50 protein-coding genes (2 of these 50 running past the window's edge) are annotated in these 57,671 nt (G+C 27.0%); 25 read left to right on the forward strand and 25 right to left on the reverse strand.

Annotated features, from left to right (window positions below):
- The 3 genes in view from IC218_RS01650 to IC218_RS01660 are tightly spaced (at most 19 nt apart) and all read left to right on the forward strand, a layout consistent with a single transcriptional unit that may run on beyond the window.
- Positions 1-648 carry the 3' portion of a mandelate racemase/muconate lactonizing enzyme family protein gene (locus tag IC218_RS01650; RefSeq protein ID WP_227482272.1) on the forward strand. Its footprint begins 420 nt before the window's first position, so the window shows 648 of its 1,068 coding nt (coding positions 421-1,068); its start codon lies beyond the left edge, outside the window; it ends in the stop codon at positions 646-648.
- A gap of 19 nt (positions 649-667) precedes the next feature.
- Positions 668-1,828: a DUF819 domain-containing protein gene (locus tag IC218_RS01655; protein WP_227434294.1), complete on the forward strand. Its 1,161-nt coding sequence runs from the start codon at positions 668-670 to the stop codon at positions 1,826-1,828.
- Between the two features lie 13 nt (positions 1,829-1,841).
- The gene (locus IC218_RS01660) at positions 1,842-3,938 is read left to right on the forward strand and encodes a CocE/NonD family hydrolase (RefSeq protein ID WP_227823691.1); all 2,097 of its coding nucleotides are present in this window, start codon (positions 1,842-1,844) and stop codon (positions 3,936-3,938) included.
- Positions 3,939-4,034: 96 nt separating this feature from the next.
- Here the strand turns inward: IC218_RS01660 and IC218_RS01665 are convergent, their stop codons facing one another.
- A complete protein-coding gene (locus IC218_RS01665) occupies positions 4,035-4,379 on the reverse strand; it encodes a RidA family protein (RefSeq protein WP_227434296.1) in 345 nt (114 codons plus the stop codon).
- Positions 4,380-4,680: 301 nt separating this feature from the next.
- Between IC218_RS01665 and IC218_RS01670 the strand changes: the two genes are divergently transcribed.
- Entirely contained in the window at positions 4,681-5,580 is a 900-nt protein-coding gene (locus tag IC218_RS01670) for a DMT family transporter (RefSeq protein WP_227823692.1), read from the forward strand.
- A gap of 186 nt (positions 5,581-5,766) precedes the next feature.
- Positions 5,767-7,053, forward strand: a complete 1,287-nt coding sequence (locus tag IC218_RS01675; protein ID WP_227823693.1) for a Gfo/Idh/MocA family protein — start codon at positions 5,767-5,769, stop codon at positions 7,051-7,053.
- Positions 7,054-7,131: 78 nt separating this feature from the next.
- Here IC218_RS01675 and IC218_RS01680 read toward each other — a convergent pair whose 3' ends face one another.
- The 4 genes from IC218_RS01680 to IC218_RS01695 all read right to left on the reverse strand — a co-directional run bounded on the left by IC218_RS01680 (position 7,132) and on the right by IC218_RS01695 (position 10,753).
- On the reverse strand, positions 7,132-7,575 hold the full coding sequence (locus IC218_RS01680; RefSeq protein WP_227434299.1) for a regulatory YrvL family protein: 444 nt from the start codon (positions 7,573-7,575) through the stop codon (positions 7,132-7,134).
- Between the two features lie 22 nt (positions 7,576-7,597).
- Complete coding sequence (locus IC218_RS01685) at positions 7,598-8,392, reverse strand: M55 family metallopeptidase (protein WP_227434300.1); 795 nt, start codon at positions 8,390-8,392, stop codon at positions 7,598-7,600.
- 617 nt (positions 8,393-9,009) lie between these two features.
- Positions 9,010-9,486: an SAM-dependent methyltransferase gene (locus IC218_RS01690; RefSeq protein ID WP_227482276.1), complete on the reverse strand. Its 477-nt coding sequence runs from the start codon at positions 9,484-9,486 to the stop codon at positions 9,010-9,012.
- A 97-nt stretch (positions 9,487-9,583) separates the two neighbouring features.
- Positions 9,584-10,753, reverse strand: a complete 1,170-nt coding sequence (locus IC218_RS01695; RefSeq protein ID WP_227823694.1) for a M20 metallopeptidase family protein — start codon at positions 10,751-10,753, stop codon at positions 9,584-9,586.
- A gap of 173 nt (positions 10,754-10,926) precedes the next feature.
- Here IC218_RS01695 and IC218_RS01700 point away from each other — a divergent pair, with 173 nt between their 5' ends.
- Positions 10,927-11,790 carry a S66 peptidase family protein gene (locus IC218_RS01700; protein ID WP_227434303.1) on the forward strand — a complete coding sequence of 288 codons (864 nt, stop codon included), beginning with the start codon at positions 10,927-10,929 and terminating at the stop codon, positions 11,788-11,790.
- Between the two features lie 70 nt (positions 11,791-11,860).
- Positions 11,861-12,454 (forward strand): DUF3867 domain-containing protein, encoded by a 594-nt coding sequence (locus IC218_RS01705; RefSeq protein ID WP_227434304.1) that lies wholly within the window; start codon positions 11,861-11,863, stop codon positions 12,452-12,454.
- Between the two features lie 222 nt (positions 12,455-12,676).
- Here the strand turns inward: IC218_RS01705 and IC218_RS01710 are convergent, their stop codons facing one another.
- Both IC218_RS01710 and IC218_RS01715 read right to left on the reverse strand, forming a co-directional pair.
- Positions 12,677-13,315: an isochorismatase family cysteine hydrolase gene (locus IC218_RS01710; protein WP_227482279.1), complete on the reverse strand. Its 639-nt coding sequence runs from the start codon at positions 13,313-13,315 to the stop codon at positions 12,677-12,679.
- A 79-nt stretch (positions 13,316-13,394) separates the two neighbouring features.
- On the reverse strand, positions 13,395-14,126 hold the full coding sequence (locus IC218_RS01715) for a glycerophosphodiester phosphodiesterase (RefSeq protein ID WP_227823695.1): 732 nt from the start codon (positions 14,124-14,126) through the stop codon (positions 13,395-13,397).
- Positions 14,127-14,462: 336 nt separating this feature from the next.
- Between IC218_RS01715 and IC218_RS01720 the strand changes: the two genes are divergently transcribed.
- The 3 genes from IC218_RS01720 to IC218_RS01730 all read left to right on the forward strand — a co-directional run bounded on the left by IC218_RS01720 (position 14,463) and on the right by IC218_RS01730 (position 19,331).
- Entirely contained in the window at positions 14,463-16,652 is a 2,190-nt protein-coding gene (locus IC218_RS01720) for an amino acid adenylation domain-containing protein (RefSeq protein WP_227823696.1), read from the forward strand.
- 410 nt (positions 16,653-17,062) lie between these two features.
- Positions 17,063-18,991, forward strand: a complete 1,929-nt coding sequence (locus IC218_RS01725) for an OPT family oligopeptide transporter (protein ID WP_227434308.1) — start codon at positions 17,063-17,065, stop codon at positions 18,989-18,991.
- Complete coding sequence (locus tag IC218_RS01730; RefSeq protein ID WP_227823697.1) at positions 18,978-19,331, forward strand: PqqD family protein; 354 nt, start codon at positions 18,978-18,980, stop codon at positions 19,329-19,331. Before IC218_RS01725 ends, IC218_RS01730 begins: the two co-directional genes overlap by 14 nt.
- 146 nt (positions 19,332-19,477) lie before the next feature.
- On the opposite strand, the gene IC218_RS01735 is transcribed toward IC218_RS01730, so the two are convergent.
- The 4 genes from IC218_RS01735 to IC218_RS01750 form a co-directional block, all read right to left on the reverse strand.
- Positions 19,478-21,397, reverse strand: coding sequence for an ABC-F family ATP-binding cassette domain-containing protein (locus IC218_RS01735; RefSeq protein ID WP_227823698.1), 1,920 nt, complete (start codon positions 21,395-21,397; stop codon positions 19,478-19,480).
- Positions 21,398-21,422: 25 nt separating this feature from the next.
- The gene (locus IC218_RS01740; protein WP_227434311.1) at positions 21,423-22,205 is read right to left on the reverse strand and encodes a M15 family metallopeptidase; all 783 of its coding nucleotides are present in this window, start codon (positions 22,203-22,205) and stop codon (positions 21,423-21,425) included.
- An 81-nt stretch (positions 22,206-22,286) separates the two neighbouring features.
- Positions 22,287-23,735: a PLP-dependent aminotransferase family protein gene (locus IC218_RS01745; protein ID WP_227823699.1), complete on the reverse strand. Its 1,449-nt coding sequence runs from the start codon at positions 23,733-23,735 to the stop codon at positions 22,287-22,289.
- A 23-nt stretch (positions 23,736-23,758) separates the two neighbouring features.
- Positions 23,759-24,658, reverse strand: coding sequence for a D-alanine--D-alanine ligase (locus tag IC218_RS01750; RefSeq protein WP_227482284.1), 900 nt, complete (start codon positions 24,656-24,658; stop codon positions 23,759-23,761).
- Positions 24,659-24,917: 259 nt separating this feature from the next.
- Between IC218_RS01750 and IC218_RS01755 the strand changes: the two genes are divergently transcribed.
- Both IC218_RS01755 and IC218_RS01760 read left to right on the forward strand, forming a co-directional pair.
- Positions 24,918-26,174: a competence/damage-inducible protein A gene (locus IC218_RS01755; RefSeq protein ID WP_227823700.1), complete on the forward strand. Its 1,257-nt coding sequence runs from the start codon at positions 24,918-24,920 to the stop codon at positions 26,172-26,174.
- 69 nt (positions 26,175-26,243) lie between these two features.
- Positions 26,244-27,023, forward strand: coding sequence for an HAD family hydrolase (locus IC218_RS01760; RefSeq protein ID WP_227434315.1), 780 nt, complete (start codon positions 26,244-26,246; stop codon positions 27,021-27,023).
- Positions 27,024-27,216: 193 nt separating this feature from the next.
- Here IC218_RS01760 and IC218_RS01765 read toward each other — a convergent pair whose 3' ends face one another.
- Both IC218_RS01765 and IC218_RS01770 read right to left on the reverse strand, forming a co-directional pair.
- The gene (locus tag IC218_RS01765; RefSeq protein ID WP_227482286.1) at positions 27,217-27,801 is read right to left on the reverse strand and encodes a zinc dependent phospholipase C family protein; all 585 of its coding nucleotides are present in this window, start codon (positions 27,799-27,801) and stop codon (positions 27,217-27,219) included.
- A 199-nt stretch (positions 27,802-28,000) separates the two neighbouring features.
- Positions 28,001-29,422, reverse strand: a complete 1,422-nt coding sequence (locus tag IC218_RS01770; protein WP_227482287.1) for a sigma-54 interaction domain-containing protein — start codon at positions 29,420-29,422, stop codon at positions 28,001-28,003.
- A gap of 325 nt (positions 29,423-29,747) precedes the next feature.
- On the opposite strand from IC218_RS01770, the gene IC218_RS01775 reads away from it, so the two are divergent.
- The gene (locus tag IC218_RS01775; protein WP_227434318.1) at positions 29,748-30,692 is read left to right on the forward strand and encodes a DMT family transporter; all 945 of its coding nucleotides are present in this window, start codon (positions 29,748-29,750) and stop codon (positions 30,690-30,692) included.
- A 153-nt stretch (positions 30,693-30,845) separates the two neighbouring features.
- Here the strand turns inward: IC218_RS01775 and IC218_RS01780 are convergent, their stop codons facing one another.
- Both IC218_RS01780 and IC218_RS01785 read right to left on the reverse strand, forming a co-directional pair.
- A complete protein-coding gene (locus IC218_RS01780; RefSeq protein WP_227823701.1) occupies positions 30,846-31,787 on the reverse strand; it encodes a TIGR01212 family radical SAM protein in 942 nt (313 codons plus the stop codon).
- A 118-nt stretch (positions 31,788-31,905) separates the two neighbouring features.
- Complete coding sequence (locus IC218_RS01785) at positions 31,906-32,454, reverse strand: DUF308 domain-containing protein (protein ID WP_227434320.1); 549 nt, start codon at positions 32,452-32,454, stop codon at positions 31,906-31,908.
- Positions 32,455-32,606: 152 nt separating this feature from the next.
- Between IC218_RS01785 and IC218_RS01790 the strand changes: the two genes are divergently transcribed.
- Positions 32,607-33,035: a DMT family transporter gene (locus IC218_RS01790; protein ID WP_227434321.1), complete on the forward strand. Its 429-nt coding sequence runs from the start codon at positions 32,607-32,609 to the stop codon at positions 33,033-33,035.
- Positions 33,036-33,125: 90 nt separating this feature from the next.
- Entirely contained in the window at positions 33,126-33,776 is a 651-nt protein-coding gene (locus IC218_RS01795; protein WP_227434322.1) for a diphthine--ammonia ligase, read from the forward strand.
- A 111-nt stretch (positions 33,777-33,887) separates the two neighbouring features.
- Here the strand turns inward: IC218_RS01795 and IC218_RS01800 are convergent, their stop codons facing one another.
- Complete coding sequence (locus tag IC218_RS01800; RefSeq protein ID WP_227434323.1) at positions 33,888-35,243, reverse strand: MATE family efflux transporter; 1,356 nt, start codon at positions 35,241-35,243, stop codon at positions 33,888-33,890.
- A 948-nt stretch (positions 35,244-36,191) separates the two neighbouring features.
- Between IC218_RS01800 and IC218_RS01805 the strand changes: the two genes are divergently transcribed.
- The gene (locus IC218_RS01805; RefSeq protein WP_227482289.1) at positions 36,192-36,479 is read left to right on the forward strand and encodes a hypothetical protein; all 288 of its coding nucleotides are present in this window, start codon (positions 36,192-36,194) and stop codon (positions 36,477-36,479) included.
- 701 nt (positions 36,480-37,180) lie between these two features.
- Here IC218_RS01805 and IC218_RS01810 read toward each other — a convergent pair.
- The gene (locus IC218_RS01810; protein WP_227482290.1) at positions 37,181-37,498 is read right to left on the reverse strand and encodes a hypothetical protein; all 318 of its coding nucleotides are present in this window, start codon (positions 37,496-37,498) and stop codon (positions 37,181-37,183) included.
- 28 nt (positions 37,499-37,526) lie between these two features.
- Entirely contained in the window at positions 37,527-38,513 is a 987-nt protein-coding gene (locus IC218_RS01815) for a CPBP family intramembrane glutamic endopeptidase (protein WP_227482291.1), read from the reverse strand.
- A 196-nt stretch (positions 38,514-38,709) separates the two neighbouring features.
- Here IC218_RS01815 and IC218_RS01820 point away from each other — a divergent pair, with 196 nt between their 5' ends.
- Complete coding sequence (locus tag IC218_RS01820; protein ID WP_227482292.1) at positions 38,710-38,880, forward strand: hypothetical protein; 171 nt, start codon at positions 38,710-38,712, stop codon at positions 38,878-38,880.
- Positions 38,881-39,550: 670 nt separating this feature from the next.
- Here IC218_RS01820 and IC218_RS01825 read toward each other — a convergent pair.
- Positions 39,551-41,284 carry a sensor domain-containing diguanylate cyclase gene (locus IC218_RS01825; RefSeq protein WP_227823702.1) on the reverse strand — a complete coding sequence of 578 codons (1,734 nt, stop codon included), beginning with the start codon at positions 41,282-41,284 and terminating at the stop codon, positions 39,551-39,553.
- A gap of 413 nt (positions 41,285-41,697) precedes the next feature.
- On the reverse strand, positions 41,698-43,932 hold the full coding sequence (locus IC218_RS01830) for an EAL domain-containing protein (protein ID WP_227823703.1): 2,235 nt from the start codon (positions 43,930-43,932) through the stop codon (positions 41,698-41,700).
- A gap of 410 nt (positions 43,933-44,342) precedes the next feature.
- Here IC218_RS01830 and IC218_RS01835 point away from each other — a divergent pair, with 410 nt between their 5' ends.
- Both IC218_RS01835 and IC218_RS01840 read left to right on the forward strand, forming a co-directional pair.
- Positions 44,343-45,152 carry a MerR family transcriptional regulator gene (locus IC218_RS01835; protein ID WP_227432767.1) on the forward strand — a complete coding sequence of 270 codons (810 nt, stop codon included), beginning with the start codon at positions 44,343-44,345 and terminating at the stop codon, positions 45,150-45,152.
- Positions 45,153-45,592: 440 nt separating this feature from the next.
- On the forward strand, positions 45,593-46,276 hold the full coding sequence (locus tag IC218_RS01840) for a hypothetical protein (protein WP_227482295.1): 684 nt from the start codon (positions 45,593-45,595) through the stop codon (positions 46,274-46,276).
- A gap of 43 nt (positions 46,277-46,319) precedes the next feature.
- Here IC218_RS01840 and IC218_RS01845 read toward each other — a convergent pair whose 3' ends face one another.
- The 3 genes from IC218_RS01845 to IC218_RS01855 all read right to left on the reverse strand — a co-directional run bounded on the left by IC218_RS01845 (position 46,320) and on the right by IC218_RS01855 (position 48,126).
- The gene (locus IC218_RS01845) at positions 46,320-46,994 is read right to left on the reverse strand and encodes an MgtC/SapB family protein (RefSeq protein WP_227432770.1); all 675 of its coding nucleotides are present in this window, start codon (positions 46,992-46,994) and stop codon (positions 46,320-46,322) included.
- Between the two features lie 220 nt (positions 46,995-47,214).
- Complete coding sequence (locus tag IC218_RS01850) at positions 47,215-47,769, reverse strand: cysteine hydrolase family protein (protein ID WP_227823704.1); 555 nt, start codon at positions 47,767-47,769, stop codon at positions 47,215-47,217.
- Between the two features lie 78 nt (positions 47,770-47,847).
- Positions 47,848-48,126, reverse strand: a complete 279-nt coding sequence (locus IC218_RS01855; RefSeq protein WP_413926667.1) for a winged helix-turn-helix transcriptional regulator — start codon at positions 48,124-48,126, stop codon at positions 47,848-47,850.
- A 312-nt stretch (positions 48,127-48,438) separates the two neighbouring features.
- On the opposite strand from IC218_RS01855, the gene IC218_RS21790 reads away from it, so the two are divergent.
- Together IC218_RS21790 and IC218_RS01860 are read left to right on the forward strand one after the other, a co-directional pair.
- A complete protein-coding gene (locus tag IC218_RS21790; RefSeq protein ID WP_255287760.1) occupies positions 48,439-48,573 on the forward strand; it encodes a hypothetical protein in 135 nt (44 codons plus the stop codon).
- A 195-nt stretch (positions 48,574-48,768) separates the two neighbouring features.
- Complete coding sequence (locus IC218_RS01860) at positions 48,769-49,554, forward strand: GNAT family N-acetyltransferase (RefSeq protein ID WP_227823705.1); 786 nt, start codon at positions 48,769-48,771, stop codon at positions 49,552-49,554.
- 94 nt (positions 49,555-49,648) lie between these two features.
- Here IC218_RS01860 and pdaA read toward each other — a convergent pair whose 3' ends face one another.
- Complete coding sequence (pdaA, locus tag IC218_RS01865) at positions 49,649-50,473, reverse strand: delta-lactam-biosynthetic de-N-acetylase (RefSeq protein WP_227432773.1); 825 nt, start codon at positions 50,471-50,473, stop codon at positions 49,649-49,651.
- A 224-nt stretch (positions 50,474-50,697) separates the two neighbouring features.
- Here pdaA and IC218_RS01870 point away from each other — a divergent pair, with 224 nt between their 5' ends.
- The gene (locus tag IC218_RS01870; protein WP_227823706.1) at positions 50,698-53,808 is read left to right on the forward strand and encodes a helicase C-terminal domain-containing protein; all 3,111 of its coding nucleotides are present in this window, start codon (positions 50,698-50,700) and stop codon (positions 53,806-53,808) included.
- Positions 53,809-53,832: 24 nt separating this feature from the next.
- On the forward strand, positions 53,833-54,432 hold the full coding sequence (locus IC218_RS01875) for a viroplasmin family protein (protein WP_227432776.1): 600 nt from the start codon (positions 53,833-53,835) through the stop codon (positions 54,430-54,432).
- Between the two features lie 184 nt (positions 54,433-54,616).
- Here IC218_RS01875 and IC218_RS01880 read toward each other — a convergent pair whose 3' ends face one another.
- Complete coding sequence (locus IC218_RS01880; protein ID WP_227432778.1) at positions 54,617-56,740, reverse strand: peroxiredoxin; 2,124 nt, start codon at positions 56,738-56,740, stop codon at positions 54,617-54,619.
- 264 nt (positions 56,741-57,004) lie between these two features.
- Here IC218_RS01880 and IC218_RS01885 point away from each other — a divergent pair, with 264 nt between their 5' ends.
- Both IC218_RS01885 and IC218_RS01890 read left to right on the forward strand, forming a co-directional pair.
- Complete coding sequence (locus tag IC218_RS01885) at positions 57,005-57,253, forward strand: hypothetical protein (RefSeq protein WP_255612780.1); 249 nt, start codon at positions 57,005-57,007, stop codon at positions 57,251-57,253.
- Between the two features lie 164 nt (positions 57,254-57,417).
- On the forward strand, positions 57,418-57,671 hold the 5' end (the start) of the coding sequence (locus IC218_RS01890) for a UbiD family decarboxylase (protein WP_227482299.1). It continues 1,138 nt past the right edge of the window; only the first 254 of its 1,392 coding nucleotides appear in the window; the start codon lies at positions 57,418-57,420; the stop codon falls past the right edge of the window.

Genomic DNA, 57,671 nt, shown 5'->3' on the forward strand with positions numbered 1-57,671 from the left:
GAGAAAATGGCAGAAGAAGCACTGGGAAGAGTTAGAGAAGGTTTTAGAATATTGAAACTTAAAGCTGGAATAAGACCTGAAGAAGATATTGAAGCTGTAAAATTAATTAGAGAAGCTGTTGGAGATAATATAAGAATTAGAATAGATGCAAATCAAGGCTGGAATGTAAATAGTAGCATAAATACTATCAAAAAACTAGAAGAATTTGGCGTTGATGCGATTGAACAAGCACTTCCACATTGGGATTTAGATGGAACTGCTTACATAAGAAATAAGAGTAATACTAAGATTATGATAGATGAGTCATTACATTCACCAATAGATGCAATTAAAGCTATAAAGAAAAATGCAGTTGATACATTTAATATCAAGTTAATGAAATCTGGTGGAATTTACCCTGCAATAAAAATCAATAATATAGCTGAAGCAAGTGGGGTTAATTGTATGTTAGGATGTATGCTTGAGACAAGGATTGGTATAACAGCAGCCGCAAATTTAATAGCATCTAAGAAGAATATAACAGAAGCTGACCTTGATAGTTTTATGTTTTGTGAAGAGTTAGAAAGTATATCTGGAGGATTTGAAATGGATGGAGATATTATGAATCTTATCGACAAACCAGGTTTAGGAATAGAAGTAAACTTATGATGAAATTAGGGGGTTAAATATGAATACACTTTTTTCAAGTACAGGTAGTATACTTGCAATAATGACAGCTATGGTTGCATTTGGATTTTACTTACAAAAATATAAAGTAACTAAGAGTCTAGGACCAGCACTTACAATAATCATAATGGGAATAATACTTTCAAATTTAAAGGTAGTTCCAGTAAGTACAGAATTGTATGGAACTATTTCTACATATGCTATACCAGTTTCTATGACTATAATGTTGATGAGTGTTGATTTAAAAGAAATGACAAAGCTATCAAGAGAGCCTTTAATAGCAATTTTTGTGGCAGTATTGACAGTAAGTATAATGGCGTTTTTATTTGGATTGGTATTTGCAGGTGAAATATCAGAAGGATGGAAAGTTGCAGGGATGTTTGTAGGTACATATACTGGAGGAAGTGCTAATCTTACAGCTATTGGAACAGGTCTTAATGTAAGTAGACAAACTCTAGCAGCAGCGAATGCAGCTGATTATGTAATTGGAGTTCCAACATTAATATTTATGTTTGCACTTCCAGCAATATTAAAAAATTCTAAGAAGTTTCAAAAGTTTTGGCCATATCATTTAGAAGAATCAGAGTTAGAAGATTGCCAGAATGAAGAATTTATGGAATCAAAAGAGTGGAGCATAAAAGATATCGCTTGGATGCTGGCTATAGGCTTTGTTGTTACAGAGGTTGCAACAATTCTTTCAGGATATTTTAGTTCAAGCTTTAGCAGTGCAGCAAGAATTCTTTTAGTTACAACAATTTCAATTATAATTGCTCAATTAAAACCAGTAAAAAAATTAAAGGGGAATTTAGATTTAGGATTGTTTGTTGCATTATTCTTTTTATGTACAATAGGATTTTCAGTAGATATAAAAGAATTTTTAGGTTCAACTTTTACTATAACATTTTATTGCTTTAGCATAATCTTTGCTTCATTTGTCTTCCATCTATTTGTAACTAGAATGTTAAAGATAAAGTATCAATATGTAATACTTTCTATAGTTGGAGCAATTGCTGATGGTCCAACGTCAGCTTTAGTAGCCGCTTCAGCAAAATGGAATTCGCTTGTAAGTGTAGCTGTAGTGATGGGGGTAATTGGTGGAGTATTAGGAAATTATGCAGGTATATCGGTGGCATATGCAATAAAAATGGTTCTTGGTCTCTAGGAGGTGAATTTTATTGAAAAAGTTTAAGTTATATATATCTGGTTTGTATAGTGGTAATGTAGTATTTGATGAAACATTACTTATTGAAAAATTAAATCCTTTTACAAATGAAATAGAAGAAATAAAACCTATGAATAAAGATGAAGGAATATATTATTTAAATCTTACAAAAATAGATTTAAACTTCTTATTTGAAAACTTTAATGTTTATAGTAATAGCTTAATAAACACAGATAAAAGTATGGTTGTAAATGAGTTAGGAGAAACATATTCTAAGTTTAATGACTATATCTGGGTTCAAAGAAATAAAAAATTTCCTTTAGATGTAATTGTTTTGGATAATAAAATAGTTGGTTTTATATGCTTGTCCAGGGAAACTTGTACTATACTAATTATGGATGAATATGAGGATTATACGATATTAAAAGAGTGGAATAAAACACATAAAAATGAAGCGATATATCCTATAAAATTTGATGGAAATTATATGATTGATATGAAAGATGGAATAAAACTTTCTACAGATGTATATCTTCCTAAGTTTGAAGACTCTACTAAAAAAGTACCTACAATTCTTATGAGAACTCCATATGGAAAAGAAAATGACAAAGAAATATATTATAAGTATGTACAAAGGGGATATGCTGTTGTAATACAAGATGTCAGGGGAAGAAATGAATCAGAAGGTAAGTGGGAACCTATGATTTATGAAAGAGAAGATGGAGATAGTACTATAAATTGGATAGTAGCACAAGACTGGTCAAATGAAGTTGTTGGAATGATGGGAGCCTCATATCTTGGTTATGTTCAATGGGCAGCTGCATCTTCAGGAAACAAACACCTAAAAGCTTTAATTAGTATAGTTACAGCAGGTAGTCCTTTCATTGACATACCAAGAAAAGGTGGAGCTTTTGTATCAGGAATGCTTGCATGGGCATTTATGGTATCAAGAAATAAAGTTGATAGAAGTAAAATGCTAAGAGATGACTGGGATGATGTTTTAAATATAAGACCGATACAAAATATACCTATTGAAGCACTTGGATATAGAATAGAATTTTTAGAAGAGTGGATAAAAAGAGTAGAAAAGGATGAATATTGGGATAGGATGGATTGGCATCTAAAAAAAGATAAAATAAATGTGCCTGCATTAGTCATATCTGGATGGTATGATGATAATGGTATGGGTACTACAGAAGCTTTGGATGTAATAAAAAATTATGAAAGAGGAAAGAGAAAGGCTATATTAGGTCCATGGATGCATAATTCAAACACGATAAGGGATATAAATGATATTCCTTTTGGAGATAATTCATTGAGGTATGATGTAGACTATAACTATCTATTATGGTTTGATAAATACTTAAAAGGAGTAGAAAATGATATAGATAAGACTGCTCCAATAGAGTATTATTCAGTAGGTTCGAATGAATGGAAGATGGCAGATAATTGGCCAATAGCAAATAAAATAGATAAAAGTATCTATTTAATAAGTGGTGGAAATGCTAATACATCTTTAGGGGATGGAAAACTATCTTTTGAAGAATGTTCAAAAGAAAATTATGATAGTTACATATATAATCCAAAAGACCCTTCAATACAGTTGATTGATATGTCAGAAAATGAAGTGGGAGTTCCAAATAATTATAAAGATTTGGAGAAAAGAAGTGATATGTTGTGCTACACATCAGATGCTTTTAGTGAAGAATTTACTATAACAGGTGATATAAAGTTGGAATTTTTTGCATCAAGTTCGGCAAAAGATACTGATTGGGTTATAAAAATTATGGATGTGGATTTAGATGGAAACTCAATTAAATTAGCTGATGGTATACTAAGTGCTAGATTCAGAAATAGTTTTTACAAGTCAGAATTTATGGAAGAAGGAGAAATTTATAAGTTTACAATAACAACCTCAAAAATATCAAATACATTTAAAACTGGGCATAGAATTAGGTTAGATATAACATCTAGTGCGAAAAACTTTATATTCCAAAATAGTAACACTGAAGATAGTTATAATAGTATTGAGTATATAAAAGCAAAAAATACAATTTATCATGGAGGAAAATATCCATCTAGGTTGATATTGCCAATAGAAAACAATTAAATTGATGAATTAAATAATAAGGAGATGTAGTATTAATCAATACTATATCTCCTTATAGGTTAAAGTAATTATATTTGCTTATTAAATTTAAAACAATTATTTTGTAGCAGCAACAACACTCATTTCAACTAATAAGTGTTCTCTAGCAAGTCTAGCTTCAACACAAGCTCTAGCAGGTTCAAATCCTTTTTCAACCCAAGCATCCCATACAGAGTTCATAGCTTCAAAGTCCTTCATATCTCTTAAATAAATGGTAACAGATAGTAAATGTTGTTTGTCTGAACCATATTTGTTTAATAAATCTTCTATTTTATTTAAAACTTCAGTAGTTTGCTCAACTACTCCTCCTTCAGCATGAGTTTGTCCACATAAATAAACTGTATTGTTGTGAACTACAGCTCTACTCATTCTTCCAGTTCCTTCATATCTTTTTATTTCCATATTTTAAATACCTCCATAATTAAAAAATCCACTAAAAATCTAAATAATAAATTAAAAAAAGTCTATACTATATAAAATTATAGTATATATTTGGCGAATAATCTATAAAAAGATATAACTTTTTACTTATAATTATTATTGTTATTAATTGAAAAGATTTATTAGTTACTTGACATAATTTATACTTTTAATTATAGTATAAATTGGAATATTTAGATAATTATTATTTAATTTAGAAATTTTAGTTTTTTAAGTAGTTTTTAAATATAGGTTTATGTATTTGTATAGAAAAGAGGTAAATATGAGTAGTACAATCAAATCAAATCGAATAAAAGGTATAATGTTTATAATAGCATCAGCTCTTGGTTTTGCAATGATGTCTGCATTTGTAAAACTGGCAGGCGATTTACCAAGTTTTCAAAAAGTATTTTTTAGAAACTTGGTATCGGCTATAATAGCGTTTTGGCTAATCATAAAACATAAAGGAAGTTTAACAGGTAAAAAAGAAAATATAAAGGTTCTTTTATATAGGTCAATTTTTGGAACTTTAGGGGTTATATTTAACTATTATGCAATTGATAAGTTGATGCTTTCAGATGCTAATATGCTAAATAAAATGAGTCCTTTTCTCGTAGTTATATTTTGTGCAATTATTCTAAAAGAAAAAATAAACATAAAACAGATAGGGGCAATTATAATTGCATTTATAGGAGCTTTATTTATAATAAAACCAACATTTAGTGTTGAAGTAATTCCATATCTAGGAGGAGTTGCAGGAGCTGTATTTGCAGCAATGGCATATACTTGTTTAAGAATTCTTGGAGATAGAGAAGATTATTATACAATTGTGTTTTTCTTTTCAGTTTTTTCATTAGTTACTGTAGGACCAATAGCTTTTGCAGTGTATGAACCAATGACTCTTATGCAACTTGTATATTTATTACTAGGTGGAGTATTTGCAAGTTTAGGTCAATTTGGTATAACTTTAGCATATAAGTATGCGCCAGCCAAAGAAATTTCTATATTTGACTATAGTAATATAATATTTTCAGCAATCTTGAGTATATTCTTGTTTAATGTTTATCCAGATATGCTAAGTGTTGTAGGATATGTAATAGTCTTTTCAGCAGCATTTTATATGTTTTTATACAATAAAAAATTAGACAAGCTAGAAAAAGAAATTGACAAGCAAAATAAATAAAAATAGTATTAAAATTTACATTAAAAATAAATAATATGATTCTAAAAAAGAATAGCATATTAAGTTAAAACAGCAGTTAAAAGTAAAAAACTATAACTGCTGTTTCTTTTATCAAAAATATCCAAATATATTTAAAAATAGAATATAATAAAGTAGTAGAATAATATAAAGGGGATAATTTAAAGTATGGAAAAAGTAAAAGTTGCTGTGGTTGGAGCAGGTAATAGAGGTACATATGCATATGCTCCATATATTTATGAAAATTCTGATACATGTGAGATAGTTGCTGTAGCAGAGCCAAAAAAAGGAAGACGTGAATTATTTGCACAGAAGTATAACTTAAATAGCAAAAATGTATTTGAAAGTCTAGAAGAATTCTTTAAACAGGATAAAATGTCAGATGCAGTCATAATAGCTACAAATGATGATAGACATTATGATGTAGCAAGTTTAGCGCTTCAAAAAGGTTATCATATATTATTGGAAAAACCAATGTCTAATAGTTTAGATGGATTAGTACATATAAATGACCTATGTGAGAAGTATAAAGATAAGATTTTTATGATTTGTCATGTACTTAGATATTCTCCATTTTACAATAAATTAAGAGAAATTGTAGAAAGTAAAAAATTAGGAGAATTAGTTAGTATACAATATAATGAGAATATAGGCTATTGGCATTTTGCTCATAGTTTTACTAGAGGGAATTGGAGAAATAGTAATGAGACAAGCCCTTTGATTTTGGCGAAGAGTTGTCATGATATGGATATTCTATTATATTTGGTAGGTAGTAGATGTAAAAAAATCTCTGCATTTGGAAGTTTAAAGCATCTTAATAATGAAAATGCTGGGGGAGAAATGGCACAGAATTGCCTTCAATGTTTGGTAGAAAAGAAATGTCCATATTCTGCAAAACAAATTTACCTAGAAAATGACAGAAATATAAATAGAGCTGTGCATATAAATCCTACAAAAGAGAATCTTTTAAAGATACTTGAGACAAGTCCATATGGAAGATGTGTTTACAGATGTGATAATAATGTAGTAGATAACATGGTAAATATATTACAATTTGAAAATGGAGTAACTGCTACTTTTAATTTATGTGCATTTACTAAAGAAAATGGAAGAACTATAAAGATGATGTTTAGTCAGGGAGAAGTTGGTGGAGATTTAAATAAAAATGAGATAAGAATTAAAGAATTTGGAAAAAATGAAGAAGTAGTTATAAATCCATCAAATAAGAAAGATATGGTAGAAGAATATGATAGAAATCTCATAACTGAATTTATTAAATTAGTTTTAAATAAAGACTTAGAAAAAGGAAGAGCAGCAGCAAAAGATGCTATAGAAAGTCATGTAATGGCATTTGCAGCAGAGTATTCAAGATTGAGTGATGAAGTGGTGCATATAGATAAATTTTTTGATGATGCTATAAAGATGACTAAAGAAATAGAAGAAACTATATTTTAAATATAAAAGATTACACAAATAAAGATAGATTAGATAATAGGGATATATAAATCGTCTATTAAGTAATCTATCTTTTTATTAAGATTTTTTCTTATCTTTATCAAAAAAATCCATGCATTCAGATAAGAGATAAGAAAGTAAGGCAAATAAAATTTCTGTACTTAAAGGAATCATTATTGAATCCATAAATGTATCAATTATGTTCATAGCTAAAAAAGTCAGTATAAAATCAATTATAAATTCGCAAAATTTATAAATTGAATACGGCAATTTGTTTACATATCTAAATATATCTAAAATGGTAGTGCATAGAAAATCAATTGGGGTAGTTATACAAAAATATATTAAAAAGAAAATTAGTACAGACCCAAGAGATTTATATTCAAAACCTAAGAATGATAAGAAGCCAATTCCTATAACAGTGAAAATACAAAAAGTTATACCAAAAAAAACAGCAAAAAATAAAAATACAGAAATAAATTCGCCTAAAGGAATCCTTCTTTTATTACTTATCTTAATCAACTCCTTATGTATAACATGAAATTTATATAAATAACAACATTCTTAAAAATTCATAATAATCTTCTGTTTCAAATAGTATTGTTTGAGAATCTATTTTTTTCATACTTGGGTAAAAAGAAGCTTTAAAAGCCTTGTAATGTTCTCTAAACTTTATTTCAATTTTAAATTTGTTTGGTAATTTTATTAAGTGTCTAGATAAATTTCCAGATAAAGATTCTTGAACACCTTCTTCTATTTTTTTTAGTGCAAGATTTGGGTGGATTGAAATTGAGCCATTTCCAATTCCCTTTGAAACAGGAACAGTGATTATATTTGGGTTTAGTTTTTTTGCACTTTCACAAAGCATTTCATCTCCACTTAAAAATGCTACAGGAACATTATAGTATGCAGCAGCATAAGCATTTATAGTAAATTCAGATGCTATTTCATCATTTATTTTAAAATAGTCATAGTCAATATCCATAGTATGAGAAAGTGGGTTCCCATTACAAGTAGCTCCAGAATGATAGCCAGTAAATACACATGCATCAAAACTTTTATCAATACCAGCCATCATAACTAGTGGGTCTTTAGTCCATCCTCTAAGGATTTTGACATTTTCAGGTAAAATATCTGGATTAATATTTCTACCACTATCATGTGCATCTTTAACAAGTATTTCATGCATACCAGACTGAGTAGCTCCATTACATGCAGCTGCTATTTCTTTGCTCATTTGTGTTCTATAGTGTTGTGAAAATTCACATTCAAGCTTTGTTTCATCCCAATTTACAATGCCACAAGTACCTTCTATATCGGCACTTAAATATAACTTCATAATATAAGCCCCCTTAAATTTATTATTAATGATAATAACAGATAACAGTAAACATACAATTAATAAGAGGTAGAAAAATATTATTTCTCATTATTAATTATTATTAAATCTGTAACTGAAAAATAACTGATATTAGAAATATAACACTAACTAGTATCTATTATCCTATTATTGCTATATACAATATTTATATAAAATTGTAACACAGAAGTAGCTACATTTACTAGTTTAACATACTTAAAACATTGATAGATATTATTTTTAAGTTTGTTTAATGGTTGTAGTGTTTTAAGATTAGGAGAAAGAGTGGAATTATAGAATTATTTTATAGAATTAGTAAAAAAGAAGATGTTTAAGGGGCTATAAATAGCTATCCATCCAAATAAATTTGCTGCTTGTAGACTAAATATTGTCATGAGTATTCTCCTTTATAATTATTTATATTAAGTATACAAGATAATTTGCCAATATGAAAGTGGATAAAATCAATTATATAATTCAAGAAAATGAAATACAACGAATACTTTATAGAATTAAAATATAATAAGGTAGAGTATTAAATTAGAATTTTTTAATTTAATACTCTACCTTTAATTTAATACTCTATCTAAAATAAATTAAAATTCAAATTCATTTTCCCAATCAAATTCCCCTGATTTTTCTACACATTTAGGCCAATGACTACACCATTCAGGGACTGAGGGATTTTCAACTCTATCAATACTTGGAGTATATGGTTTTAAGTCGATAACAGGGCTATTATCATTAGCATCGATATATGGAATTCTTATTATACCATGCTCATGGTCGATGCTAATAATTTGTACAGTAGTTAATGCTATTGGGTTAGGTCTAATAGGTGACCTTGTCGCAAATATTCCCATAACATCAGGTGCTTTTTTATAAGGTTTTGGAGTTTCTAAGATACTTCTTGCTTCAACATCATCAAATCCATCAAACCACCAGATTACATTTAAATGACTAAATTCATCAAGTGCTTTTAATGCAGGTATATACTTTTTATCCAATTTGATAGAAATTTCTTCACCTTGAACACGTATTTTTCCTATAGGGTTTACTAAAATTTGTTTCATAATATTACCTCCAATTATTTGGTTTGTTATTTGTAATTTTAGCGTAAACCCTAACACCATGTGAGAGTCAATATAAAAAGGAGATAGAAGCATATAATTAAAAGGATAATACATTTTTTGAATGAAGCATAACACCAGTAATAAGACAATCTTCATCAATATCAAAGGTAGCTGTATGAAGAGGAGAATTAATATTTTTTCCCTGATTTGCACAACCAAGGTGATAAAAAGCACCTTCACAATATTTCAAAAAATATGAAAAATCTTCAGCACCAAGAGTAGGTGTATCTTTAATCAAAATATTTTCTTTTCCAAATAATTCTACTGCATTTTGTTTAACATAATCTACAAGAGAATTTGAATTTATAAGGGAAGGATAACCTTCTTCAATTTCAACATCAATATTTCCACCAAATGTTTTGCAAGTAAAATCACAAACTTCTCTAATTCGTTTTTTTGAAAAATCTCTGGTTTCCTGCGTTAAAGTCCTTAAGGTTCCTTTTATAACAACTTTATCGCAAACTATATTTTCTTTAATTCCGCCTTCAATTTTTCCTAAAGAAATAACTACAGAATCAGTGGGGTTTGTATTTCGACTGACAATTGTCTGCAAAGCAGTTATGATATGAGCAGAGATAACTATAGCATCAACACCTTGATGAGGATAAGCTCCATGGCATTTTGAGCCATATACAGTTATACAAAGTGTATCTGTTGATGCATTTAAAGTATTGTATTTTAGTTCAATTAAACTTTTATCAATATTGGGATTTACATGAAGACCAAATATATAATTTACATCTGGATTTTTCATGCATCCATCTTCTATCATAAGTTTAGCGCCACCAATGGTTTCTTCAGCAGGTTGGAAAAAAAACTTTACATTTACATTTAAATAATCCTTTAATTTAAATAGTATATTACAAGTGCCAAGTAAAATAGCAGTATGTGCATCATGGCCACATGCATGCATTTTACCTAAATTAATGGATTTATAAGGAAGATTGAGTTTTTCTGTTATAGGTAAAGCATCTATATCAGCTCTTATAGCAATTGTCTCAAAGTTTGGATTTACATTTATATATGCAGTTACTCCTGTGTGATTTTCATATTCAATGTAACTTATACCTATTTCATCTAAATATTTAATAATTTTTTTCTTAGTTTGAAATTCTTCTAAGCCAAGTTCTGGAGTTTTGTGTAAATCTCTTCTAATATCTATAACCCAATCATTTATATCATGGCAAAGAGCTTTAATATTAATCATAAAACACATCCTAACTATATTAAAATTAAAAATTTATTTTTCTTCATTATTATAATTATATTATTCTATATAAAACATTATTCTGTATCAAGTATAAATAAAATGTCTTATAATTATAGTAGAGATGTTTAGCATAAATTAGAATATATCATTTTAGAAGAAGAGGTGTTTAGATGTTAGGAGTAATTGCGCCTTCTGGACCATTGAGAAATATAAGTCTAGGAGAAATAAAATTTAATTTGGAGAAGTATGGTTATAAAGTTAAATTTTCTGAAAGTTGTGGACTAAATTATAAAGGTTATTTAGCTGGGAATGATGATATTAGAGTAAGAGATATAGAAGAGATGTTCTTAGATGAAGAAGTAGATATAATTATGTGTTTAAGAGGAGGTTATGGAACAACAAGAATACTAGATAAAATAAATTACGAAATAATAAAACAAAATCCTAAACCATTTATAGGTTTTTCTGATATAACAGGTTTAAATCTAGCTTTTTATAAAAATTGTGGTCTTTTACCATATCATGGAATAATGGCAGCGAATGTAGCTAAATGGGATGAATTTACTTATAAATCTCTAGTAGATGCTTTAGAATTTAAAGATGAGTTATACTTAGAAAATCCAAAAGAAGAAAAGATTTATACTGTATGTGAAGGCAAAGCAGAGGGAATAATAATGGGAGGAAACTTATCTCTAATAATTTCTACAATAGGAACTAAATATGAAATAGATGCAAAGGATAAAATTTTATTCATTGAAGAAATTGGAGAATGTCAATATAAATTAGACAGGATGTTAACTCAATTGTATTCTTCAGGAAAACTGGATGAATGTAATGGTATAATTTTTGGAGATTTTAAAGACTGTATCAAAGAAGAAGATTTAATAGAACTATTGGAGGAATTTGCGCAGAAGGTTAATAAGCCAGCTATATATAATCTACAATCTGGGCACTGTATACCAATGATAACTATTCCTTTAGGAAGAATGTGTGAATTAGATGCAACAGAAAAAATGGTTAAATTAAAAAAATAGTGTATATATAAATATATTAGAAGTATGGTATAATCTTATACAAGTAAAAATTTAGCTAGGAGGATAAAAAATGTCTGATGATAGAATAATTGACTTTAACGAATTAAAAAACAAAGTTAAAGATTCTGATGTAGATAAATTTGAGCAATACATATATAACTTATATTTTTCTGTTATGGATGGAAAGATGTCGATGGCTGAATTTTCAAGAAAAATATTTGATTATATGAAAGATAATGACATATCTCAAGAAAAGTTTATGAAAATACAAAAACAGTTCATGGAAAGATATGGTATGGACACTGAAGAAGTAGAAAAACAACTTAGAAACTTTGGAATCGACCCTTCTACAGCAGGTTTTATGAGTAATAATACTTCCAGCAAAGTATCTACAGAAGATTTAGAATCGTTTAAAAAGAGTGCAGGATTTTATGAGAAATATGGTGAAAAAATTCAACCTAAGAGTTGTATAACAACATTCATAAAAAATGATTTAAATGATATTAATGTAATAATAGATCAAGAAAAAATAATGCTTTGTAGTGACAAAAAAATAAATCTTATGGACTCAGAATTAAATGAGTTTTTATTAGAATATAAGAATATGTTTAATAAAAAGATAAAAGTAGTTATGTGTGAAACTACAAATAAATACGATTATTAAAAAGTAAATTTAACTATTGAAGCGGTATGGTTGATTAGTATTATGTAAAAAATAGAAATCGCAATTTAATTTCTCCTACAGAAGATGTATAGAAGAATATTTAAATTGCGATTTCTATATTTATATACTTTAGTTATGTTAAATTAATTGTATTAAGTAATATTTGTATAGAACAATCTTATTATCAAAGTTGTATCCCTATATAAATCTATAAAGTATTTATTATAAGCTAATTTCCTTTAATACCTTAATTCCATTTTGAAGCATACTATTAAAAAATACTAGGTTTAAAATCTCTGCAGGATGAACATTAGGAATGTCATAAGTGTCTACTAAATTCATAGGAACAACTATATTTTTTTCGATATTATATTGATTAAAATAAGATTTTAGAGTTATTGCAAATTGATATATACATATATCTGTGCAATCACCAACTATAATTATATTGTCTATCCCATCAAAGTCTAAATTTTCTAGTGCGAAAAATCCATTAGTAGAGTTTTTAGGGAAAACTTGTAGATTTTTTATAGACTTAAGTTCGTCAACTAGTTCACTTTCCACATCACTTTCTAAACAGTGAACAGGATAACTTAAAAGTTCTATAGATTTAGGTGTATGACAATCAGTAAATGCAATTACTTTATTTAGTTTATTTGATATTTTTTTTGCGAAAATTTCAATTGGTTTTATCAAAGATTCTACTCTGGGAGAGTATAAGGCACCTTGTTTTGCAAAACCATTATTGACATCAATTATAAATAAAACTGTTTTACTCAAATCGTAATTTTCTATTTTTTCTATTGGTAAATTATCCAAATTACTTTTTAAAGCTTCAAGTTCATTTAATAAGTTATCCATAAGTATACCTCCAAGCTAAATTTAATAAAATTGTACATATTAATCATATAAAAGTCAAGGAGTATAAACTACTATATAACTAGCTATATTGCTTTGATTGTAAAAGGTTTAAAGCTATATCTGGATAGTTAGTAAAAATACCATCTACATTAAGAGATAGGCAATGTAGCATATCTTCTTCTTCATTTACAGTATACACATTGACACCTAGTAAATTTTTGTGACAAAGTTCAACTAGAGATTCATTTACTAAAATTAAAGGAGGGTGAAGATAGCTATTTCTTAGAAGTTTAGCAAATTCAACTACATTATTTATAGGTAAGTAGCATAATAAAGCTGTTTTTATACTGGGTTCTAACTTATGAAAATTTTTTAAGCTATTACTATTAAAACTAGATATAAGAACTCTGTTTTTCATATTATACTTTAAAATAAGTTTCAAAACATCTTTTTCTATATTAGTGTAATTTACTTTGTCAGTTTTTAGTTCTATATTTAAGATAAGGTCTGTAGGCGAAATTAAGATTAAGACTTCTTCTAAAGTTGGAATTTTACATTCTTTATTGTTTTGGTAACCCTCAAAGGATGAGTTCAATGTTTTTAGTTTTCTTAAAGTAAGGTCTTTTACAAAACCATGTCCATTAAAAGTTCTATCGACCGTTTCATCATGAATAACTACAATTTTTCCATCTTTAGTCTTGTGAACATCAAGTTCTATTCCGTATATATCCATATCTAAGCATTTTTTAAAAGCAAGAATAGTGTTTTCTGGATATTTTCCACTAAAACCTCTGTGAGCATAAATGTTCATTTGTAAAGCTCCTTTCAATAAATATAACTTATTCTTATAAAATTTTAATTAATATAATATATCATATTCTAAACAATATAATTATACATTAATTAAATAACAATTTATAATTTATATATTATATAAATGTAAGAAAATAAAATCATATCTGTGTTATAATATATTTTAAACATTATAAATATTACGAATTTAATAGTCATAATATATAAGTATAAGTTTATGCAAGCTCATGTGTTTAGAGCTTGCATATATATTATTAATATATTTCTGTATTTAAAAAAATGAAATTCCAAAAGAATTTTTTCTATAGATTTAGTAGTAAGGGGGAATTTTGATATGTATGAAGTTAATTTAGAACGAGCTATGAATTATTGGATGGATTTGTTAGATGATTATACCAATCTAGCAAAAATTCCAAATGATTTTTTTTATAAAGATTGTTCTGACGAAGTTGTAGATGAAATTTTTAAGATTGATATTGAAAAACATGAGAAACTAATTCAATATTCTAAAATGAATAATATAAGCATAAGCTCTATTATAGAAACTATCTATGGACTTATATTACAAAAGTATACATATGAAGATGATGTAGTTTTTGGAAAAACAATAAATATAATTCCTATAAGAGTTAAGGTTCGACAAAGCGAAAAGTTTATAGATGTTGTAAAAAATTTAAAAAGGCAATGGAGTAGGTCTTTAGAATATGGATACTATTTATTATCAGATATAGAGAATAAAAATCATCTGAATACTAAACTTATAAATACAATATTTGTAGCTAAAAGTTTTGATTTATCATATGACTATGACATAGAAAAAAAAGGATATGATTTATCTGTAATAGTTTATACTAAAAGGGCATTAAAAATAAAAATAAAATATAAGCCATCTATATACAAAAGAGAAACTATTAGAAGGATATTAAATCAATTTGATTATATAATAGAGCAGATAATAAGGAATAACAATATTTTAATAGAAGATTTAGAATTTGTATGTAAGAAAGAAGAAAAAATATTATTGAAAGATTTTAATGATAATCAATGTGAGATACCATATAACAGAAGTTATATTAATTTATTTAGGGAACAAGTTGAGAGAACACCTAATAATGTAGCTGCTAGAGACGAAAATAGAAATTTGACATATAGAGAACTTGATGAGTTAACTGATAGATTTGCAGGCTATTTAAATCATATAGGGGTAAAAAGTGAAGATATAGTAGCTGTAATGTTGCCAAGAGACATTAATATAATTGTTACAGCCATAGGAATTATGAAATCAGGAGGAGCATTCTTCCCGATAGACACAAGTAATCCAGAAGAAAGATTAAATTACCTTCTTGAAGATAGTAATGCAAAAGTAGTAATAACTACAGACGAACTTAGATGTAAGGTTATAAATGAAAACACAATAGTAATTGATATAAATGATGAAGATATATTTAAAATTAGATATGACTTAACTGAAAAAATAACACCATCAAACTGTGCATATACAATATCTACATCAGGGTCAACTGGTAGACCAAAGACTATAGCTATAGAGCATAAGAGTTTAGTAAATATGTGTTATTATAGTATAGAAGCTATAAGTGCTACAGAAAATGATATATGTGGGATATATTTAAGTTTTAGTTTTGATGCTGTAATGAAACAACTATTTCCATATCTATTGATGGGTGCTTCAATAAACATTATGCCAGAAGAAGCAAAATTTGATGAATATACAGTAAATGAGTATTGTGAGGAAAATGATATAACCATATTAGCATTACCAACAGCGTTTGCAAGATTATTTATACAAAACTGTAACAACAGTTCACTTAGGATTGTGCAGACAGGAGGAGAAAGATTAAAAGGATATAGAAAACGTAACTATGAGTTATATAATGAGTATGGACCAACAGAATTTACTGTTGTATCAACTTCTTTTCATGTGGATAAAGAGTATGGGAAAATACCAATAGGTAAGCCAATCTTTAATACTTATGCATATGTATTAGATAAAAAAAATAAACTATGCCCAATTGGAGTTCCAGGAGAACTCTGTCTATCAGGAATCCAAATATCAAGAGGCTATTTAAATAAAAAAGGTTTAACAGAGCAAGTATTTGTAGAAAATCCTTACAAAACTTGTGAACATAATAAATTAATGTATAGAACTGGTGATTTGGTAAGATGGCTAGATGATGGAAATTTGGATTATATTGGTAGGATGGATAATCAAGTAAAAATTGATGAATTTAGAATAGAGCTGTATGAGATTGAAAACATAATAAACAATATTACAGAAATTAAAAGTGTTGTTTGTATCTCAAGAACAAATGAGGATGGAGATATGTATATATGTGCATATTATGTGATTGATGATGAGGATAGTGAAAAAATAAATGACATAACAGTTAGAGAATATTTAAATGAGCATTTACCTCCATACATGATTCCAACAATAATAATGAGGATAGATAAAATACCAGTTACACCAATTGGAAAAGTAAATAAAAGGGCATTGCCAGAGTGATTTTGTATTATGACAGGTGTTATAAAGGAACTATAGAAGTTTCTTTATGACACCTATTTTCAAGAATGAATCAATTGACATAAAAGAAAGAATTTTCTGTACATTTTTACTGTGGTGAAAATCTGTTTATAAGGATGATTATTGTATTTTTTATACTTTTCCGTGTTTTAAAGTGTTTTTATAACAAATTTAATTTTAATATAAAAAAATTTTTTATTTTTTATCTTAATCCTTTTTAGTATAATCGAAAAATAAAAAGAAAATTAGCATAAAAATATCTAAAAATAGAAATTAATAATATGGGATTAAATTTTAGTAGTTTTTACTCGCTATTTGTAAAATAATAAAAAGTTAAGTTTTATATGTATATATGTTATAATATATACAAACTGAAAAGGGGTGAAAATTTTATGAACAAAAAATTACCTAAGGGAGCTTATGGTGAGGTTAGTGGAAAAGATTACGTTCCATACATCACAGATAAGTCCAGAACCGGTGGAAATGTAGCTGTATTGATTATCGGTATCATTTTAGCTGCCATTTTTGCCGCATCTACAACTTATTCTGGAATGAAAGCTGGTCTTACAGTTGCAGCAGGTATTCCAGGAGCTATAATAGGTTCTGCTTTTGTTGGAGCATTTGCTCGCCAAAAGGGTATTCTTGGTAAGAACTTAATCCAAGGTATGTCAAGTGGTGGGGAATCTGTTGCAAGTGGATTCATTTTCGTATTACCAGCAGTTATCTTAATTGGAAGCCAAATCACATTTTTAGAAGGCTTAGCTGTTGGAGTTGGTGGTGTTTTATTTGGTATAGGAGTTGCAGCAATAGTTCACAATTATTTAATAATTGAAGAACATGGTAAACTTATGTACCCAGAATCAATGGCTATATCTGAAACACTTGTTGCTTCAGAGGCTGGTGGAGACTCAATTAAATACATGGGAATTGGATTTGTAATAAGTGGATTTATCACTGTATTAACTGGTTCATTCTTAAATGTAGCAAACAATGTAATGAGTCTTGTAGGAAGTAAATTCTACAAATGGAAATTTGATATTGAAGTAAACCCTCTACTTTTAGGAATTGGGTTTATAGTAGGGCTTGAAGTTTCTTTAACAATGTTTGCAGGAAGTATCTTATCAAACTTTGGTATTGCACCTTTAATAGGTTACTTTACTGATATGGCTAAAGATGGAGCTATGGTATGGAATAATCCTGCAATGCCTCTTAACCAAATGGATGTTGGAGCTATATCTAGTAGTTATGTAAAATATATAGGTGCTGGTATGATGCTTTGTGGAGGTATTATTGGTGCAATAAAACTTATCCCAACTATAATCGCTTCTATAAAAGAAACACTTAAAGCTAAATCAAGTACTGGAGATGCAGAAGAAGGTTCATCTATACAAATGATACTTTTATTAGGTGGAGTAGTAGTTGGGTTCTTAGCAGCGTTCTTGATTTCTGGTAATATTGCTATGGCAATTATTGGAGCTATCATATCTCTTTTATTATCTTTATTATTCGTCATAGTAGCTGGACGTTTAACAGGAACAATAGGAACATCAAATCTTCCAGTTTCTGGTATGACTATAGCTTCTTTAGTTATTGTAACATTAGTATTTGTTATAATGGGATGGACTGATTTAGAAGCTAATAAATCATTACTTTTATTTGGGTCATTTATAGTTGTTGCTATTGCTATAGCTGGAGGATATACTCAATCTCAAAAAGTAACTTACATCATTGGTGGTAGCAAAAATGAAATGCAACGTTACTTCACAGTTGCAAGTATAGTTGGTGTTATAGTTGTTGTAGGAGTAATCTTATTACTTTCTGACCAACTTAAAGCTACTGGTGATAATGTACAATTTGCATTACCACAAGCAAACTTAATGTCAACATTAACTTCTGGTATTATGTCAGGTAGTTTACCTTGGGTTATGATTATTGTTGGAGTATTTATGGCAATTGTGTTATATGCATTAAACTTACCAATAATGACTATAGCTATAGGATTCTATTTACCAATAGCAACAACTTCTATAATATTAGTTGGAGCATTAATTCGTTTATTTGTTGAACTAGTATCTAAATCTGAAAAAGAAAAAGAAGCTAAAGTTTCTAATGGTATAAGTTTATCTTCTGGTCTTGTTGCAGGTGGATCTATCATTGGTTTAATAGGTATAATATTACAAGTAACTGGAGTTATAACTCCAAAAGTACCAAGTGGTTTTGCTGCTACAAATTCAATGGCAATTGCTTTATTAATAGTTTTAGTTGTACTTACAACACTACCGATCATTTTATCTAAAGTAAAAAATAATGAGCAAGAGTAATGATGTTTTAGATATTGTATTTAAAATTACTGATGGACTTGAATATGAAGTAGATGAAAATGGTATTGTAACTATACTTGAAAAACAGGACCATAAGATTCAAAGGTTTTTTAGAAAGTTAAAAGCTAGAATACCTAAATATAAAAAAATAGAGCTAGATGAATATTCTAGTTTTGTATTTTTACAAATTGATGGTCAAAAGACTGTTAGGGAAATAGGTGAAAACTTAGAATCCAAATATGGAGAAGAATCTCATCCACTTTATGAAAGGTTATTGGTTTTTTTAAATCATATTGATGTCAATTGTCACTATGTTGAAAGAATGGATATAGACTTATAATAAAGAATTATTATAGGATATATCAGAATATAAAAATTAGAAGATAGTTAAAAAAGAGCTATATGTTTTTAAAGACATATAGCTCTTTTAAATATTTATAACTTATAAACTTAAAGTAAAGGTTATTAAACTTAGATGTTTTAATATTATTTATTATTAGCTATTTCGTCAGCTAAATTATTTAGATATTCCCATCTTTCATATTTGTACTCAAGTTCTTTTTCAAATTTTGATTTTTTATCTAAAATTTCTTGAAGTTTAGTAAAATCAGTTGCAAATTTTGAAGTACTTTCATCAAGTTTTGCAATTTTAGATTCAAGTTTTTCTATGTCAGAATCAATATTTTCAAACTCTCTTTGCTCATTGTATGAGAATTTAAGTTTTTTATCATTTTTAGGTTTTTCTTTTTTTGGAGCAGTTGAATCATCATTTTTAAGTGATTCTTTTTTAGATTCTTCAAATTCAATTCCTTGAATCTCTCTATAAATAAGATAGTCACTATAATTACCTGTATAAATATGAATTTTTCCATTTCCTTCATATGCAAATATTTTATTACAGATTCTATCTAGGAAATATCTATCATGTGATACTGTAATTACTACACCTTTAAATTCATCAAGATATTCTTCTAATATTTTTAGTGTTTCTATATCTAAGTCGTTTGTAGGCTCATCCAAAAGAAGTACATTAGGAGCTGTCATAAGAATTCTAAGAAGGTGTAGTCTTCTTCTCTCACCACCAGACAGTTTGCCTATCAAAGTATACTGCATGGTACCATTAAAAAGGAATCTTTCACACATTTGAGAAGCTGTAATCCTAGTACCATCAGAAGTTTCTATATAATCACTAGCTTCTTTTACATAGTCTATAGCCCTTATGCCAATGTTCATATGAGAATCATCTTGAGAAAAGCAACCTATTTTTACAGTTTCTCCAATTGAGATATATCCACTATCAGGGGCTAATTTCCCATTTATTATGTTTATTAGAGTTGATTTACCCATACCATTTTTACCTATTATGCCAATTCTATCTGTACGTGCTAAAGTATATTCTAAATTATCTATAACTGTAACTTCTTCAAAAGATTTAGATATATTGTGTATTTCTATTATTTTATTTCCAAGCCTACTTGAGGCAACCGATATATCAATATTTTCATCAGGTTTGAAAGAGTCTCTATTTACAAGTTCATCAAATCTTTGTAGACGAGCTTTTTGTTTTGTGCTACGAGCTTGAGCTCCACGTCTAACCCATGCAAGTTCTGTTCTAATTAAATTTTGTCGTTTATCCTCAATACTTGATTCTAATGCAAGTCTTTCCATTTTCTTTTCTAAAAATATTGAATAATTACCATCATAGCTAAATAATCTACCTTTGTCTAATTCAATTATTCTATTTGTAACACGGTCTAAAAAATATCTATCATGAGTTATCATAAGCAATGAACCTTTTCTTGAATTTAGGTATTCTTCAAGCCAATCGATGGTATCATTATCTAGATGGTTTGTTGGTTCATCTAGTATTAAAAGCTCACAAGGAGTAATAAGAGCTGAGGCTAGAGAAACTCTTTTTCTTTGACCACCAGAAAGTTCTATTATTTTTTGATTGAAATCATTTATACCAAGCTTTGTAAGTACAGATTTGGCTTCGCTTTCTAAATCCCAAAGGTTTAAAGCATCTATCTTCTCATGCATGGATAATAATTTTTTATTTAGTTCATCTGTAAAGTTAGAATTAAGTTTTTCTAAAGTTTCTTGGTATTTACCAAGGAGTTTTAATTCTTCTGAAGTTCCATTAAATACTTGTTCTAGAACAGTTGAATTTTCATCATAAGTTGGGTTTTGAGGAAGATATTCTACTCTAATACCATTAGCCTTTGTTATATTGCCAGTTTCACTTTCTTCAGTTCCTGCAATAATTTTAAGTAAAGTAGATTTACCAGTACCATTTACACCAATAAGTCCTATTTTTTCTCCATCATTGATACCAAGAGATATATTTTCAAGTAATTTTTTTTCAGAATAGCTTTTACTTATATTTTCCAATGTCATTAAATTCATATAATTCACCTTTATTTCTAATCTATTATTTTTCAAAATGTTGGTAGTCTGGGTTTTTCCAATATCCACCCCAACTCCAACCTCTGCTTACAAAAGCATTATAACAATCATCACCCTTTTTTATCATTCCAAATTTTAAAGCAGACCTATCTGCATAAACAGTGCTTACCTTAGGGCTAACATTGTCTCCAGAAACATGTGGGTTTTGTAATGGATTTATATCTATAGCACGTCCTTTACCATGATTTGAGACAGTATTTGTACCAGCTACAGTTCTATAACAAAATGCAGATGTATTATTATCAGACATAGATTTTTCATCTACAGCATCATAATCATCTATTAATTTAATTTTTTCAATTGGATATTTTTTTTCATATAACTCTTTAAAAATATCGACAACTTCTGAAGCTAGTTCACTATTTACTATCATCTCACCTTGATGAGTTTTTTCATCAAATCCGTAGTAGGTAAGTTGCAAGTAAGATAAACTATCAAATCCTATAGGTTCATCAGAAGGCATAGATTTACCAATCATTTTGTTTTTTATGTTATCTGGTATTGAAGAATATGAAAAAGTGGGCTTAATGTTGTTATCTTCCTGTTTTTTAGTAGAGTTTTGATTATTTTTAGAATCCTCTGTTGTATTGTTTTTATCTTGTATAGTTTCTTGACTTTTTATATTATCTTCTTTGTTGGATTTAGAGAAAAATATCTCATATATAGATAGTAAGGCAAGAAATAATACAGTTATTACAATTGTTAGCTTTAATTTATTAATCTTCTTTCGTTTTGACTTTTTACTCATATTATCCCCCATGTTAGATTCATATAAACTATATATATTATACCTCATAAAAATAAACTAGGCTAACAATATTTAGTTAACCTAGGACATTTCATCTATAGTTTCTCCTATTATTTTTATACCAGTTTCAATATCTTCAAAAGAGAGTCTCGAAAATCCAAGTCTTAAAGTGTCAGAACCAAAGCCATTTGTAAAAAATAAATCTCCAGGCATGAAGATAACATTTTTTTTGTAACATTTTTCTAATAGCTTTCTAGTATCTATATTCTTAAGCTTGATAAATATATGCAAACCACCATCACCTAAGATATATTCCGTTTGCATATATTTTTTTACACATTCATAGGCAAAGTTAAATTTATCCCCATAGAATTTACGTATTTTTTTTACGTATTTTTCAAATCCTCCATTACTTAAATAATCAAATAAAATACCTTGGTCTAAAAAAGATACATGTATATTTCTGCACCTTTTTACACTTTCTAACTTATCTATAACTTTTTTATCTGCAAAAATCCATCCAATTCTTATTCCAGGAAATAAAATTTTTGAAAAGCTACCAATATATACAACACCATTATTCATATTATCAAGAGAGCAGATGGGAAATATATGAGAACTATTGTAGAGTAACTCTTCATTAAATCCATCTTCTATAATTGCTATATTGTATTTTTTCATAAGATTATAGAATCTATATCTATTTTCAGGGGTCATTACAATCCCTGTTGGGTTGTGATAAGAAGGTGTAATATATGCAAATTTTATTTTATTTTTGTACTCAATTAAACGATTTTCGAGCATATTGAAATCTAGACCATTTTCAGATATATCCACACCTAAAATATTGAGATTGTGTGACTTCATAATTTTTATAGCTGTGTTGTGAGTAGGATTTTCACAAATTATATAGTCTCCTTCTTGAGTGAAAGAGGATATAATAATATCAAAGCCTTCTGTAAATCCATTTGTAATTAATATATCTTTGTTATTAATATCAACGCCCTTATTTGTCATATATTCAAGCAAATAGTCAATAAGAGGTTTATAACCTTGTGCATATCCATAGTTAAGTAGTTTGTGACCTTCTAATGAGATTCTATTTAAAAAAGATTTTTTTAATTCCTCCATATCAAATAAATCTCCATCAGGAGATATACTTTTAAATGATATTAGGTTAGAGCTCCAAGGTATTTCGCTTTTTATAATATCTAATTCATTAGCTTTTTTAGAGTATGTATTCTCTAAACAATCCCAATTTAAAGACCATGTAGTGTTTGAAGATTTATTTTTTGAATTAACAAATGTACCTTTTCCTGAAACAGAGTAGATTAAGCCCTCTGATTTTAGTTCTTCATAAGTTAAGACTATGGAATTTCTACTAACTTGTAAAAGCTGACTAAGCTCCCTTGTAGAAGGGAGCTTACTATTGTCTGGAATTAATCCTTTTGATATCATATCACTTATATAATTTTTAATTTGTATATAAATTGGTTCACTATCATTTAATCTTAGATTTGAAAATATCAAATTACCACCTCAAATTGTATTATCTAATTTAAAGAGTATTCTATAAGTTTATCTAATAATTGGCTATACTCAAGACCTTTAGCAGCGGCACTTCTAGGTATTAAACTAGTTTTAGTCATGCCAGGAAGAGTATTTAGCTCAAGAACATAAGGAATACCTTCACTTATAATCATATCAACTCTTACATATGCTTTGCAATTAAAAATTTTCCAACAAGTCTCAGAAATCTCATTTACTCTTTTTTGAAGTTCATCATCTAAATAAATAACTTCTTCTTTTGCTCCTTTTTCAAGTGAGTATTTAGCTTCATAATCAAAGAATCCTGAGTCTGATTTTATAGATATAGTAGGAAATACTTCGCCATTTAATATGAATGAAGTATATTCTCCACCTGGTATATATTTTTCAATCATTACAAACTCATCAACTTCTAAACCTTTACGAACTGCTTCTTCAACTTCATCTTTGGAATGGATGAAGAATGTAGCAACACTTGAACCTCCTGAATTTGGTTTTATAAATACTGGATAGCCTATTTTGTCTATCTCATCATAATTTATTTCATCAATTGATTTTACTAAAGCCCATGGAGCAGTAGGAAGGTCTGAATCTCTAAGCATTTTTTTAGTGATGTTTTTGTCCATACACATTCCACTACAAAGAGGTCCACATCCAGAATATGGTATATCCATAGTCTCAAGTACTGACTGAATGCATCCATCTTCACCAAATTTCCCATGTAGTGCTAGTACTGCAAAATCTGTATCTTCTGGTATTTTTGTAAATATATCTTTTTTATCATCTATTATCACCTTTACAACATCATATTTACTTTTATCAAGATTATTATATATTTCTTTTCCTGAATTTAAAGAAACTTCTCTCTCTGATGATATTCCACCCATTATAACTGCTATTTTCATATTATACACTCCTATTTTAAATTTTATTATTTTTAAATTAAATTTTTTAATTTACTTACTTAATTATATGAATTAATGGTTGATGATGAAAGTACCACTACATGTGAAGTTTATATTATGTGTGGTTTTAGAGTGATAATCTAACTTACAGATAGATTTGAATGATTTTTTAACTTTATTTATATCATTATTTTTGCTAAAATTAGTGGTATGAACTTAAGACTAGTCTTAGTGGCTATAAATCAAGGAGTGATAAAATTTGAAAGCAGAAATAATAAGTGTAGGAACAGAGATACTGTTGGGAGATATAGTAAATACAAACTCTCAATTTTTAGCTAAAGAACTTGCAGCATTGGGAATAGAAGTATACCATCAAAGTACAGTTGGAGATAATAAGCAAAGACTCTTAGAATGTTTTGATGAAAGCTTAAAAAGAAGTGATTTAGTAATTACTACAGGAGGTCTTGGACCAACTGGTGATGATATGACAAAAGAAACTGCAGCAGAGTATTTTGGACAGGAATTAGAATTACATAAACCATCATTAGAAGTCTTAGAATCATTCTTTGTTAAAACAGGAAAAAAAATGGCCGAAAATAATATGAAACAAGTATATTTTCCAAAGGATGCTATAGTATTAAAAAATAATAATGGAACAGCACCAGGAGCTATTTTAAAGAAAGATGATAAAAGTATAATAGTACTACCTGGACCTCCAAGAGAAATGAAGGCAATGTTTAATGAAAGTGTCAAACCTTACCTACAACAATTTACAAAGGAAATGCTAGTATCAAAAACTTTAAGATTGTATGGAATAGGGGAGTCAAACCTAGAATTGGAAATTTTAGATATAATTGATGAACAAACTAATCCAACAGTTGCTTTGTATGCAAAGGAATTAGAAGTTACAATAAGAATAACTGCAAAAGCTGAAAATGAAGAACAAGCTTTTGAATTTATAAGACCAGTAGAAGAAAAGATAAAGGACAGAGTAGGTAAATATGTATATACTGAAGGAGATATTTCAGTATCTGAAGGAGAGTCTGCATTAGAAGATGCTGTTTCTAAGCTTCTTGTAGAAAAAAACTTAACAACAGCAGTGGCTGAATCTTGTACTGGAGGTTTGGTATCTTCATCTCTTATAAACTACCCAGGAATATCTTCTGTATTTCTTGAAGGATGTGTAACATATTCTAATGAAGCCAAAATGAAAAGATTGGGAGTAAAAAAAGAAACTTTAGAAGACTTTGGAGCAGTAAGTGAACAAACAGCAATAGAAATGGCTGAGGGCGTTGCTAAAGGGCTTGGAGCTAATATAGGTATATCTACAACTGGAGTAGCTGGACCTGGTGGAGGAACTGAGGAAAAGCCTGTAGGGTTGGTTTATACTGCAATATATATAAATGGAAAAATAATAGTGAAAAAAAATATATTTAATGGAGATAGAAGAAAAATAAGATTGAGAGCTACTAGAGATTTACTTAATGAGTTGAGAATACAATTAGAAAAACTTTAAACTATTGTGATATTGATTATATTTAAAGTATTGGTATAATATAAAATCATTTTTGGAGGCTTTTAATTTATGATAAAACATATATTTTGTGATTTAGATGGAACTTTATATGAAAATGGAGCTATAACAAAAGAAGATATAGTAGCAATTGAGGAAATAGAAAAAAGAGGAGTACAGTTTAATGTTGCTACAGGTAGAGTTTTCAAACAGGCTCGTGATATTATCGAAGGGAGCTTAGATATGAATGGCTATTATATATGTGAAAATGGTGCATTTATACATGATAAAGATTATAATGTGATTTTTAAGCAAACTATAGATGATAAATTAGTAAAAAAAGTTATTGATAGATTTGAATCAACTGATGCACAATTGTATTTTAAATATAAAGGAGATGTAATTGTAGATAGTGACACAACAGCTTTTAGACATTATTCTAGCGATTTTATAGTGGACCCCGATTTTGAGAAAAGAGATAGTTTTGATAATCTTATAGGCAATATTGGTATATGCTCTGAAAATTTAGAAGAGTTGTCTAGAATAGAATTATATTTAAAAAGTGAGTTTAGTGAAGTGTTGGAAATATATTTTTCTAGTACTTATACTTTAAACATAGTTCCTAAAAGTGTATCGAAAAGAGGTAGCATAGAACATGTAATAAAAACTCTAAATGTAAGTCCAGATGAAGTTGCTACTATTGGAGATTCTCCAAATGATATTTGTATGTTAGAGGGATTTAAATATAGTTTTGTAATGTCAAAGGCAAGAGAAGAAGTAAAACAAAGTGCAAATTATGTAGTAGATAGTGTAAAAAGTGCTATAGATGCTATCATAAAAATAAACAGTTAGATATAAGATTGATGGGAAGTAATAAAAAATTAGTAAATTATTTTTGTTTGTTGATTTACTAATTAATCAATTTTATAAGGTATTACCTATTCAGTATAAAAAAATGACTGTTCAGTAGAATTATAAAACTAGATTTTATATTCTGTAGAGCAGTCATTTTGATTATATTAATTGTCAGTTTAAAATTCTTAAGTTAACCACAATTTGCTATATGGTATGATTTTATTGTATTAGCTAAAATAGAATCTAATATATAATTTATAACACTATTGCAAGTATAAGCTGAAAATTTTAAATCATTCATATAGTCGCTTTTCTTTTTGTATTCATTGTAAAGTTTAACAAAAAATTTTTCAAATCCACTATTTATAGTATTACCTTTAATTTTAGATAAATCAACATCCTTTGCAAATGCTCCAAGTTCTCTTTCATAAGTAACATGTTTATTCAAACTATGCTTAAATTCCCAGCGTTCACTATGAGCTAAGCAGAAAAAATCGCATAAAAAGTGGCAGATAACACCAAGCTCTTGACTAAGTCTACTTACTGAAAAATATTTAGAAACGCTGTCTATAGTAAGACTGCACAGATATTTTATTTTAGAAGCAATCATATTAAATGATTCATCCATATAATGTTTTTTTAATTTGTATTTAGAAAAAGCATCTGGCTTTATATTACCATATATAAAATTTTTTTCGCTTATAAAGAATGTTTTATTTTCATCTATATTATTAAGTATCGATTTTGCCATAATAAAATGGGTATTCATTAACATATTTACACCTCGTATAGTTTATTAGACTTATTAAATATATTATTATGATATGATATTTATGATAAAAGTTTAATGGTAAATATATGAAATTAAGTCAATCACATTTATTTAAATAATTTCAACCATATTCATAATACCAGTAATTGGCGAAATTTACAATATGTAAATAATGTTAAGTTTTTATTTATCAAATTTAAAATTAAGTATTAGTATACTTTCTAATTAGCCTATTAGCCTTGGATTGAGAAATTTCAAGTTGTCTAGCTACTTTATAAGAACTACCAAATTTCTCATAAGCATCCAAAATTACATTTTTTTCATACTCCATAATCAAGGTGTCAAAGTTTTTGTTTTTATAATCAATATGTAGAGAATTATCTACATTGGTTGTGTATGTTGGAGGGTTATTTCCATAACTTACAATATTTACATTTTTAGTGAGTATACTTGGTAAATCGTCTGTTGTTATATGATTATCTCTACAAGTAAGTAAGATTTTTTGAATTATATTCTGTAACTCTCTTATATTACCTGGAAATCTGTAGTTTGCAATAATACTTATAGCTTCTTTTGAAATTGTCTTGTTTAGATTAAAGTCACTTGAATATCTATTAAAATAATATTTTATAATCTCTACTAAATTATCCTTTCTTTCTCTAAGTGGAGGGAGTTTTATTTCTATAACATTTAATCTATAATATAAATCTTCTCTAAATTTTTTTTCTTTTACTTTAGAAATTAAGTCAGCATTTGTAGCGGATATAATTCTTATGTCAACTTTTTTATTTTTTAAACTTCCGACTGGAGTAAAAGTCCTATCTTGTATCAATTGTAAAAATTTTGCTTGTAGATTTTGTGGTATATCACCTATTTCATCTAAAAAAAGAGTTCCTCCGTTAGCCAATTCTACAAGACCAACTTTACCTTTGGTACTTGCACCTGTAAAAGCACCTGAAGTATATCCAAAAAGTTCAGATTCAAGTAGTTGTGGAGATATGGTTGCACAGTTTATAGTTATAAATGGACCACTTGACCTGTTGCTATTGTGATGTATATATCTAGCAAGTGAACTCTTTCCTGTTCCAGATTCTCCTAATAATAGTACACTTACATCAGTTTTAGAAACATGGTTGACTGTATTCATAATAGGTCTCATAACTATGCCATCCATAATTACTGTATCTTCAATCCTAAGAGCGGTTCTATATAGTGTTTCCACTTCAGATTTGTATTTTTTTACTTGTTTTTTTGTATCTTCAAGTTTATTTTTTATATTATTAAGTTCGGTTATATCTCTACAATTTTCAACAGTGAATTCTAGCTCACCATTTTCATCAAATACAGGACTTGCAGTTATAATAAGTTTTTTTCCTGTTTGAGTATCTTGTTCAAGTGAAAATTTAGACTTTGTTCTCAATACTACTGGTATGGGGCTTTTTGTTGAATATCCAGATTCTTCTAAGAAAGAAACATTTTTTCCTAAAATATCTTCTTTTTTTAGACCATAATTTTCTTCAAATGCCTTATTACAATATATTATTATACCTTTATCATCAGATGCACATATTTCGTCATGAGAAGCCTCTAATATTTTTTTATAAAACTCTAAATCTAAATCCATTTTCCCTATTGTCCCCCTAAATTTTTAATGATATATTAAAATATATTTAATTTATTAAATATAATTAAAAGTATAATCTTTATATAATACATAAACTTCAGTCTATTTTAACTTTGAATAAGTTATATATAACTTATTTTACAATTAAAGCGAGTCTAAATCAACTTAAAATATACTTGAAATAACTATAGAAAAGTTGAAAAACTAGTAATATTGTTGCAAATTCTAAGTTTTTAGTGTCGATATAAATAAAATAAAAGTGGCATGGTTTTTGCTTGATAAAAATGATGTGTATTGACTAAATAATAGTAGAGGGGTATTTAAGATGGGAGAAAAAAGTAAAGGGTATGTATTTATAGCAACAGCAGGAATCTTATGGGCTACACTTGGGTTGTTTGGAAAGTTTCTGATGGGAAGTGGATTGACATCAGAACAAGTAGCATTTACAAGATTATTTTTTGGATTTATAGTTTTAGGTGTTTATTCAGCTATAAGAACACCACATATTTTGAAAATAAACAAAAGAGGAATTATTTATTCAGTAATAATAGGAATTATATGTCAAGCTATGTTTAATTTATGTTACTTTAAAGCTATTGATACTGTAGGTGTATCTGTAGCAGCAGTTTTATTGTATACATCGCCATTGTTTTTAGCTGTATTTTCAAAATTTTTTTATAAAGAGAGTATTACTAGAAGTAAAATATTTTCGCTGATTTTTTGCTTTATTGGAGCTATTATGGCAGTAACTGGTGGAAGTTTAAATTTTCAAAACTTAAGTACTATGGGATTATTGCTTGGAATATTATCTGCAATAGCGTATGCACTTATGCCAACTATTAGTAAGAATGCCTTAAAAGAATTTTCAAGTTCAACAATATTAGTTTACAGCTTTTTATTTGGAGCGATATTTATGATTCCTTCTGCTAGACCATGGGAAATATTAACCTATGCTAAAGATTTAAATATTTTATCTTGTATGTTGATGTTAGGGGTTGTTCCAGCGGCACTTGCATATATTTTTTATGCAGCAGGTATATCTAAAGGTGTAGAGTTATCTGTTGCAGGTGTTGTAGCATCAGTAGAATTAGTTGGCTCTGTTATAATTGGATGCACTATGCTAGGAGAAAGTTTTTCTATAGGAAAGCTGTTTGGAGTGATGTTAATGTTGATATCAGCTGTAATAGCACTTAATCTTTCTTATGATGGAATAAAAATGTTCTATAAGTCTAATAAATTAAAACAAACTGAGAAAACAGAAAGTATTTAAGAGTGTGTATTTTGTCCTTATATATTTATATAGGGGTATTTTTCATTGTAATTTTTAATATGAAATTTGCTTTGGAAACAATAAAATAACTATAGATAGATTTATGTTTATATAAAGCTATCTATAGCTATTATGTTATCTTTAATCATTTATTTAACCTTGAATAAATTTACACCCCTGATAGGAGTTTCGAGATTTTAATGTATCATCAATTTGATTTAAAATCTCCCATTTTTTTAAACTCCATAAAGGTCCAACCAGTTCATCTCTTTTACCATCGCCAGTAAGTCTATGAATTATCATAGTTTCAGGTAATATTTCTAGTTGGTCACAAACAAGATTAATGTATTCATCTTGGTTCATAAGAGTTAACATCCCATTTTGAAGCATTTTCTCCATAGGAGTATCTTTTATAACATGTAATAGATGTATTTTTATACCATCCACATTCATTTTGCCAACTGCCTTAGCAGTTTCCATCATCATATTATAATCTTCACCAGGTAGACCATTTATAATGTGTACAACTACTTTTATATTTTTAGCCTTTAATTTTTCAACACCTTCAACAAATGTTTTATAATCATGTCCTCTATTTATAATTTTAGATGTAGAATCATGAATTGTCTGAAGTCCAAGTTCAACCCATAGATTAGTTCTTTTATTAAGTTCAGATAGATAATCAACTACATCATCTGGTAAACAGTCAGGTCTTGTTGAGATTGAAAGGCCTATAACATCATCAAGAGATAGTATAGTTTCATATTTATCTTTTAAAACCTCAAGAGGTGCATAAGTATTTGTATAAGCTTGAAAGTAGCCAATATATTTAGCATGAGGCCATTTTTTTAACATCATTTCTCTTATATTATAAAATTGATTAATAAGATTATCCTTAGGATTTCCAGCAAAGTCGCCTGAACCTTCTTTACTGCAATAAGTACAACCACCATAGCCAATACTTCCGTCAATATTTGGGCAAGTAAATCCTGCATTTATTGATACTTTAAAGACTTTTTCTCCAAATGTATTTCTAAGGTAGTAATTCCAAGTATGATATCTTTTATTATCAAAAGCATATTTAAATTTATCCAAAGTAATCACCTATTTCTAATAAAATTGTACATTAAATTTGTACAAAAAACATATTACCACAAATAGGTGACTTAAACAAATTCTATTTTAAGTAATGAAGAATAAAGCAACAAAATAATTAATACTTTCTAGATTTGTTTCCAGAAAAAAATAGAGCAAGTCCAAATAATATTATAAAAAATGACATTATTGAGACTATAAATCTAGATAAAAATAGTGGTGACAATATAAGGCATATACCAAATAAAGTTTTAACTATATTCCAAGTTGTAAACTTAGAATATGGATTATTTTTACTATTTACAAACACTACGAGTTGATTAAAAATTAAATAAAAGCCCAAAAGTAATGAGAAAATACTCTGTATTTTTTGAGGAAATATAAAAAGTAGTATACATGTAATTATTAGAATCCATTGAACATTGGTAGATGGTTTAATTTCTTCTTTAGTAGCATATCTTTTTAACTCATTAATGTTTTTAAGATTTAAATATGCAAAGAATAAAAGTGCAACTCCAAAAGTCCAAGAAATTAATTTTATACCTAGAGTCTTAAACGTAAGGCACAAGAATCCTAATATAACAAGTAACACTCCCATTATCATAAATTTAGTAGCATTTTCCTTTTTATTAAAGTTATCAAAATTGATATTAAAATTTGTATACATAAAATCACCTCCAAAATCAATAGAACAATTATAACAGAAATTTATACTCAAATAAAGCCACATAGTATAAAAATAAAACTCTAGTTAGTAATTAATTAATAGGTTGTATCATAAACTCTTATTAATAGAATTATATAGGAGGAGGTTTGTCCATGACAAAATTATGGGCAATAATATTTGCATTATTGGCGGGTGGGTCTACTGCTCTTGAAGCTTTTATAAATGGAGAATTAGGTAAGAGTACAACAGCATTGGTTGCCACCTTTATAAGTTTGACTGTAGGAGCAATATTTTTTCTTGCAAGTATAATAGTTGCTGGAGATTTAAAATGTTTAGTATCTTTAAATGGTTTTAATTATAAGTTATTGCTAGGAGGAGTATTTGGAGGGCTAATAATATATTTTACAGTAAAAGCAATTCCAAACTTAGGGGTATCAAATACACTTATATTAACACTTGTATCTCAAGTTCTAATCGGTTTTTTTATTGATAGTGTGATTTTGGGACAAGAAACAATGCATTTATACAAATACATAGGGGTTATACTTTTAATTTTAGGTACATTCTTTATAGTAAACTAATGATTTAAAATACTATATAATTTGCTATATAACTTAAAAATTTGGTATAATTAGGATAGTAAGTAAAGTTAAAAGAAAGAGGTGTTAGGAATGGCTGATGAAAAATTTGTAATGTCATTTAGTGGTGGTAAAGATAGTATATTAGCATTAAATAGAATGTTGGAAAAAGGATATAAGCCTGTGGCACTCTTGACAACTATAAGTGAAGAACATGGAAAATCATGGACTCATAACTTAGAGCATAAGATGCTTAAACAAGTAAGTGATAGTATTGGACTACCTTTGTTAGTTGCTGAATGTGGAGTAGAAGGGTATGAAGAGAGTTTTGAGAGAGCTTTAATAAAAGCTAAAAACATGGGAGCAACAATATGTGCATATGGAGATATAGATATAGAAAGTCACAAAAAGTGGGACTCTGACAGATGTGATGCAGTTGGTATGAAGGTAGAACTACCATTGTGGCAAGAAAGTAGAGAGGAATTGGTATATGAATTTATAGATAGTGGATTTTGTAGTGTCATAACAAAAGTAAACTTAAAGCATTTAGGAGAGGAATTTCTAGGAAAAAAATTAACCAGAGAACTTGTGAAAAAGATAAAAGAAACAGGCTCAGACCCATGTGGAGAGCATGGAGAATATCATACATTTGTAGTAGATGGGCCAGTATTTAGAACTCCTGTAGAATATGAAGTAAAAGGAAATGTAATAAAAGATGGTTATGGTTATTTAGAAATAAAATAAGTACATAAATAAAATACCTATTATACAATCTTAATGTATGCAAAGTATTGATGTTTGCAAGATTGTATAATAGGTATTCTGTATTTTATATATTATTATTGCTACTTTTGTTTAAGCTATTTTTTTTAGACTAGAATCTAATGTAGAAAAATTCTTCTTTAAGAAAATTATTGATGCAATAAGGCATATAAATTCAGAAACAATAGTAGTCATCCATATTCCTTGACCACCAAACATTAGTATCATTACAATTAAACTTAGAGAGACGATTATAAGACCTCTACCAAGAGATATAACTGTAGAAATTGATGGTTTTTCTACTGAAACAAAGAATCCTGAAATTATTACATTAAATCCAACTAATAAGAATGATATAGAGAATATTTTAAATACACGAACCCCTTCATTGAATAATATAGTCTCTTCTGGGTGAATAAACAGAGAAACTATTGGTTCTGAAAAAGTCATACAGATTGCAAATACAGCTATTGAAGCTATTATTGTAGCTTTTACACCCATCTTCAATAATTTCTTTACATTATCTATGTTTCCTGCACCATAATAAAAACTAGTAAGTGGTTGCATACCCTGAGTGATACCCATCATAGTCATAAGAACCAATGTGTTTATATAGTTTATAACACTATAATAAATAAGCGCATTTTCTCCTATATATTTAGTAAGACTCAAGTTAAAAAGTAAAACAACTATACCGCAGCTTAATTCAGTAGTTGAATCAGGGAAACCTATAAAGAGAATTTTTCTAAGTGTCTTAAAATTAACCTTAAATTTAGAAAAATTCAAAGTTGAGTTTTTTCTAAAAAAGTGTATTAAGAAAAAAACAGTAGAAAAAACTTGAGACAAACCAGTCGCAATACCAGCACCCTTTACACCCCATCCAAACTCTATTACAAATAAATAATCTAGTATGATGTTTGTAAGGGCTGATATTATAACACCAACAGTAGCCAATATTGGGAATCCATCAGTTTTTATTATAACTTCTAAAGAATAGGAAACTATAAAGAAACCATTAAAAAATATTATTATTCCTAGGTAGTCTTTAACCATACCAATTGTAGATTCTGTGGCACCTAAAAATAATGCCAATCTATCTAAGTTAAAAAAGGTTACTGCCAATATAATTAATGATAGTATAATTATTGATACTAAATTAAATGAAAAAACTTCATTTGCAGATTTGATATCTTTTTTTCCTAGATAAATTGCGATTATAGTAGATGCACCAGTTGAAAATAACAAAGAAACCGCAAATATAAAATTAATAAAAGGCATAGATATATTAACAGCAGCTAAGGCTAATTCTCCAACTCCTTTACTTACAAATATTCCATCAACCATTGTATATAATGAGAAAACCCACATTGCAACTACAGATGGAGCTAAGTATTTAAAAAACCTTTTGCCCAAACTTATGTTTTCGTCTATAGATATTTTTGTATCCATTTATTATCACTCCTTGTAAAGCTATTATAAAAATTATGAAACTATTAATTAATAATTTTATTTATTACTAATATAGATGATAAACTATAGTATAGTACTAATGTCAACAGCAAATAGTAAATAATTATAAATTTTATTAAACAATAGTGATTTTAAATGTTTTATAAGTAAATTGTATTATCTATATTACTGACATTTAACTGACAAATAGAAAAAAAGTATTTTAACTGACCATCTAAGTGATACAGCTTTACCAAAATGCAATCCAAGAGTTAGCATCAGAAAAATTGGTATACCTATAAGGATATTTTTCTATTTTTCTAATAACAATTGTGCTTCTTGTTTTGTATAAAACTTAGAATTTGAATTATTTATTTTGCTTGGAGTTGCACCAATATTAGTGGATATATTTTAAATGATTCAAAGCCTACAGCAATGTTAATTGAAAGTTTTTTCTGTGACAATAAAGAAGATTATTAGAGAACTAAAAAACTTGTATATGAAAGTATGGCCAAGTTAATTGTAGAAGGTATATTAAATAAGAGTATTGTAAATAATGATGTGAAGCAAATGTATAAACAATTGTTTATAGTGGTGATGATAAAGTATCAGCAGACATTTTAGGACTATATTACAAGAGAGTAAAAGAAAGTTATCTAGTTACAGATATAGAAGCCTATAAGCCACATTAAACACAAAATCTGTATGTAATTGGTGGAGTAACTTGCAATAAAATAAAAGAAATGAGTAAGATTATAGGAAAAAAATTCACTCAGATATATGACAATGATGTGTGGTCTACAATGGATAAGGCTAGAGAGTTTGTAAAAGCCAAATTATAGATTTAATATTTTATTATAAATAATTATGAAAAATATGGAAAATATGTTTAATATGATTTTGATTAAGGTATAAATTTAATAAATAGAATGATAAGGGGTGGATAAGATGTTAATAAATGATAAGAGTTTTTATCCAAATAATATTTATCCAGCGATAGACTTTCTCAAGATAAAAAGACAATTAAAATCAATATACAAGAATGATTTATCAGATTGTGGAAGCATATGTATAATAGAAAGAAAAGAATATTCTATAAGTATAAATAGCATCGGTGAGATAAATATATATTATGATTTAGAACATGAAAATAAGATACAAAGTATAATTGACGAGATTGAGCAGTTATTTAAGTCTCAAGTTGAAAATTTTAGTATATCAAAACTTAAGAATTGATGGTTAGAAGGTAGCAACTAGAGTTATTTGTTACCTTCTTTTTATATATTTTCTTTCTATAAATTTTTTATTTTCCATGTCATCCAACATTTGTAATGAAGTCATGCAATATATCTGGTATTCTTTAAACTCTATTGATTTTTTATTTGCTTTACCTAGAATAAGAATAAAGAAAATCAAGATAAAACTTTCAATGATAATAAAGTATATTTTTAATTTACTAATTATAATTACAAAGAAGGTTGTTAAAAATGCTACATACAAAGTAATATAAAATGAGGTTACAGGGTTATTTTTAGATTTCAAGGATGACTTAATTCTATCCTTTTCTTATATTTTCAATAGAGTTCATTTCTTTCATATTATTATAAAATTTAAAACTATAATCATAATATTTTCTATATCAATTATTTCCTCTTTATGAATTTTTTCAATTCATCCATATTATATATCTCATTATTAGATTTAGGCATATTAAAAATCCTTCCTTAGTTCATCTACATTCTGTAAATAATATACTTTAATTTATAGCATATTTAAGAGTTTATATCAGCAATTTGTTGAACGATTTTATATAAAAATAGAGTTAGTTAACAAAAACAGAATGAAATCATACAATATTAGACTAAGCAAAAGGTGATAGAGTAATCATATCACCTTCTTTTGATTATCACTTATATTAGCATTTTATTATAAATAATTTATACAGTTATATATTTCTTTCTGACTAGATAATAGGATACTATTGTTATAATAGATACTAATATTAATGCTATTATTGCAACATCTAATTTTCTTATGAATAAACCTATAACTATGTACTCAAGTCCTATTACATAACGATAAAGTACTTCCAACTTAACAATTCTTTTTTTATCTATATTTCCATACATTGATTCTAATTTATTAAAATATTTTTCACTACAAAAAATAATTTTATATTTAATTAAGTATATTATTGTAGTTAATATTATAATTCCTATTCCAATAAATATAAGATAGGTATTCCAAAAGTTCATATAGTATATCTCCTTTACATAATAATTTTTATATGTTTTGCTTATATTCTTTTGTAAATAGAAATGGAACATAAAAAATTAAAATAAGTATGGATATTTCTAATATATCAGAATAAGTAATAGTTGAACAATAGGTAATACTAGAACCTGATATAAGAAAAGATGTATTATTTAAAGCGTGGATTATAGCACAAAACCATACATTTTTAGTCTTCATGTATACATATCCTAAAAATATTGAAATTCCAAATATATATATTGAGCGAGTTATTAAGCCTAATACTGGTGTTTCGGGTGTATATAATGTAAATATTAGAGGTAAATGCCACAAACTCCAACACATACTTAGTGCTAGAATACCAATTTTTTTACCAAATCTATCAAAAAATATATCTTGCAAAAATCCTCTCCAACCATATTCTTCACCAAAAAAAGGGTATATATATAAGAATAACATCATAGAAGAGAATATATAATTAAAAATACCTTCATAGTTAGGTTGATTTCCTTGTATTATTAGGCTAAGTGATTCTGGAATAATTTTGGAAAACATGAAATAAAAAATTAATAAACAACCTACTTTAATATTTTTTATAGGAGACAAATCTTTTATACTGTCAGAATAAAGAATAATAGATAAACTACTTATAATAACCAATATAGTATTTAATGATTGAAATTGCTGATTATTTATTAAGTTTAATAATTCAATAATAAGTAAAAATAAGTAAATTAGAAAAAATAATATTATTAATGAATAAAATTTATATTTATCATTAGTCATTCCTTCTGTATAAAATTTTGCGATTGCAACTGAGGATAAGGGCAATATCATCATAAATAATCCAAAATTTTCTGGGTCAATAAACTTATTGAAATATAATAGAAAACCTAATAAATAAGTTAAACCAAAAGTTATAGAAAAAAATATTATAATCTGTATTTTATTTCTTTTTTCCTCGTTTTCAATATATTTTGGGTTTAATAAATCAATCCATTTTTCTTTTAACTTCAATAGAAAAACCTCCTTTAAGATATGACTTTTTTTAAATAATCACAAAATTATATTAGATTTAATTTTCCTAATCAAAGTATAGCAGTAGTATAAGTATAAAGAGTGTCTAAAAAATTACAAATACAAATTGATTTAATTTCAAATATAATATAATAAAAATAAATTAATAAAATTTTATTTAGAAGGGCTAATTTTTATGGAAATAAAAAAGATAGATAGTAATTATATAGAACATTTACTTAATAAATTAATCAATGAAGATAGCATAAATGAAAATATTTTATCCAATTTACTTGAAGTGGAAGTAGAAAAATTAAAAAATTATAAAAAGTATGAAAAAGAGTTAACAATAGATTTAGATACTTGAGTAAATGGGTAAACTTAGCACTACAACTTGAATATACTATAAATGTTGATTAAGATTCTAGATTTAGAGGTATTTTAAGTTTATTAATTGATTTAAAGTAGCGACTTCCTGAAATATCAAGTTTTTTGACATTTGGAAAAATCGCATTTCCATCTTTTGATGCCAAGAAAAAACTGTCAGTAAAAGGGGGATATTCTTTAAATTTTTTGTTTTCATAGTACTTTTATTCTTTAAGCATATGAAAGATGTTTTAAATAATTTCAGTATATCATCGAGATGACTTATAAACAATAACACAAATTAAAAATACATCTTATTAAATTGACAAATATTTTAACTTATATTATTGATTATAAAATTAGAAACTTATATATAACGAAATGTTTTTATACAAAAATATTTCGTTATATATAAAATATGTATAAGATTAAAAGATAGTATAAAAACCAGTAAAGAGGTCTATATGTTAACCTCAGAAAGTTTAATATATAAGTAGTAGTTAGAGGATTGGAGCATATAGTAAAGAAGTTGAATTATTAAAAATTATATTGATTGTAATAACTTAACTTGGGAAGAATTTACTGTTTACAGTGCTTCATTATAGCATTTATAAAAGTATATATCTTATAAATTAAATTTATATTAATATGGAATATGTTAAATAAATATATTATTCACATATTCTGTAACAATTTTTACCACTTGCTTTTGCTAAATACAAAGCTTCATCTGCTTTAGAAAATAAGTTTTTATATGATTTACTTGAATCTGTAGCAAAAGCGATACCAATACTTAATGTTATTTGATGATTGTTTTTTACTTTTATTTTGCTTACATCAGTTAAAATATCATTAATACTTTTTATTACAAAATCCTTTGTCAACGATTTCATAAATATCATAAACTCATCTCCGCCAATACGAGCAACTATATCCTTATCATCTGCATTTTGCATTAATATTTTTGAAACAGCAACTAAAACTTCATTTCCTTCTAAATGTCCAAAAGAATCATTTACAGTTTTAAAGTCATCAATGTCAATGACCATTAAAGCTTCATTATTTTTTTGTTTAGTACTGTTAAGATACTCATCTATAAAATTTTCTGATGCTTTTTGATTATAAAGCTGTGTTAATGGATCTCGTTGAGTTTGAGCAATTAATTTTTCTAATTTAGATTTGTCTTCAGTTATATCTTTCAAAACGCCAATTGTTTTGATTGGATTATGATCACCATCATAAATAACTGAACATTGAACACGAATCCATCTCCATTCATCTTTAGTTAATGATTCTAACTGTCGTATTTCAATTGTTTCACGAAGATTTCCGCGAAGTACTTCTAATAATTTACCAATATCATCAAGATGAATGCTTTTTCCATCTTTCAATATGTTAGAATAATTTTTCGTTTCAAAATTTTCTAGTTCAATTTTTCGGTCTATTTCAACTCGTTGATATATCATAAAGTTATCGTTTTCAATGTCATATTCAAACATAATATCTGTAATGTTTTGTAAAGCAATGCGATAGCGTTCTCTCTCTAACTTTAATTCAGACTCTATATTTTTTAGTTGAGTGATATCTGTAATAATGCTATTAATTTTTACGATACCATCACTATTTAAGGATTTCATTCCAGAGTCTAATACCCACATTAATGTTCCATCTTTTTTACGTATTCTATATTCAGATGAATAGGTAGTGCCTTTTGCAAAACAACGTTGGCAATCTTCTAGTGCTTTAGGTAAATCTGGTGGGTATACAGCACCTACTGCAGAGCCACCACTCATTTCAATAAACTCATCGTATGTATATCCTAATATTTTGGGTAATCCTTCATTGACATAGAAGAATGAATATGTATCATCATCATTACTTCCTTTTAATCCACCATTGATATTATTGGTAATCATTTCAATTACTTCTGTTTTTTCCTTTAGTAATCTTTGCAAATAATCATAACTTTGTGTTCCTATTTTATTAGGGAAGAATTCATCAACTTGCATTTCACTATATGGATTTGATATGTGCATATGTCTCACCAATAACTGTCCATTATTTTCAATTATTTCAAATGTACAACGCTGACACACCTCTAAAATCATTTGGTCATTTTCTTTAGTACGAATAGTATATTTTCCTACTACAATACATCTATATTTATCTTCACTTACAACTTCAAATGTTTCATTATTCATATCACAAGAAGGGACTTCATTTTGACCAGCATAAAAATAGTCTTTTATTTCATTAAAAGAAGTGAGAAACTCTTGTTCTCCTGGACCAATCCAAGTAATATCTTTTGACAGATATCTTAATACCTCATTAATATCTCGATTTACATAAAAACTCATTAAAATATGTCTTACCAATTCAGGTGCTTTTTTTGAGAGTGTGCTCATGATATTCCCCTTTCTTAATATTATATAAATTAATTATATTATACATTAATGCTTTTAAATTAGAAAACTTTGTTGAACTATGACATTTCTATGAAATAAGAAAAATTTATGCAATATTTTAAGTAAAAGTAGGTTTTTTATATAAAAACTTATTTTATCTATGTTAACTCTGATTTATAGCATCAAATGATTTTATTATAAAAACACAAATAAATCAAAAATAGTTACTCTAAATAGCTTAGTGCCTTAAATTTAAATTAATTTTATTGCATTATATATTAACTTATAGCACATAGTGGGAATTTTATCATCAATTTGTCGAACGATTGTTATTAATTATACATAAATTGGAATTTTAATTTAATAAATCTATAACAGTATTTGTAATTTATTTATAGTTGAGACAGTTAAAATTAAATATCTATTAAATTTTTTATTTTATCAACATCTATATACATACCTTGTGCAATAGATCTTCCATCAATTGCAGAAAGATTACATTGTTTATACATAACTGTAACAATCTGACCATTACGCTTTATAAATCTGTATAAAAAAGGATTAATATTATTTGTGTCAATCATTTCTAAACTTTTTTTATAAACAAAATCTAAATCATCTGGATGAACAATTGCTCTTAAGTTGCCACTCATTTCACCAAAAAATTGTTCTTTTGTATAACCTATAATATCAAACATTTCCTCATTCATATATGTAATAATCATATCACCAAGTAAATCATAGCGAATGATACCTACAGGTAGCATTGAATAAAATTGTGATAAAGTACTACTTTCATCGAGATGAGTGTTTGTCATTTTAGGTATTGAATATGATTCAAATTCATTTATATAACCAGCAGTTTTAATTAAATCTAAATGTATTTTTGTTAAGATTAATTTATTTTCTGAAATAATACAATTTGCACTAAAATAGAAATTACTATATTTTTGATAATCAGTAGTTTCATCAGATAAAACAGCTTCTCCACTAATTAGTAATGAATCTGAACCAACATCATGTGGAGTTATGCTTTTATAAAGAATAGAAAATTTTTTACCTCTGATATGTTTTTCAAAGTGTTCTATCACCTCAGAAAAAGATATAAGTTCTTTTTTGTTATAAAAATCAAACCATTTAATATTTTCAATAACATTTGCTCTTAGTTTTTGCATATCTTGCATAATAAAAAATGCATCAAAGATTTTTTCTATTAAAGATTTTCCTATATCAGAATATTTGATAAACATTTTATCTGAAGTATTTTTTTTAGATAGTAACTTTTCAAATTGCTTACATTCCATAGGTTTTGCATAATAAAAACCTTGAGCAATGTCACAGTTTATGCTTTTGATAAACTCTACTTGTTGTTTTGTTTCAACACCTTCACATACTGTAAGCATACCAAGAGCTCTTGCAATATTTATTATAGAATACAAAATTGTTGTATTTTTAAAATCATTTAAGTCATGGGATAAAAATATTTTATCAATTTTTATTATATCCAAAGGGAGATTTTGCAACATACCAAAGGATGAATATCCAGAGCCAAAATCATCTATTGATACAGAAAAACCAAAAGAACGTAATTCGTTTAGTTGTTGAATAATTGTATTTGTATCTTCTATTAATATATTTTCTGTAATTTCAATACTAAAATTTGATGTAGATATACTGTATTTCTCAGTAATATTTTTTAAAGTACTTGGAAAATTAGGGTTAAAAAAGTGAAGACGAGAAAAATTACAACAAATTGATACAAAAACATCATTGTTATCAATCCATCTTCTTATATTTCTACAGTTTTCTTCAAATAAATATAAATCTAATTCTATTATAAGTCCAGAGTGTTCAAATAAAGATATAAATTTATCTGGAGTGAGAAGCCCTTTAAGAGGATGTCTCCAGCGTGCAAGTGCTTCACATCCAACTATAGTATTACTTTTTATGTTATAAAGTGGTTGGTAAAATACCTCAATTTGTTTATCCAATAAAGCATATGATATTTCTGATAAAAATTCTTTATCACTTTCTAATTTATTATAAAAATTATTATCATTAAAATCAAATGAAATGTATCTATTTTTACCTTCACTTTTAGCTTTTTTTAAAGCACTATATACTTGATTTAAAAGTATTAAAGTAGTTACATCTGATTTCCCATTCCAAACTGTACTACCAATACTAAATGTAACATTAGAATAGACTTCTTTTTCATTAGGAAGTTGTATTTTTAATTCCCTAGCAGATTTTATAATAGATGTTCCCATATCATCTAATTTTTCCTTTGATATATTTGGGATAGCAATCAAAAATCCTTCTCCTTTTAAATGGCCAACTATTCCTTTAGATTCTGGAACATAATACAATAGTTTTTGAATGAGATTAATTAATAAATTTTCTCCAACTAGGTATCCGTATATATCATTGAATAATTTAAAATTATCAATATTTAATAACATAATTCCAATAGAAGTATTTTTTGAAATACAATTATCAATATATTGATATATACATTTTCTATTTGGCATTTTAGTAAAAAAATCTATTTCGTTTGAGACTTTTAATTTACAATTTCTTTTCTCTAAATCTTTAGACAATAGTTCTACTTTTTTATTTAACATTTTTATATAATCATAATTTGGCATAGCATTCCTCCATAAGATACTTTGATTTTTTGATACTAACTGTGTTTATATTAAAAATATTTAAATGTTAATTAATATTTGAACAATATACTGAAATAATATATCAATATTATTAAATTTATAAAGGTATATTTTGGAAATAAAAAATATCATATAAAAACATAATGGCATAGATGTAAATACAAAGTCAAATATATCTTTTGAAAAGCGTAGAGTCAGAAACATCATAATCAATATTATAATAGAATAATGAACAAAATATAGATATATTTAGATAGTTAACAAAATACAATTTATTTTTGAAAACTTGTTTTAGACGATTTTTTAGTATATTCTAAAATAGAATTAGGGAAATAGACGAGTTATTTATTTTTAAGAAAAAATATAATTATGGAGGTCTTTATATATAAATGAAAGATTATTATAAAATAGGAGAAATATCTAAAATATATGGTATAGGAAGAGATTCTTTAATGTACTATGAAGAAATAGGAATTCTAAAACCATTTAGAGATACCAATGGATATAGAATGTATAATATATCTGATATATGGAAATTGAATTTGATAAAAGAATTTAGAAGTTTGAATTTTCCAATGAAAAAGATAAAAGAATATTTAGACGATAGAAGTATAGAATCTACAAAAACTATATTAAATGAAGAACTTGATTTAATTGACAAAAAGATGCTTGAACTTGTAAGTCACAAGGAAAATATCATAACAAGATTAAGTTCAATTGAAAGTGTGATTCAAAATACTAAAATAGATGAGATAGAAGTTGTATATATAGAAAAAAGAAAAGCCTTAGAATTAAATGCTGATATAGAAAGAGATGAGGATTTTGATTTCTTAATTCAAAAGCTTCAAAAAGAATATGAAGACAGATTTAATATACTTGGAAATAATAATATTGGTTCTGCTTTTTCTATTGAAGCAATCAATAATGGTATCTTTAATGAGTTTAAGTCTGTATTTTGTTTTTTGGAAGATAATGAGGAGATATATAATATAGTTTTTGATGAGGGGTACTATGTAACATTAAATTATACTGGAAGTAACTCTAATAATAAAATATATATGGAAAAAGTATTTAGATTTATAGAAGAAAATAATTATAAAATAAATGCTGCGCCAATAGAGATATATAAAATAGATATACATGAAACTGGAATTGTAGATGAATTTGTAACTGAAATTCAAGTTCCTGTAAATAAATAGCTAAATTTTAATAAACTAGACAATAAATAACGTAAAAAAATGTAAATTTGCCACCAATTTGCCACTTTATTATAAAATCGGTGGCAAATTGTATTTTAAGAACTTCTAAAATATTTACTGTTTCATTTCCATTCTATGTGTGACATAAGAATAAGTCTTAATTATGTTTTATATTGGTTAAAGTATAAGTAGATAGTGTTTAGATTGAAAATTAGTAATAATTATCTTTATACCCAATTAACAATATATAATTTTGATTTTCGACAACATTTATTATTTGTTTACTATATAATTTAATTAATAATGTATAAACAGGGGGATATAGGATGAAAATTAAGGGATTATTAAAAATTAACATCAATATTTATCAGACTTAAATCTTATTAGATTGATAGTCATGGATGATAAAGTAGTTAACTTATTGTTTTGGAGGGGAATTTATGTTTGAGAAGTTTAAAGTATTAAAAAGTTGGCAAAAGATATTAATTGTTATTATAGGAATTTTATTATTACCATTAACATTATTATTATTGTCTATTCTATTTTTAGTAAAAAGTGTAAATAAAAATAGTAATAAAATAGTAAAAACATTAAAAGTTGTTATAAGCCTATTTGTAGTGTTTATACTCTTAATGTTCAATTGGGTATGGTGGGGAGCAACGTTTAAAGTAGCAACGGAACCTAACTTAAATGAGCAACAGGAAATAAAAAGAAAAGAAGAACAGGATACAAAAGACAAGGAAGTAAAAGAAAAACAAGAATTAAAAGCAAAAGAAGAAAAAGATAACTTAGAGAAACAAAAGAAAAAAGAGTTAGAAGAAAAGAAAAAACAAGAGGAGTTAGAGTTAGCTCAGAAAGAAAAAGAAGAAAAGGAAAAAGCAGAAAAACTTGATAAAGAAAGCGTCGATAAGTCAACTGAAAACGTTCAAGTTCAAAATCCTAAAACTGAAGAATCAAATCCAAACAACCAAAAAACATCTGAAACTGTATATGCAAATGGAGGAAAATCTAAATCAAATAAATATCATTCTTCTCCTACTGCACATAATATGGAAGGTGCAATTTCAATGAGTAGAGAAGAAGCAGAAGCAAATGGATATGTAGCTTGTAAAATATGTTATTAGTAACAAAGAAATAGACTAGTGTTTAGCTAGTCTATTTTTTATATTATATCTCTAAAGATTCTATAAGAGGATTATCACTAAACAACTTTAACAGATTTGTCTTTTTATATCCTTTGGGTAATTTAGTATAGATAATTACTTCTAGCCAATCTCCATCAATGCGTTTAATATTCATATTTATAATTTCAATTTTAGACTGCTTAAATTTTTCTTCAATATATGAGATTGAATCAGTGCTGTTAGAAATTTTGAGAGAGACCTGCTCTGCTGTAGGGAGTTTCATCCATTTCCTATCTCTATGAAGTAGTATTTGCGTGATAACGATAATAATGCTTGAAACAATACCAAGTAAGTATAATCCACAACCAATTGCAAGCCCTGTACCTGCTGTCGCCCATATACCAGCAGCTGTAGTAAGTCCACTCACTGATTGATTTCTGATAAATATCAATCCAGCCCCTAAAAAACCTATCCCACTGACAACCTGTGCTGCAACACGGGCAGGGTCTAAACCAATACCTGGAGTACCTACTACATCATCAAACCCATATTTAGAAACAATGATTATAAGTGCTGATCCTAGTGCTACTATAAAATGAGTTCGGATTCCAGCTTCTTTTAGCCTATTCTTTCTTTCATATCCAATCAAAGCTCCACATAAACCAGCAATAATGATTCTTGCTATATATTCAAATTGAATAAGTATATGATTATTCATCTATTTAGCACCCCCTTTTATGTAATATTATATATACTATAACACTACATTTTTTATGTGGATATAGTAACATTTGAAAATTATATGATTGTTGCACCTAAATCTAAAATCAGAAAAAGTATTTTATATATATAAAAATACTAGAAGGGATATATAAGATTATATGATTGAAGAGCAAACTTAAATTAATTAAGTTTGCTCTTTATAATGGTAAATATTTTTATTTACAATAATTAGACAAAAAAATGTCTGTATTTTTTATATCTGCAAAACTAGATTGTAAGGATGCCATAAATACTTGATGTACAATTTCAGCATTAATCTCTTTGTCATCCCAAAATAAATTTTTTGTTGTGCAAGCATCGCTTATAAGCGTAATATCGTATCCAAGTTTCTTTGCTGTTCTTACACTTGTATCAATACACATATGACTCATCATTCCACAAATCACTAATTTATCTATGTTTTTTTCTTCAAGACAACTTTGTAAACGTGTTTTAAAAAAACTATCTGGTGTATGTTTAATGATAATTTCTTCATTCTCAAGTGGAAAAACATTTTTATTTATTTTTGCACCATAAGTGTCAGGGAGAAAGAATGATGAAGTTGAACTCATTGATATATGCTGTATATGAATAATTGGTAAGTTATTTTTTCTAAAGAGTGTCAGTATTTTTTTAGCATTTTCAGCAGTTTTTTCTGTATTAAATAATTCACATTTCCCATTTTTAAAATAATCATTTTGAATATCAATTAAAATTAAAGCTATAGACATATTTATACCTCCTTTTATATTTTAATTATAATACTGCTAAATGAAATGTAAATTACTTACTTTTTGGTATGTATAGAATTATTTATTATAACAGATTCCTTTATTGTCTAAAAATTCTTGTTGTCCATGTTCAAGCATATATTCTATACCTATTTCTTGCATTATCTCTACAGCTTGGAGCATTTTTTTGCCACGATTGGTAAGGAAATATTCAGTATGTAATGGATATCCAGTTGAACTGATTTTATCAACAATACCAAATTCTCTAAGTTCTTTTAATTGTTGGATTAACATTTTTTGACTTATTCCATCTATACTATGCTCTAAGTTAGAGAATGTTTTATTACATTGTCTCAACTTGAATACAATTATAGTCTTCCATTTCCCTTTAATGATATCATGTACAATTTCAAGAGGGCATGTATATTCATCTCTTATTTTTATAATATATCACCTCCACAAAATGATAATAAATTATATCACTGTTTTTATAATATGACAAATCTATATGAAGTATATATAAAATTTGTGTTTTATTAAGTTCTAAATTTCTTCTAATATAGTTCACACTTAGTACACAAATAGTTAGTAATATATAAGTAAGTAATATATTTGATACAAATTAAATAATTTTAAAATAATTTATGATAATTTAGAGGAGGAAAATATATGAATATATCAAGAAAAGCTATGAGAATAATAGAATTAGCACAAAGGATTGCAACCAAGAGAGGTATCTCAGTAGAAGAAGCCTGGGATGAGGCATTAAAAGAATATAAACAGAAATACCAACATATTGCATAGAAATTTAAAAATATAGTTCAATTTTGTAAAGTAGAAAATATAATATAATCACTGATTGATTTTTCTGAAAAAATTATAAATTTACAAATTTAAATTATTTACAAAAATTTAGAATATTTAGTAGAAGTTAATAACTTTAAATGATACTATAAATTATAAGGTATATCATTATTAACACAAAAGGAGGATGTACACTTGATTGTAAAAATAGATAATACTTTAGAAAAAAAATTCTGGCAATATGTATCACATGAAGAAAGTTTAAACTTATTTATAATTGGATATGTTGAAAACTATGGATTTAGTTCTGATTCTCAAAAAGTATGGTCTCAGACAAAAGAAGGAAGTATAACTTCTATAATATTAAAAAATAAGTCAACACTTATAATCTATAGTTTAGAAAATAATTTTGATGTAGAAGAAATGAAAAGCCATATAAAAGGATTAGATATAGAAAGTATAAGTGGAAAAAAGTGTGTAATAGATAGACTAGTGAGTATATACAAAGATTTTTATGAAAAATTGGATAATAAATTTTGTATATTAAAGAAAATAAAAGAGCTGGATTTTTCTACTATGAATGAATATAGGATAGAAAAGGCATATGAAAGAGACATTGATGAAATAGGAAAACTTTTAAATGAATCAGGATATAAGGTAAGTCCAAATTACATAGAAGCAAGAAAAGAGTACTTAAAAGAAGGTAACGTAAGAGCATATTTCATAAAAGATAATAATACTATGATTAGTACTGTATCAACTGGTATGGAAACTAGTTTTTTAGCAATGATAGTTTCTGTAAGTACAGACAAACAGCATAGAAAAAAAGGGCTTGCTAGTTATATGGTGTACAATTTAAGTAAAGAACTATTGTCAGAAGGGAAAATACCATGTCTTTTTTATAATAATGAAATAGCAGGAAAAATATATCACGATATAGGATATGAAGAGATAAATGAATGGACAATGCTTTTTAAATAATTCTAAAACACAAAACTCCATCAAGAATTAAAGTATTTATAAATAGATTTATTTTTACTATAATTCATGAGGGAGTTTTATTTTAATTAAAATGTTATTTTTTACTGCTTAAATAGTCAAGTGTTTTAAGTTTGTAACCTTCTTTTTCCCAATGTGTAAGTACTTCATCCAATATCTCAGTATTAGTTGAAGAATTTGGATGTAATAAAACTATTGCACCAGGATGTGTTCTAGAGTAAATTTTGTTTTTAGCAAACTCATGAGTAGGTTGTTTCTTTTCATACCAATCTACATAAGCAAAACTCCAAAATATAGATTTATAACCCAAGTCTTGTGTATATTTTAGAGATTGTTCACTAAATTTACCCATTGGTGGTCTAAAATATTTAGGCATTTCTTTTCCAGTAACATCTTTATATGCTTTTTCTACACTTGTAATTTCTTCTTTGAATTTTTCAAAATCTGTAATCCCAGCCATTGATGGATGACTTTTTGAGTGATTACAAACCAAATGACCTTCTTTTTCCATACGTTTTATTAAATCTGGATTACTTTTTATATAACTCTCAACTACGAAAAATTGTGCCTTTGCATTGTGTTTTTTTAGTGTATCTAACAACTTTGGAGTGTTCCCACTTTCATATCCAGCATCAAATGATAAGTATATAACTTTTTCATTAGGGTTTCCTACATAATATGAATCATATTTCTTGAAAAAATTGGCTTCTTTTATAGGGGATGGTTGTTTGCCATCTTCTCTAGGATTAAAATACCAATCATATTCATGTGTATCAAGTGTTGGACTAGAAATTTGAGTTTTTGTTTTATCTAGGGATTTAAAGTTCATACTAGCAATTCCAAAAAGTATTAAAGCGAATGCTCCTATCATAATGTATTTTTTCAGGCTATCTTTTTTCACAATGTCACCTCTTATTTAAAATTTCAAGTAAATCTTTCTTATAATATAGTTTGAATATTTATAGTTAAAAATATTCATATATACAAATAATAAATTAAAGAAGTTTCTTTTAAGATATATAAAATAACATTAATTATCTTAAACAAAATACATTATAAATGATAAAATATAAGGAGCAATTATTGTGTAGAAGTGAAATTGGTTTAACTTGAAGGGATAAAAAAATGAATAATATAATAAGTATATTGAATGATGTTGTTTTTTTAGATATAGAAGTTAGTGGAATAGACTATTTAAATTCAGAAATTTTAGAAGTTGGAGCTGTTAAAATTAAAGATTGGAAAGCTGAGACATATCAATCGTTAATAAAAAATAAAGCTGAAGTACCTATAGAAGTATTCTCTCTATGTGATAATCTTAAAAAAATTGATTTAGAAGATGCTTTTAATCTAAAAATGGTAGAAGAGGAGTTAAGAAATTTTGTAGGAGATAGTCTGATTATATGTCATGATTTAAGTTTTAAAAGAAAGTTTTTTGAGTACTATATGCCAAAGCTAAAAAATAAATTTATTGATTCAATTGAGTTGGCAATTATTTTAGAGCCATATCATAAGGATTATAGTTTGGTGTATTTAAAAAGTATTTTAACTAGCGATAAATCTGAGACCAAGAATAGAGCTTTATCAGATGCTATTGATACTATAAATATTGTAAATTCTCTTTTAATAAGATTTAATAACCATGAGAAAACTAATTTAGAGCCATTAAGTTTTAAAATAAATTCATATCTAAATAAGTTTAATCTTGGAAAATGGGAATGGAGTAAATTTTTAGAAGAAGCAAACTATGATTTATCTCATGATGTAAGTATTATAAAAGAAGATGAGGAGTTTAATCCAAAAGAAGAAAATATAAAAGAAAAAGAAACTTTAAAAATTTTACGTGAGCAAGAAAAGAAATATGAAGAATTATTAAAATATAAGCATATATGGGAGAGTAAAGAGGGATTTACATATGAATATAGACCAGGTCAGTATGAGCTTACTAAGGCAATACGAGAATTGTTTAGAAATAATGAAGATGACGAAAAAATTGCGTGCATAGAGGCGCCAACAGGGATAGGAAAAAGTGTTGGATACTTATTGCCAGCTATATTAGAAGCTAGAATTAATAAAAAAAGATTGCTAATTTCTACTGATACAAAAGAATTGCAGATACAATTGATAAATAAAGATATTCCAAATGTGTTAAATTCTTTAGGGTTAAATGGTAAAGTAAGTTATGGATATATAAAGGGAAAAAACAACTATATATGTATAGATAGATTAGAAGCATATATAGCAGATTATGAGTCTCAAGAACCTACTAAAGAAGAAATATTATCTTTAATATTTTTAGAAAGATTAGTTGAAGGTGGTAAATATGGAGATATAGAAGAAATAAATTATTGGGTGTTGGATAACTTCAAGGAAATAAATACTCACTTAAGAAATATAAGTTGTGACCCAAACATGTGTAAACCTAAAAAATGTAAAAAAGATTGTCTATATAAAAATAGGACAGAAGAGTTAAAAGATGAACATATAACAGTAATAAACCACTCTTTACTGGCTAAATGGCCATATAAAGATGAAAAGCCTTTAGAAAATATAATAGTAGATGAGGCTCACAATTTAACTGAAAAAGGATATGATTTTTTTTCAAGTATCATAAATTCAAAGTCTTTAAGATACTTATTGCAAGAAATTTATCCTTATGAATTTATACAAGATAGTAGTTTTATGTATAAAAAAACTAATACAAACATGAAGAAAATAAAGGCTTTTGATAAATTCTATCATATATTAAAAATTGAAAGAAAAGATAAACAAAAGATTGCTAGGAGTATAAATCTTATTATTGAAGAAATAGATTCAATATTAGCATTTGGCAATTGTAGTGAATATGGTAATGTAAGCAATTATAACTTAAGGTGGGAATTAAATTTACAAATAGATGAAATTGCAGGAAAAATAAAAAAAGATGATATAGATACTGAAGTTAGCTATAGATTGTATAGTGAAAAGATAAAGCTAAGTTGTGAAAAAATAATAAAAAATTTAGTTTCAATAATAATTGTAATTTATAGGAATATTGATGATGATAGTATAGATAAAGAAACAGATATATACAAGTTTGGAAAAGCAAAGACAAGAGACTTAGAGGATATAAAAATTGTTTTTGAAATTTTCTTGGAGTATGATGAGAATGATGATTATGCAAGAATAGTTGAAATTGAAAAGAATTATAATGATTTTGAATTTAGAGTAGTTCCATTAAAAATAGCAGATTTATTTGAAGAAAATATTTTATCTCAGCTAGAGAAAGGAATATTTTTATCAGCAACCTTAAGTTTATCTCAAAATATGTCTTATTTTAAAACTACATTGGGAATAGATAGGGTTAAGAATATAGAAAAAATTATAGAACCAATTTTTGATTATAAGAATATGGTTTCTGTAGTAGCGTTTTCTGATATTTGTGAGTATAAAAATGCTGAATTTCCAAATGAAATAAGTAAAATTATATCGAATATATCATGCATTACAGAAGGGCATATGTTAGCTCTTTTTAATAGTAAAAATAGACAAGAAAAAACTTATGATATATTAAAAAAATATTTGCATGGTTTAAATTTAGAAATTTATGCTAATAAAAAAGGTGTTAGACATCTTAATGATTTAAATAGAAAGTGTGTAGTACTTGGCTCAAAAGGATGTTTTGAAGGTGTAGACATTCCAGGCGATGGTTTGGTATGTGTAACTTTGGACAAGCTTCCTAATTTAAACCCTAAAGACCCTTTGTATTATACTATAATGAAGAAGTATAATATAGATTATTACAGTATAAATTATCCCCAGATGACTATAAAAGTAAAGCAAGCTATGGGAAGACTTTTAAGAAGTAAATATGATTATGGATGCTTTGTGATTTTTGATGTTGGCACTAATATAAGCATATTAAAAAGACTAGAGCAAGATTTGCATGGTTGTAAAATTTTAAAGATGAATAGTAACGATTTTTATACTTATGCAAAAAAACACTTAAATAAATCTAGAAGCCTAATACTAAAATCTGTTATATTTGATACTATAAAAGCATTACAGGTCAATACTAAAATAGAACATGATGAAGTTGATAAAAATACTATAAAAAAAGATATCAATGAAAATATAAGGCAAAGAGCTGTAAAAGGAGAAGTATATCATATAGATATTGAAAACAAAGATATGAGAGTAAAGTATTTCGATAAAAATTATCTAATAAATCTAGATATATTTATGAGAGAAACATAAAAACTAATGGTGGGAGTGATATATTTGGCAAAACAAAAGTTTTATGCTGTAAAAAAGGGCAAAAAAATTGGAATATATGAGACATGGGATGAGTGTAAAAAACAAGTAAATGGATTTTCAGGAGCTGAATACAAGAGTTTTACTACATCACAGGAAGCAAAAGAGTATGTTTATGGAGCAACAAAACCAACATTTAAAGAAGATGAAGAATTTATAGAAGCATATGTTGATGGTAGTTATGAGCATTCAATAAAGATGTATGGTTCAGGTGTTGTAATTCTAAAGAAGAATGAAGTTATAAAAACTTATAGTAAAAATGGAAAAGAGCAAACTTTAGTAGGTATGAGAAATGTGGCGGGTGAGATAGAAGCTTCTAAAATTGCAATGCAGTACTGTATTGATAATAATATTCAAAACCTGATTTTATATTTTGACTATGAAGGTATTGAAAAGTGGTGCACTGGAGTTTGGAAAACAAATAAAGAAGGAACTATAGCATATAAAAACTTTTATGATAGTATCAAAACGGAGTTAAATGTCAGATTTATGAAAGTTAAAGCGCATTCTGGAAATAAATACAATGAAGAAGCTGATAAGTTAGCCAAAAAAGCTATTGGTATATAATTAGGAATTAGCATGCTATTAAAAAAACATTGACTTATAACCAAAAAAGCAGAATTGTATTATAATAAGATAAGTTTCTGATTTCAAAATAATTGATATTATTATCAATTAAGTAAAACTCATTTAATATAATGCAATCTGCTTTTTTATATGGCAAAAGTATAAAATTTTATATTATGTCTAATTAGAATTGACCATAAAGACCTTCAAGTTCTTCTTTTAACAATTCAGGGTCATTTATACCAATAGACATAGTTCTAGCTAATATATTTGCCTGGTCATAAGTTGATGTCCAAGAGAATACACCACCTAAACAGTTTCTAAGCACATATTGAGTTTTTAAGAATATAGATAATGAATCATCATATGACATTGCAAATTCTCCATCTTTAACTAAATATGGAACCTGAGCAACTCTATCAAATCTATATTCATATCCATTTTTATTTATATAATCTTTTCTAAGTTCATCATAAGTTCTTGTTATAGTGGCACCTAATCTTCCATAAAATGGAAGGCCAAGAAGGATTTTTTCAGAAGGCATTCCAGCATTTTCAAGGTTTCTAACCATTGCATCAACACTATATCCTGGTAAGGATAAGTCTGAGTCAAAAAGGTTTGCCTGATGTTTTCTGCCATTTGGCCCTGTTTCACCTGCTGTGAAATCATAACTCATAAGATTAAAATAATCTATTATTGGAGCTATTTTATCTATTTCAGCACTTGAGTTTATATATCCCATATCCCCTGTTCCAGCTACGCTAAGCCATTTCTCATCTCCTATAACGTCTCTTATAGCTGTTAGTAAAAGTGTGAAATTTTCTCTATCTTGAGGTCTCGATTTTATACCAGCTGCACTACTTCCAGGATATTCCCAGTCTATATCAACTCCATCTAAAGCATATTCATTTATCATTTGATTGACTTGTCTTGCAAAGTTATATCTGGATGTAGGCGTTAAAGCTGCATCGGAGAATCCTTCAGCTCCCCAACCACCAATGGCTACAATTACTTTTAAGCTAGGCTTTTCAGCTTTAAGCGCAAGCAATTGGTTTAGGAATCTAGGATAAGGAATAAATAAATTACCATATTGGTCTATTTCAGCAAATGCAAAAATAACTGCATCTAATAACTGAGCATCTACATTAGTTGGATTACCAAGAACATATTCCATTACAATAGGATTTATATCTGGACAATTTATATTTTCAACTATTGGATTATATGGGTCATTTATTTGTGGTCTAACTAACTTCTTTGAGTCTTTTAATGTTTTCATAGCTATTTTTTTAGAATTTTTTTCACTTGTATAATCATAGTTTTTATAATTTTGTTTATAGAAATCCTCATAGCTATTATCTTCTTTATCGCATTTATCATAGCTATTATCCTCTTTACTACATTTATCGTATTTGTATTTTATTTCATCACAGGATTTATCTTTAAGTTTATCCTGTTTGGAGTTATGAATTTTGTTAGTATTTTTAGTATGTTTTTGTTCGCAATCACAACTATCTTTAACATCCTTATTGTATTCTTGTTTGTGGTCATGAGATTTGTTTATACACTTAATATTTTCTTGTTCGTAATCATTTTCAATATTTTTAGTATGTTCTTTTTTACAACTGTAAGTATCATCAATATTTTTAGTATATTCTTCATCTGTGTAATTATCTGGCACAAAACATAAGTACCAATCCATACATGAATACTTTTTATTACAACTATTTACTCTATTTTTTAACTCTTTATAGTTTTTAGGATATGGCAAGATAACAGGCATTCCAGGGAACCAGTTTGCAGGAGTAACTACATTATCTCTATCACTAGTTTGAAGAGCATCTACTATTCTAAGTATTTCTGGTATATTTCTTCCTGTAGTCAATGGATAATAAAGAATAGTTCTTAATATTTGATTATTATCTATAATAAATACAGAACGGATAGTAGATGTATCACTCATTGGTTTTGATATCATGCCATATAATTTGGCAATTCTCATATCTCTATCTTCTATGATAGGGAATGGGATTTCTACACCTGTAAGTAAAAACATATTGTACATCCAAGCTAAATGAGAGCTATTGCTATCAACACTTAGGCCGATTAATTCTGTATTTCTTTTCTTAAATTCATCATAATATTTAGCAAAGCATAAAAATTCAGTAGTACAAACTGGTGTAAAATCACCAGGATGTGAAAATAAAACAACCCAATTACCTTTGTAATCAGACAGTCTAATAGGGCCATCTGTTGTATTGGCTTTAAAATCAGGAGCCTTGGATCCTAAACTTGGCAAATTTGGCATGTAAATCACCCCTCAATAAATTATCATTTATTTCATTCTATTAATTAGCACAGATTAGTGTTACTATTTTATAAAAATGAAGGAATACTAATGTCAAAAAAAGATATTTATTAAAAATATTTAATATTTTCGTAATATAAATGACAATAATAATTGCTATTTTTTTACTAATTTGGTATAGTAATGGATAAGGGGTAGTGTCAATATTAGTGATTATACGAGGTGATTGGATTGAAAAAAATTCTAAGAATTTTAGTTATCTCCATGATGATATGTTTTGCAATGACTTTTGCATTAGTATTAATAAATTCAGTTATGGGAGTACATGTAGGATTGGATTATTACTTTTTAATGGCGAGTGTGCTTACAGTATGCTTGACTACAGGAGTTGTTTTATGCAATGCTAGAAAAATATTTGCTAACAAAACTATACATACAACAAGAATGAAAAATGTCAGTGCTAATAAAAAACAAAAAAGTCATTCTAGGGATATAAAAAGAAAGATATCATAATTTATGTAAAGGAAATATTTATGTATAAAATAATGATTGGTAGGTAAAATAAAAACACGATTTAACTTGTGTTTTTATTTTTTTTCAGGAATTATGATATAATAACCAATAAGAAATTTAGTTTATCATAAATATAAATATTGCTAAATAGAGAGGGAACTATAATGAATTTTAGAGATTTATTTGAAAAAACTGTAGATTTTATTGATGAAAAAAGAAAATCTATAGTAGCAGTTTCATTATCAGCATTAGGCATACTTGTTTTACTCATAGTATTTTTCTTAAGTAGTAATGAATTTAGTGTAGGAAATGAAGCAAATGAGTTGTTAAAAATTGTAGAGAAAAGACAATACTCTATTGCTGTGGATTACTATGCAAGTGTAGATAAAAAGTTTTCTGATTCAAAAATGGAAAGGTT

The sequence above is a fragment of the Clostridioides sp. ES-S-0005-03 genome, from assembly GCF_020658455.1.
Classification (GTDB): domain Bacteria; phylum Bacillota; class Clostridia; order Peptostreptococcales; family Peptostreptococcaceae; genus Clostridioides.

What these genes read in the sequence shown, in the direction of transcription:
- IC218_RS01655 (WP_227434294.1), top strand. Translation starts at nt 668, where the DNA reads ATGAATACACTTTTTTCAAGTACAGGTAGTATACTTGCAATAATGACA.
- IC218_RS01665 (WP_227434296.1), bottom strand. Translation starts at nt 4,379, where the DNA reads ATGGAAATAAAAAGATATGAAGGAACTGGAAGAATGAGTAGAGCTGTA.
- IC218_RS01670 (WP_227823692.1), top strand. Translation starts at nt 4,681, where the DNA reads ATGAGTAGTACAATCAAATCAAATCGAATAAAAGGTATAATGTTTATA.
- IC218_RS01675 (WP_227823693.1), top strand. Translation starts at nt 5,767, where the DNA reads ATGGAAAAAGTAAAAGTTGCTGTGGTTGGAGCAGGTAATAGAGGTACA.
- IC218_RS01685 (WP_227434300.1), bottom strand. Translation starts at nt 8,392, where the DNA reads ATGAAGTTATATTTAAGTGCCGATATAGAAGGTACTTGTGGCATTGTA.
- IC218_RS01690 (WP_227482276.1), bottom strand. Translation starts at nt 9,486, where the DNA reads ATGAAACAAATTTTAGTAAACCCTATAGGAAAAATACGTGTTCAAGGT.
- IC218_RS01695 (WP_227823694.1), bottom strand. Translation starts at nt 10,753, where the DNA reads ATGATTAATATTAAAGCTCTTTGCCATGATATAAATGATTGGGTTATA.
- IC218_RS01700 (WP_227434303.1), top strand. Translation starts at nt 10,927, where the DNA reads ATGTTAGGAGTAATTGCGCCTTCTGGACCATTGAGAAATATAAGTCTA.
- IC218_RS01705 (WP_227434304.1), top strand. Translation starts at nt 11,861, where the DNA reads ATGTCTGATGATAGAATAATTGACTTTAACGAATTAAAAAACAAAGTT.
- IC218_RS01710 (WP_227482279.1), bottom strand. Translation starts at nt 13,315, where the DNA reads ATGGATAACTTATTAAATGAACTTGAAGCTTTAAAAAGTAATTTGGAT.
- IC218_RS01715 (WP_227823695.1), bottom strand. Translation starts at nt 14,126, where the DNA reads ATGAACATTTATGCTCACAGAGGTTTTAGTGGAAAATATCCAGAAAAC.
- IC218_RS01720 (WP_227823696.1), top strand. Translation starts at nt 14,463, where the DNA reads ATGTATGAAGTTAATTTAGAACGAGCTATGAATTATTGGATGGATTTG.
- IC218_RS01725 (WP_227434308.1), top strand. Translation starts at nt 17,063, where the DNA reads ATGAACAAAAAATTACCTAAGGGAGCTTATGGTGAGGTTAGTGGAAAA.
- IC218_RS01730 (WP_227823697.1), top strand. Translation starts at nt 18,978, where the DNA reads ATGAGCAAGAGTAATGATGTTTTAGATATTGTATTTAAAATTACTGAT.
- IC218_RS01735 (WP_227823698.1), bottom strand. Translation starts at nt 21,397, where the DNA reads ATGAATTTAATGACATTGGAAAATATAAGTAAAAGCTATTCTGAAAAA.
- IC218_RS01740 (WP_227434311.1), bottom strand. Translation starts at nt 22,205, where the DNA reads ATGAGTAAAAAGTCAAAACGAAAGAAGATTAATAAATTAAAGCTAACA.
- IC218_RS01750 (WP_227482284.1), bottom strand. Translation starts at nt 24,658, where the DNA reads ATGAAAATAGCAGTTATAATGGGTGGAATATCATCAGAGAGAGAAGTT.
- IC218_RS01760 (WP_227434315.1), top strand. Translation starts at nt 26,244, where the DNA reads ATGATAAAACATATATTTTGTGATTTAGATGGAACTTTATATGAAAAT.
- IC218_RS01765 (WP_227482286.1), bottom strand. Translation starts at nt 27,801, where the DNA reads ATGTTAATGAATACCCATTTTATTATGGCAAAATCGATACTTAATAAT.
- IC218_RS01770 (WP_227482287.1), bottom strand. Translation starts at nt 29,422, where the DNA reads ATGGATTTAGATTTAGAGTTTTATAAAAAAATATTAGAGGCTTCTCAT.
- IC218_RS01775 (WP_227434318.1), top strand. Translation starts at nt 29,748, where the DNA reads ATGGGAGAAAAAAGTAAAGGGTATGTATTTATAGCAACAGCAGGAATC.
- IC218_RS01785 (WP_227434320.1), bottom strand. Translation starts at nt 32,454, where the DNA reads ATGTATACAAATTTTAATATCAATTTTGATAACTTTAATAAAAAGGAA.
- IC218_RS01790 (WP_227434321.1), top strand. Translation starts at nt 32,607, where the DNA reads ATGACAAAATTATGGGCAATAATATTTGCATTATTGGCGGGTGGGTCT.
- IC218_RS01795 (WP_227434322.1), top strand. Translation starts at nt 33,126, where the DNA reads ATGGCTGATGAAAAATTTGTAATGTCATTTAGTGGTGGTAAAGATAGT.
- IC218_RS01800 (WP_227434323.1), bottom strand. Translation starts at nt 35,243, where the DNA reads ATGGATACAAAAATATCTATAGACGAAAACATAAGTTTGGGCAAAAGG.
- IC218_RS01805 (WP_227482289.1), top strand. Translation starts at nt 36,192, where the DNA reads ATGTTAATAAATGATAAGAGTTTTTATCCAAATAATATTTATCCAGCG.
- IC218_RS01810 (WP_227482290.1), bottom strand. Translation starts at nt 37,498, where the DNA reads ATGAACTTTTGGAATACCTATCTTATATTTATTGGAATAGGAATTATA.
- IC218_RS01820 (WP_227482292.1), top strand. Translation starts at nt 38,710, where the DNA reads ATGGAAATAAAAAAGATAGATAGTAATTATATAGAACATTTACTTAAT.
- IC218_RS01825 (WP_227823702.1), bottom strand. Translation starts at nt 41,284, where the DNA reads ATGAGCACACTCTCAAAAAAAGCACCTGAATTGGTAAGACATATTTTA.
- IC218_RS01830 (WP_227823703.1), bottom strand. Translation starts at nt 43,932, where the DNA reads ATGCCAAATTATGATTATATAAAAATGTTAAATAAAAAAGTAGAACTA.
- IC218_RS01835 (WP_227432767.1), top strand. Translation starts at nt 44,343, where the DNA reads ATGAAAGATTATTATAAAATAGGAGAAATATCTAAAATATATGGTATA.
- IC218_RS01840 (WP_227482295.1), top strand. Translation starts at nt 45,593, where the DNA reads ATGTTTGAGAAGTTTAAAGTATTAAAAAGTTGGCAAAAGATATTAATT.
- IC218_RS01845 (WP_227432770.1), bottom strand. Translation starts at nt 46,994, where the DNA reads ATGAATAATCATATACTTATTCAATTTGAATATATAGCAAGAATCATT.
- IC218_RS01850 (WP_227823704.1), bottom strand. Translation starts at nt 47,769, where the DNA reads ATGTCTATAGCTTTAATTTTAATTGATATTCAAAATGATTATTTTAAA.
- IC218_RS21790 (WP_255287760.1), top strand. Translation starts at nt 48,439, where the DNA reads ATGAATATATCAAGAAAAGCTATGAGAATAATAGAATTAGCACAAAGG.
- IC218_RS01870 (WP_227823706.1), top strand. Translation starts at nt 50,698, where the DNA reads ATGAATAATATAATAAGTATATTGAATGATGTTGTTTTTTTAGATATA.
- IC218_RS01880 (WP_227432778.1), bottom strand. Translation starts at nt 56,740, where the DNA reads ATGCCAAATTTGCCAAGTTTAGGATCCAAGGCTCCTGATTTTAAAGCC.
- IC218_RS01885 (WP_255612780.1), top strand. Translation starts at nt 57,005, where the DNA reads ATGATGATATGTTTTGCAATGACTTTTGCATTAGTATTAATAAATTCA.